General features: G+C 52.7%; 58 protein-coding genes and 1 riboswitch (2 of these 59 cut by a window edge). Of the genes, 34 read left to right on the top strand and 24 right to left on the bottom strand.

Annotated features, from left to right (window positions below):
* The 6 genes from galM to modE all read right to left on the bottom strand — a co-directional run.
* On the bottom strand, positions 1–295 hold the start of the coding sequence (gene galM / locus D6C13_RS16065; RefSeq protein WP_120133717.1) for a galactose-1-epimerase. Its footprint begins 752 nt before the window's first position; only the first 295 of its 1,047 coding nucleotides appear in the window; its start codon is at positions 293–295; the stop codon falls past the left edge of the window.
* Positions 289–1,437 (bottom strand): galactokinase, encoded by a 1,149-nt coding sequence (gene galK, locus D6C13_RS16060; RefSeq protein ID WP_120133716.1) that lies wholly within the window; start codon positions 1,435–1,437, stop codon positions 289–291. Before galK ends, galM begins: the two co-directional genes overlap by 7 nt.
* Positions 1,434–2,486, bottom strand: a complete 1,053-nt coding sequence (gene galT, locus D6C13_RS16055) for a galactose-1-phosphate uridylyltransferase (protein WP_120133715.1) — start codon at positions 2,484–2,486, stop codon at positions 1,434–1,436. Before galT ends, galK begins: the two co-directional genes overlap by 4 nt.
* A 19-nt stretch (positions 2,487–2,505) precedes the next feature.
* Complete coding sequence (gene galE / locus D6C13_RS16050; RefSeq protein ID WP_120133714.1) at positions 2,506–3,522, bottom strand: UDP-glucose 4-epimerase GalE; 1,017 nt, start codon at positions 3,520–3,522, stop codon at positions 2,506–2,508.
* Between the two features lie 373 nt (positions 3,523–3,895).
* Positions 3,896–5,365: a molybdate ABC transporter ATP-binding protein ModF gene (gene modF / locus D6C13_RS16045; protein WP_120133713.1), complete on the bottom strand. Its 1,470-nt coding sequence runs from the start codon at positions 5,363–5,365 to the stop codon at positions 3,896–3,898.
* Positions 5,366–5,488: 123 nt separating this feature from the next.
* Positions 5,489–6,271, bottom strand: coding sequence for a molybdenum-dependent transcriptional regulator (gene modE / locus D6C13_RS16040; protein WP_120133712.1), 783 nt, complete (start codon positions 6,269–6,271; stop codon positions 5,489–5,491).
* Between the two features lie 188 nt (positions 6,272–6,459).
* On the opposite strand from modE, the gene D6C13_RS16035 reads away from it, so the two are divergent.
* The 4 genes from D6C13_RS16035 to modC all read left to right on the top strand — a co-directional run bounded on the left by D6C13_RS16035 (position 6,460) and on the right by modC (position 9,545).
* Positions 6,460–6,615, top strand: coding sequence for an AcrZ family multidrug efflux pump-associated protein (locus D6C13_RS16035; RefSeq protein ID WP_120133711.1), 156 nt, complete (start codon positions 6,460–6,462; stop codon positions 6,613–6,615).
* Positions 6,616–6,838: 223 nt separating this feature from the next.
* Positions 6,839–7,612 carry a molybdate ABC transporter substrate-binding protein gene (gene modA / locus D6C13_RS16030; RefSeq protein WP_120133710.1) on the top strand — a complete coding sequence of 258 codons (774 nt, stop codon included), beginning with the start codon at positions 6,839–6,841 and terminating at the stop codon, positions 7,610–7,612.
* Positions 7,613–7,792: 180 nt separating this feature from the next.
* Positions 7,793–8,482 (top strand): molybdate ABC transporter permease subunit, encoded by a 690-nt coding sequence (modB, locus tag D6C13_RS16025; RefSeq protein WP_120133709.1) that lies wholly within the window; start codon positions 7,793–7,795, stop codon positions 8,480–8,482.
* A 1-nt stretch (position 8,483) separates the two neighbouring features.
* Positions 8,484–9,545, top strand: coding sequence for a molybdenum ABC transporter ATP-binding protein ModC (modC, locus tag D6C13_RS16020; RefSeq protein ID WP_120133708.1), 1,062 nt, complete (start codon positions 8,484–8,486; stop codon positions 9,543–9,545).
* A gap of 11 nt (positions 9,546–9,556) precedes the next feature.
* On the opposite strand, the gene D6C13_RS16015 is transcribed toward modC, so the two are convergent.
* A complete protein-coding gene (locus tag D6C13_RS16015; protein ID WP_120133707.1) occupies positions 9,557–9,820 on the bottom strand; it encodes a helix-turn-helix transcriptional regulator in 264 nt (87 codons plus the stop codon).
* A 144-nt stretch (positions 9,821–9,964) separates the two neighbouring features.
* Between D6C13_RS16015 and D6C13_RS16010 the strand changes: the two genes are divergently transcribed.
* On the top strand, positions 9,965–10,234 hold the full coding sequence (locus D6C13_RS16010; protein ID WP_120133731.1) for a helix-turn-helix domain-containing protein: 270 nt from the start codon (positions 9,965–9,967) through the stop codon (positions 10,232–10,234).
* Positions 10,235–10,297: 63 nt separating this feature from the next.
* On the opposite strand, the gene D6C13_RS16005 is transcribed toward D6C13_RS16010, so the two are convergent.
* On the bottom strand, positions 10,298–11,119 hold the full coding sequence (locus tag D6C13_RS16005; protein ID WP_120133706.1) for a pyridoxal phosphatase: 822 nt from the start codon (positions 11,117–11,119) through the stop codon (positions 10,298–10,300).
* A gap of 296 nt (positions 11,120–11,415) precedes the next feature.
* Between D6C13_RS16005 and pgl the strand changes: the two genes are divergently transcribed.
* Together pgl and D6C13_RS15995 are read left to right on the top strand one after the other, a co-directional pair.
* Positions 11,416–12,414 carry a 6-phosphogluconolactonase gene (gene pgl, locus D6C13_RS16000; RefSeq protein WP_120133705.1) on the top strand — a complete coding sequence of 333 codons (999 nt, stop codon included), beginning with the start codon at positions 11,416–11,418 and terminating at the stop codon, positions 12,412–12,414.
* Positions 12,415–12,666: 252 nt separating this feature from the next.
* Entirely contained in the window at positions 12,667–14,178 is a 1,512-nt protein-coding gene (locus D6C13_RS15995; RefSeq protein ID WP_120133704.1) for a methyl-accepting chemotaxis protein, read from the top strand.
* 102 nt (positions 14,179–14,280) lie between these two features.
* Here D6C13_RS15995 and D6C13_RS15990 read toward each other — a convergent pair whose 3' ends face one another.
* The 5 genes from D6C13_RS15990 to tssF all read right to left on the bottom strand — a co-directional run bounded on the left by D6C13_RS15990 (position 14,281) and on the right by tssF (position 20,240).
* Positions 14,281–15,561, bottom strand: a complete 1,281-nt coding sequence (locus D6C13_RS15990) for a putative acyl-CoA thioester hydrolase (protein WP_120133703.1) — start codon at positions 15,559–15,561, stop codon at positions 14,281–14,283.
* Between the two features lie 122 nt (positions 15,562–15,683).
* Positions 15,684–16,166, bottom strand: coding sequence for a kinase inhibitor (locus D6C13_RS15985; RefSeq protein ID WP_120133702.1), 483 nt, complete (start codon positions 16,164–16,166; stop codon positions 15,684–15,686).
* A 37-nt stretch (positions 16,167–16,203) separates the two neighbouring features.
* A complete protein-coding gene (locus D6C13_RS15980; protein WP_120133701.1) occupies positions 16,204–16,896 on the bottom strand; it encodes a type 1 glutamine amidotransferase domain-containing protein in 693 nt (230 codons plus the stop codon).
* 40 nt (positions 16,897–16,936) lie between these two features.
* Positions 16,937–17,974 (bottom strand): NADP-dependent oxidoreductase, encoded by a 1,038-nt coding sequence (locus tag D6C13_RS15975; RefSeq protein ID WP_120133700.1) that lies wholly within the window; start codon positions 17,972–17,974, stop codon positions 16,937–16,939.
* 424 nt (positions 17,975–18,398) lie between these two features.
* Positions 18,399–20,240, bottom strand: a complete 1,842-nt coding sequence (tssF, locus tag D6C13_RS15970; RefSeq protein ID WP_167458040.1) for a type VI secretion system baseplate subunit TssF — start codon at positions 20,238–20,240, stop codon at positions 18,399–18,401.
* 227 nt (positions 20,241–20,467) lie between these two features.
* On the opposite strand from tssF, the gene tssI reads away from it, so the two are divergent.
* From tssI to D6C13_RS15950, 4 genes are all read left to right on the top strand, one after another.
* Positions 20,468–22,582, top strand: a complete 2,115-nt coding sequence (tssI, locus tag D6C13_RS15965) for a type VI secretion system tip protein TssI/VgrG (RefSeq protein ID WP_120133698.1) — start codon at positions 20,468–20,470, stop codon at positions 22,580–22,582.
* Positions 22,583–22,586: 4 nt separating this feature from the next.
* Entirely contained in the window at positions 22,587–22,973 is a 387-nt protein-coding gene (locus D6C13_RS15960; RefSeq protein WP_120133697.1) for a hypothetical protein, read from the top strand.
* Positions 22,974–23,168: 195 nt separating this feature from the next.
* A complete protein-coding gene (locus tag D6C13_RS15955; protein ID WP_120133696.1) occupies positions 23,169–24,404 on the top strand; it encodes a hypothetical protein in 1,236 nt (411 codons plus the stop codon).
* Positions 24,405–24,452: 48 nt separating this feature from the next.
* Positions 24,453–24,734 carry a PAAR domain-containing protein gene (locus tag D6C13_RS15950; RefSeq protein ID WP_120133695.1) on the top strand — a complete coding sequence of 94 codons (282 nt, stop codon included), beginning with the start codon at positions 24,453–24,455 and terminating at the stop codon, positions 24,732–24,734.
* A 58-nt stretch (positions 24,735–24,792) separates the two neighbouring features.
* Here D6C13_RS15950 and D6C13_RS15945 read toward each other — a convergent pair whose 3' ends face one another.
* The gene (locus D6C13_RS15945; RefSeq protein WP_120133694.1) at positions 24,793–25,572 is read right to left on the bottom strand and encodes an ABC transporter substrate-binding protein; all 780 of its coding nucleotides are present in this window, start codon (positions 25,570–25,572) and stop codon (positions 24,793–24,795) included.
* Positions 25,573–25,612: 40 nt separating this feature from the next.
* Positions 25,613–26,767, bottom strand: coding sequence for a methionine aminotransferase (locus D6C13_RS15940; RefSeq protein ID WP_120133693.1), 1,155 nt, complete (start codon positions 26,765–26,767; stop codon positions 25,613–25,615).
* Positions 26,768–26,924: 157 nt separating this feature from the next.
* On the opposite strand from D6C13_RS15940, the gene D6C13_RS15935 reads away from it, so the two are divergent.
* Entirely contained in the window at positions 26,925–27,878 is a 954-nt protein-coding gene (locus D6C13_RS15935) for a LysR substrate-binding domain-containing protein (protein ID WP_120133692.1), read from the top strand.
* On the opposite strand, the gene bioA is transcribed toward D6C13_RS15935, so the two are convergent.
* Positions 27,879–29,156 (bottom strand): adenosylmethionine--8-amino-7-oxononanoate transaminase, encoded by a 1,278-nt coding sequence (gene bioA / locus D6C13_RS15930; protein ID WP_120133691.1) that lies wholly within the window; start codon positions 29,154–29,156, stop codon positions 27,879–27,881. It lies immediately after the preceding gene.
* A gap of 129 nt (positions 29,157–29,285) precedes the next feature.
* On the opposite strand from bioA, the gene bioB reads away from it, so the two are divergent.
* From bioB to bioD, 4 genes are read left to right on the top strand one after another with little or no spacing between them, the layout of a single operon-like run.
* Entirely contained in the window at positions 29,286–30,323 is a 1,038-nt protein-coding gene (gene bioB / locus D6C13_RS15925) for a biotin synthase BioB (RefSeq protein WP_120133690.1), read from the top strand.
* A gap of 3 nt (positions 30,324–30,326) precedes the next feature.
* Entirely contained in the window at positions 30,327–31,478 is a 1,152-nt protein-coding gene (gene bioF, locus D6C13_RS15920) for an 8-amino-7-oxononanoate synthase (RefSeq protein WP_120133689.1), read from the top strand.
* Positions 31,462–32,253: a malonyl-ACP O-methyltransferase BioC gene (gene bioC, locus D6C13_RS15915; RefSeq protein WP_120133688.1), complete on the top strand. Its 792-nt coding sequence runs from the start codon at positions 31,462–31,464 to the stop codon at positions 32,251–32,253. The genes bioF and bioC overlap by 17 nt, the downstream gene beginning before the upstream one ends.
* A gap of 59 nt (positions 32,254–32,312) precedes the next feature.
* Positions 32,313–32,993, top strand: a complete 681-nt coding sequence (gene bioD / locus D6C13_RS15910; RefSeq protein WP_120133687.1) for a dethiobiotin synthase — start codon at positions 32,313–32,315, stop codon at positions 32,991–32,993.
* 4 nt (positions 32,994–32,997) lie between these two features.
* Here bioD and D6C13_RS15905 read toward each other — a convergent pair whose 3' ends face one another.
* Both D6C13_RS15905 and D6C13_RS25660 read right to left on the bottom strand, forming a co-directional pair.
* Positions 32,998–33,708: an ABC transporter ATP-binding protein gene (locus D6C13_RS15905; protein ID WP_120133686.1), complete on the bottom strand. Its 711-nt coding sequence runs from the start codon at positions 33,706–33,708 to the stop codon at positions 32,998–33,000.
* A 220-nt stretch (positions 33,709–33,928) separates the two neighbouring features.
* Positions 33,929–34,090 (bottom strand): hypothetical protein, encoded by a 162-nt coding sequence (locus D6C13_RS25660; RefSeq protein ID WP_167458039.1) that lies wholly within the window; start codon positions 34,088–34,090, stop codon positions 33,929–33,931.
* Positions 34,091–34,697: 607 nt separating this feature from the next.
* On the opposite strand from D6C13_RS25660, the gene uvrB reads away from it, so the two are divergent.
* From uvrB to D6C13_RS15890, 3 genes are all read left to right on the top strand, one after another.
* Positions 34,698–36,704, top strand: coding sequence for an excinuclease ABC subunit UvrB (uvrB, locus tag D6C13_RS15900; RefSeq protein WP_120133685.1), 2,007 nt, complete (start codon positions 34,698–34,700; stop codon positions 36,702–36,704).
* Positions 36,705–36,770: 66 nt separating this feature from the next.
* Positions 36,771–37,139, top strand: a complete 369-nt coding sequence (locus D6C13_RS15895; protein ID WP_013576381.1) for a VF530 family protein — start codon at positions 36,771–36,773, stop codon at positions 37,137–37,139.
* A gap of 40 nt (positions 37,140–37,179) precedes the next feature.
* The gene (locus D6C13_RS15890; protein ID WP_120133684.1) at positions 37,180–37,704 is read left to right on the top strand and encodes an isochorismatase family protein; all 525 of its coding nucleotides are present in this window, start codon (positions 37,180–37,182) and stop codon (positions 37,702–37,704) included.
* A 66-nt stretch (positions 37,705–37,770) separates the two neighbouring features.
* On the opposite strand, the gene D6C13_RS15885 is transcribed toward D6C13_RS15890, so the two are convergent.
* Entirely contained in the window at positions 37,771–38,679 is a 909-nt protein-coding gene (locus D6C13_RS15885) for a gluconeogenesis factor YvcK family protein (protein WP_120133683.1), read from the bottom strand.
* 271 nt (positions 38,680–38,950) lie between these two features.
* Positions 38,951–39,107, top strand: a riboswitch (molybdenum cofactor riboswitch).
* Here D6C13_RS15885 and moaA point away from each other — a divergent pair.
* The 6 genes from moaA to D6C13_RS15855 all read left to right on the top strand — a co-directional run bounded on the left by moaA (position 39,097) and on the right by D6C13_RS15855 (position 42,646).
* Positions 39,097–40,083, top strand: coding sequence for a GTP 3',8-cyclase MoaA (moaA, locus tag D6C13_RS15880; protein ID WP_120133682.1), 987 nt, complete (start codon positions 39,097–39,099; stop codon positions 40,081–40,083). It overlaps the preceding riboswitch by 11 nt.
* A 31-nt stretch (positions 40,084–40,114) precedes the next feature.
* Positions 40,115–40,627, top strand: a complete 513-nt coding sequence (gene moaB / locus D6C13_RS15875; protein ID WP_120133681.1) for a molybdenum cofactor biosynthesis protein B — start codon at positions 40,115–40,117, stop codon at positions 40,625–40,627.
* A gap of 2 nt (positions 40,628–40,629) precedes the next feature.
* Positions 40,630–41,121, top strand: coding sequence for a cyclic pyranopterin monophosphate synthase MoaC (gene moaC, locus D6C13_RS15870; protein WP_120133680.1), 492 nt, complete (start codon positions 40,630–40,632; stop codon positions 41,119–41,121).
* A complete protein-coding gene (moaD, locus tag D6C13_RS15865) occupies positions 41,118–41,363 on the top strand; it encodes a molybdopterin synthase sulfur carrier subunit (protein ID WP_120133679.1) in 246 nt (81 codons plus the stop codon). Before moaC ends, moaD begins: the two co-directional genes overlap by 4 nt.
* Position 41,364: 1 nt before the next feature.
* Positions 41,365–41,817 (top strand): molybdopterin synthase catalytic subunit MoaE, encoded by a 453-nt coding sequence (gene moaE / locus D6C13_RS15860; protein ID WP_120133678.1) that lies wholly within the window; start codon positions 41,365–41,367, stop codon positions 41,815–41,817.
* Between the two features lie 118 nt (positions 41,818–41,935).
* The gene (locus D6C13_RS15855) at positions 41,936–42,646 is read left to right on the top strand and encodes a Bax inhibitor-1/YccA family protein (protein ID WP_120133677.1); all 711 of its coding nucleotides are present in this window, start codon (positions 41,936–41,938) and stop codon (positions 42,644–42,646) included.
* A gap of 210 nt (positions 42,647–42,856) precedes the next feature.
* Here D6C13_RS15855 and D6C13_RS15850 read toward each other — a convergent pair whose 3' ends face one another.
* Positions 42,857–44,059 carry a multidrug efflux MFS transporter gene (locus tag D6C13_RS15850; RefSeq protein ID WP_120133676.1) on the bottom strand — a complete coding sequence of 401 codons (1,203 nt, stop codon included), beginning with the start codon at positions 44,057–44,059 and terminating at the stop codon, positions 42,857–42,859.
* A 377-nt stretch (positions 44,060–44,436) separates the two neighbouring features.
* On the opposite strand from D6C13_RS15850, the gene rhlE reads away from it, so the two are divergent.
* A complete protein-coding gene (rhlE, locus tag D6C13_RS15845; protein ID WP_120133675.1) occupies positions 44,437–45,849 on the top strand; it encodes an ATP-dependent RNA helicase RhlE in 1,413 nt (470 codons plus the stop codon).
* Between the two features lie 20 nt (positions 45,850–45,869).
* Here rhlE and D6C13_RS15840 read toward each other — a convergent pair whose 3' ends face one another.
* The gene (locus D6C13_RS15840) at positions 45,870–46,568 is read right to left on the bottom strand and encodes a helix-turn-helix transcriptional regulator (RefSeq protein ID WP_120133674.1); all 699 of its coding nucleotides are present in this window, start codon (positions 46,566–46,568) and stop codon (positions 45,870–45,872) included.
* Positions 46,569–46,688: 120 nt separating this feature from the next.
* On the opposite strand from D6C13_RS15840, the gene D6C13_RS15835 reads away from it, so the two are divergent.
* From D6C13_RS15835 to pbpG, 5 genes are all read left to right on the top strand, one after another.
* The gene (locus D6C13_RS15835) at positions 46,689–48,134 is read left to right on the top strand and encodes an MFS transporter (protein WP_120133673.1); all 1,446 of its coding nucleotides are present in this window, start codon (positions 46,689–46,691) and stop codon (positions 48,132–48,134) included.
* Between the two features lie 58 nt (positions 48,135–48,192).
* Positions 48,193–49,122: a tRNA dihydrouridine(16) synthase DusC gene (gene dusC / locus D6C13_RS15830; RefSeq protein WP_120133672.1), complete on the top strand. Its 930-nt coding sequence runs from the start codon at positions 48,193–48,195 to the stop codon at positions 49,120–49,122.
* A 54-nt stretch (positions 49,123–49,176) separates the two neighbouring features.
* On the top strand, positions 49,177–49,602 hold the full coding sequence (locus D6C13_RS15825) for a VOC family protein (protein WP_120133671.1): 426 nt from the start codon (positions 49,177–49,179) through the stop codon (positions 49,600–49,602).
* A gap of 137 nt (positions 49,603–49,739) precedes the next feature.
* Positions 49,740–50,642, top strand: coding sequence for an MBL fold metallo-hydrolase (locus D6C13_RS15820; RefSeq protein WP_120133670.1), 903 nt, complete (start codon positions 49,740–49,742; stop codon positions 50,640–50,642).
* Between the two features lie 251 nt (positions 50,643–50,893).
* Positions 50,894–51,832, top strand: a complete 939-nt coding sequence (gene pbpG, locus D6C13_RS15815; RefSeq protein ID WP_167458038.1) for a D-alanyl-D-alanine endopeptidase — start codon at positions 50,894–50,896, stop codon at positions 51,830–51,832.
* A 202-nt stretch (positions 51,833–52,034) separates the two neighbouring features.
* On the opposite strand, the gene D6C13_RS26295 is transcribed toward pbpG, so the two are convergent.
* Positions 52,035–52,118, bottom strand: a complete 84-nt coding sequence (locus D6C13_RS26295) for a small membrane protein YohP (protein ID WP_019105993.1) — start codon at positions 52,116–52,118, stop codon at positions 52,035–52,037.
* A 108-nt stretch (positions 52,119–52,226) separates the two neighbouring features.
* The gene (locus D6C13_RS15810; protein ID WP_120133668.1) at positions 52,227–52,856 is read right to left on the bottom strand and encodes an aspartate/glutamate racemase family protein; all 630 of its coding nucleotides are present in this window, start codon (positions 52,854–52,856) and stop codon (positions 52,227–52,229) included.
* Positions 52,857–53,209: 353 nt separating this feature from the next.
* Between D6C13_RS15810 and D6C13_RS15805 the strand changes: the two genes are divergently transcribed.
* Positions 53,210–53,869 (top strand): hypothetical protein, encoded by a 660-nt coding sequence (locus D6C13_RS15805; RefSeq protein WP_120133667.1) that lies wholly within the window; start codon positions 53,210–53,212, stop codon positions 53,867–53,869.
* Positions 53,870–54,046: 177 nt separating this feature from the next.
* The gene (locus tag D6C13_RS15800; protein WP_120133666.1) at positions 54,047–54,637 is read left to right on the top strand and encodes a Yip1 family protein; all 591 of its coding nucleotides are present in this window, start codon (positions 54,047–54,049) and stop codon (positions 54,635–54,637) included.
* 139 nt (positions 54,638–54,776) lie between these two features.
* On the opposite strand, the gene dld is transcribed toward D6C13_RS15800, so the two are convergent.
* Complete coding sequence (gene dld, locus D6C13_RS15795) at positions 54,777–56,468, bottom strand: D-lactate dehydrogenase (RefSeq protein ID WP_120133665.1); 1,692 nt, start codon at positions 56,466–56,468, stop codon at positions 54,777–54,779.
* A gap of 206 nt (positions 56,469–56,674) precedes the next feature.
* On the opposite strand from dld, the gene phnC reads away from it, so the two are divergent.
* Positions 56,675–56,849 carry the start of a phosphonate ABC transporter ATP-binding protein gene (gene phnC / locus D6C13_RS15790; RefSeq protein ID WP_120133664.1) on the top strand. The gene runs 659 nt beyond the window's last position, so the window shows 175 of its 834 coding nt (coding positions 1–175); it begins with the start codon at positions 56,675–56,677; the stop codon falls past the right edge of the window.

Raw genomic sequence — 56,849 nt, 5'->3', positions numbered from 1 at the left:
GATTGGCGACCACCAGATGCGGTTTACCGTCAATTTCAAACTGCGAGCGGGCGATACGGTTAGCATAACGCCCCACGGTGGCACCCAGATACGCGCTCTGATTCATGTAATCCAGTGGCGACTGACAGCCGAGCAGCAGCTCACGCGTGGAGCCATCCGCCAGCGGCAGAGTGAAGGATAACCAGGTCGCACCCCAGTCCATAAATGTGGCGGTAGCGCCCGCCGCATTCTGTAGCGTCACCTGTTCAAACGGCTGGCCATCGGGCGCCAGCTGTGTGTTTTCAGGTTTTAACATATGCCTGCTCCTTGTGAAGCGGTGCAAACGTAGAAAGTTTCTTTCAGGCCGCTGTGGGCGTGATATTGCTGTTCAACCGCGTCACGGACTTTTTCCACCATATCTTGCGGTACCAGTGCCACGATGCAACCGCCGAAGCCGCCGCCGGTCATACGTACACCGCCTTTATCGCCAATCACTTCTTTGACGATTTCTACCAGCTTGTCGATTTGCGGAACGGTGATTTCGAAATCATCGCGCATGGAGGCGTGAGATTCCGCCATCAGTTCGCCCATACGTTTCAGGTCACCACTGGCCAGTGCATCAGCTGCCGCCAGTGTGCGGTCGTTTTCAGTGATCACGTGACGTGCACGACGGGCCACCACCGGATCCAGTTCATCCTGAATGGAGAAGAACAGGGCAGGGTCAACATCACGCAGTGCTTTCACGCCGAAGAAGCGGGCCGCCACTTCGCATTGTTCGCGACGGGCATTGTATTCGCTGTCAACCAGACCGCGTTTCACGTTGGAATTGATGATGACTACCGCAGCGCTTTCCGGCATGGAGACCGCGCGGGTTTCCAGCGAACGGCAGTCGATCAGCAGCGAGTGATTTTCTTTGCCGAGGGCGGAAATCAGCTGATCCATAATGCCGCAGTTACAGCCGACGAATTGGTTCTCTGCTTCCTGGCCGTTCAGCGCCAGCGCCACGCCGTCCAGCGGAAGGTCGTACAATGATTTCAGCGCCTGACCGACCGCCACTTCCAGCGATGCCGATGAACTCAGACCTGCGCCCTGTGGCACGTTGCCGCTGATCACCATATCTGCGCCGGAGAAATCCTTGTTACGCAGCATCAAATGTTTCACCACGCCACGCACGTAGTTGGCCCACGGGTGCGCGTCGGTGTGCAAAATCGGCTCATCGAGAGAGAAGCTGTCTTCGTCATTATCGTAATCGGCGGCAATCACACGGATCGTGCGGTCGTTGCGCTGCGCGCAGGCGATGACTGTTTCATAGTCGATGGCGCACGGCAGCACGAAGCCGTCGTTATAGTCGGTATGTTCGCCAATCAGGTTTACGCGGCCCGGTGCTTTGATGGTAATGGTCGCAGGGTAGCCAAATTTATCGGCAAAGATTTCCAGGGTCTTGGTTTTCAGTTTCATTGTTTTTCTCCGGCCTCACGATAATGAACATCACTCACCGCCCGCAGACGCTCTGCGGCTTGTTCCGCTGTCAGGTCGCGTTGGGTTTCAGCCAGCATTTCGTAGCCGACCATGAATTTGCGCACTGTCGCTGAACGCAGCAACGGTGGATAGAAATGCGCATGCAACTGCCAGTGTTCGTGGTCGCCTTCGGTAAACGGCGCGCCGTGCCAGCCCATGGAATACGGGAAAGAGCACTGGAACAAATTGTCGTAGCGGCTGGTCAGTTTTTTCAGCGCCAGCGCGAGATCACTCCGCTGTTCATCAGAAAGCTCAGTAATGCGTTTCACATGCACTTTCGGCAGTAAAATCGTTTCGAACGGCCACGCCGCCCAGTAAGGCACCACCGCCAGCCAGTGTTGTGTTTCGACCACGATACGGCTGCCATCTGCCAGCTCACGCTGCACGTAATCGACCAGCATCGGCGAGCCCTGTTTTTCCAGGTAGTCACGTTGCAGGCGATCTTCACGCTCGGCTTCGTTTGGCAGGAAACTGTTGGCCCAGATCTGACCATGAGGATGTGGATTCGAGCAGCCCATCGCGGCGCCTTTATTCTCGAAAACCTGCACCCACGGATAGGTTTTTGCCAGATCCGCACTCTGTTCCTGCCAGGTTCTGACGATTTCCGTCAGCGCTTCCACCGACAGTTGCGGCAGCGTTTTGCTGTGGTCCGGCGAGAAGCAAATCACACGACTGGTGCCGCGTGCGCTCTGAACGCGCATCAGCGGGTCTTCGTTTTCCGGCGCAAACGGCGTGTCCGGCATCAGCGCGGCATAATCGTTGGTGAACACAAAGGTGCCGGTGTATTTCGGGTTCACATCGCCGGTCACACGGGTATTACCCGGACACAGGAAACAGTCCGGATCATGTACCGGCAGCACTTCCTGCGAAACGGCTTCCTGCTGGCCCTGCCACGGACGCTTGGCGCGATGAGGACTGACTAAAACCCACTGATCGGTCAGCGGATTGTAGCGGCGATGCGGGTGATCAATCGGGTTAAACGTTGTCATAAACTTTCCTTAGTGCTCCTTAATCCGGGTAGCCCTGCGGGTTTTTCGACTGCCACAGCCAGGTGTCATTGGCCATGTCTTCCAGCGTGCGGGTGACTTTCCAATGCAGCTCTTTCGCCGCTTTAGTCGGATCCGCCCAATACGCCGGTAAGTCGCCATCGCGACGTGGAGCAAACTTGTAATTCACCGGCTTGCCGCAGGCTTTGCTGAAGGCGTTAACCACATCCAGCACGCTGTGACCAAAGCCCGCGCCCAGGTTATAAATATGTACGCCCGCTTTGTTATGCAGGGTTTTCATCGCCGCGATATGGCCATCAGCCAGGTCCACCACGTGGATGTAATCACGCACGCCGGTACCGTCCGGGGTCGGATAGTCGTTGCCGAAAATGGCCACGGACTCACGACGACCTACCGCCACCTGCGCGATAAATGGCATCAGGTTATTCGGCACGCCCTGCGGGTCTTCGCCCATCAGGCCAGACGGATGCGCCCCGACCGGGTTGAAGTAACGCAGCAGCGTCATGCTCCATTCCGGTTCTGCACGCTGCACGTCTTCCAGAATCTGCTCGACCATCAGTTTGCTGCGGCCATACGGGCTGGAAGGATTGCCGGTCGGGAAGTCTTCGACGTACGGCGTTTTGGGCTGGTCGCCATACACAGTCGCCGACGAGCTGAAAATCATGTTTTTGACGCCCGCAGCGCGCATGGCTTCGAGCAATACCAGTGTGCCGGTGACGTTGTTGTCGTAGTACGCCAGCGGTTTTGCCACGGATTCACCCACGGCTTTCCAGCCCGCGAAATGAATCACGGAGTGGATATGATGTTCACTGAAAATTTTATCGAGGAGGGCGCGGTCGCGAATGTCTCCTTCATAGAACAGTGGCGTTTTGCCGGTCAGCGTATTAATGCGCTCAAGCACGCTGACTTTGCTGTTGTGAAGGTTATCCAGAATGATTGGCGTATAGCCTGCATCAATCAATTGCACGCAAGTATGACTGCCAATGTAACCGCTACCACCTGTGACTAAGACGTACATAAGAGTTCCCCGATGATTATCTTGATGCAACGATATCACGCTGCAAGGCTGAAAAAGGTGATCCATCCCCAATAAAATGGAATCGCTTACACAAACAGTTTACCACCTTTCATTATGTGCAGACAGGTGCTGTGCGCCGTACAGAAAGCCTGCGACTTCAGGTGGCAAGTCAGAAATGACGGCTTGTGTAATCGCTTACACTAAGTGTGCTGCGTTATCTGAATCAACGTTTGACGCTCATTTTCAGACTACATCCGTGTGAATGCACAGAGTGATTGGGCAGAAATGACAACGCAGCGGGAACTATAAAAGCGGATGGATGAATGAAAACATGATGAAAGCTGGCCTTCCGTTGCCGGAAAGCCAGAGCTCGTTACAGGGCGTCAATCTGATAGCGGTAAATATCGCCGTCAGGGATAAAGCTCAGGCGATGCGTAATACATTGCGGCGCATCTTCGGCGTGATGCGAAACAAACAGCAGCTGCGTTTCGCCTTCGCCAATCAGAATATCGACAAAACGGCGTACCAGCTGGCGGTTGATCGGATCCAGCCCCTGCAACGGTTCGTCGAGAATCAATAAGGCAGGATGCTTAACCAGCGCGCGGGCAATCAGCGCCAGCCGCTGTTGTCCCCAGGATAAACTGTGGAACGGCGTATCACCGGCGTCGCCACCCAGCCCGAGCAGTTCCAGCCATTGTGAGGTCAGGAATCGCTGGCGATCAGACACTGCCTGATAAATCCCAATCGAATCGAAGAAACCGGAAGTAATCACATTGCGCACGCTGGTGCTGACGCGGTAATCCAGATGCAGGCTGCTGCTGACGTAACCGATGTGGCGTTTGATATCCCAGATGGTTTCACCGCTGCCACGTCGACGACCAAACAGCGTCAGAACGTTACTGTATCCCTGCGCGTGGTCGCCGGTAATCAGACTCAGCAGCGTGGATTTCCCCGCACCATTCTGGCCGGTGATCTGCCAGTGCTGACCGATCTCCACCTGCCAGCTCAGGTTATGCAAAATCGGTTTGTCGTTATACTGCACCACGCCGTCACGCAGTACGATCAGCGGACTGTCTGCTGGCGGACTGACGCGGGCAGTCGGATCCTCCGCTTGCGGCACAGCCATACCGCTCAGGCTTTCGCTGTGCGCCAGTTGTGCGACCAGCGCATCGGCCATCACCTGCTCGCGCGGGCCCACCGAGGCCAGCGTACAGTCAGCCAGCACGCCGACATTTTTCACAAATGCCGGAATGTCATCGAAGCGGTTAAGCACCAGTACCATCGTCTGGCCTTCGCCGGAAAGCTTCTCAAGTAATTCTGCCAGTTGCGCGCGGGCGTTGACGTCGAGACCATCAAACGGTTCATCTAGCACCAGCAAATCGGGTTGTTGCATCAGTGCCTGACACAGCAACGTTTTGCGGGTTTCACCGGTCGATAAATATTTAAAGCGGCGCTCGAGTAATTTCTCAATACCAAACTGTGCGGCGAGGGCGGCGCAACGGGCCGGATCACGCACTTCATCTTGAATGATTTCAGCGGTCGTGCGGCCGGTGTCGTCTTCACCTTCACTGAGTAAATCGGTGTTATTACGCTGCCACTCATCGGCGACCAGCTTCTGTAATTGTTCAAACGAGAGGCGGACGATATGCGCAAAACTGTTTTCGCGGATACCTTTGAGCAACGTCAGGTCACCCGCCAGTGCGCGGGCGAGAGCGGATTTACCGCTGCCGTTTGAGCCGACAAAGGCCCAGCTGTCGGCCTCTGCGATGTTGAGTTCAGAAAGTGTGAGGGTTCGGGTGTCACTGAGGCGGAAAACGCCTTGCGAAATATGCAACGACGACATTTTTTATCTCTCATTTTGAAATGATTATAAAATAAGGGATAAGCGCTGCACCTTCGCAAGTCAATTGACAATTCTGCAAAATGAAAACGCTGATTTTGCAAGATACTGATTAATTGCCCGTTTTTAGCACAGGGTGGCAATAATGACCTTATCGTTGTCGAACTGAGCAAAGACCGTCTGACCGGTTTTCAGCGCCAGTCTATCCATGTCGGCGTTTGGCACCGTCGCGCACAATGTCTCGCTGCTGAGTAATTTTACCAGCACTTCGCTGTTTTTCTCGCCGCGCTGAATGCTGGTGACATCGCCGCGCAGCGCGTTGTGGGTGTTTTCAGCGCTAAATCCAAGCGTTATCCACGGCGCTTTAATCAGCACCAGCACTTCTTTATCCGGCGTCAGCGCCAGACGATCGGCACTTTGCTCGGTAATGGCAGCGCGGATTTGCGTTTTTCCGTCCGCCAGCAGGATATCAATATGCTGCTGAACGGTCTGATGCGTGCGTTCCACCACAGTACCGAAAAACTGATTGCGTGCGCTGGTTTGCAGTGAGAAACGCGAAATCGCTGCCAGCAGACTGTCCAGCGGCAGGGAATCTTCTTTGAGCACATCAAAAGCTTTTTGCTGGATTTGCGCCAGCAGCTCATAAAGTTGGATCAGGCGCTCGCCGTAAGGGGTCAGCACCGCGCCGCCGCCGCCTTTGCCGCCGGTACTGCGGTCAACCAGCGACTCATCCGCAAGCTGATTCATCTCATTGATGGCATCCCATGCGCTTTTATAACTGATCCCCGCAAGCTTCGCGCCCTGGCTGATTGAACCGGTGTGACGCACTTGCCGCAATAATTCGATACGACGTGGATCGGCGAACAAGCGTTGCTGAAGCTTGAGAGTTAAGAGAATTTCGGCTTGCATTGCGGCTTCCTTAAATGAATCATGCTCTATTGTCGCCGCTAAACCCACAGGCAGGCAAGTTGGCTAAATGCTAAAGTAATTACAGCCCCAGGCTGTTATTATCAGCCACAGTTTGATTTACGTTTTTGACTTCATACAAGAAGTCCTACACCGTCTGCGGGCGGTTCAGCCAGCTAAGTGAGGCTATCATGTTAGAACTATTAGAAAGTTTGCTTTTCGCTGCCATCATGGTGCCGGTCTTCATCGCTGTGATCCTGGGTCTGATCTGGGGACTGGGCGAAATATTCAACCTCATCTCCCACGTCGGTCACTCTAAAGAGTCCCGCGAGAAACCTCATTACTAAAAGATGAGTGTTTGCTGAGAAAGCATTTCCCAGAAGCCCGGCCATTGTGCCGGGCTTTCTATTTTCCTGGTGAGATCATTTCCGCGTGAGATCAAAGAACTTCCGCTTCTTCAGCAGAGTGCGGAAAAACCGGATGACATCGTTTTTTTTCTCGTTATATTTATTTCTACATAACGTTGCGCGTACATAACGTATTCGCTATCTATAACAGGAAGGAAATCCGATGAAATACACCTGGGGCAAATTATTTACCGCGACCGTTCTGGTTGCTGGCGTCAGTGTTCAGGCGCAGGCTGCCGAAAAAATCACTGTTTTTGCCGCCGCGTCCCTGACCAACGCATTGCAAGATATCGCCACCCAATATCAGAAAGAAAAAGGTGTGCAGGTTGTTTCATCATTCGCATCCTCTTCGACGCTGGCTCGCCAGATTGAGCAGGGCGCACCTGCGGATATGTTCATTTCTGCCGATCAGCAGTGGATGGATTATGTGATAAGCAAACAGCAAATGGTCGATAACACCCGTTACACCTTGCTGGGCAATGAGCTGGTACTGATTTCTGCGGCCAGCAGCAAAATCGATAAAGTCGATATTTCTGATAAAACCGAGTGGACCAAACTGATTGGCGACAGCCGTCTGGCGGTCGGTGATCCGGACCACGTTCCGGCCGGTATCTACGCGAAAGAAGCGCTGCAAAAACTGGGTGCCTGGACCACGCTGGAACCTAAACTGGCGCGTGCCAGCGACGTTCGTGCGGCAATGGCGCTGGTCGAGCGTGAAGAAGCGCCGGTTGGCATCGTTTACGGTTCTGACGCCGTTGCCAGTAAAAAAGTGAAAGTGGCAGGCATCTTCCCGGCATCCAGCCATAAACCGGTTGAATACCCGATGGCGATTGTTAAAGACCATGACAATGCCACCGTTAAAGGTTTCTATGATTATCTGAAAACCCCGGCGGCCGCGGAAATCTTCAAAAAATACGGTTTCACTCCGCGCGGTTAACGTAATCTGTGCGTCTGATAAAACACTAAAGCCATCGCCGCAGGGGATGGCTTTTTTGTCTCAACGCCTGTCCGCCCGGCAGATACTTTGCGGGTGCCGGCATCCGTGATTAAAGGCTTTTAATTTTTTGCCGATATTTTATCTTTAGCAGCACATTTACTTCAGGATTAACAAACCGACATGATGTTGAGTGAATATGAGTGGCAGGCGGTACTTCTTAGTCTGAAAGTATCGAGTCTGGCCGTCGTTTGCAGTCTGCCACTTGGAATTCTGATGGCGTGGATCCTGGTCCGCTGCCGCTTTCCCGGCAAATCCCTGCTCGACAGCATTATCCATCTGCCGCTGGTATTGCCACCGGTGGTCATCGGCTATTTGTTGCTGGTAGTGATGGGGCGGCGCGGCTTTATCGGCCAGCGTTTATATGAATGGTTTGGATTCAGCTTTAGTTTCAGCTGGCACGGCGCTGTACTCGCGTCCGCCGTGGTGGCATTTCCGCTGATGGTCCGCGCGATACGCCAGTCACTCGAAGCGGTTGATCCGAAACTTGAACTCGCTGCCCGTACGCTCGGTGCTTCGCCGTGGCGGGTCTTTTTCACCATTACTTTGCCGCTCTCGGTGCCCGGCGTCATTGTCGGCGTCGTGCTGGCCTTCGCCCGTTCACTGGGGGAATTTGGCGCGACCATTACCTTCGTGTCGAACATTCCCGGTGAGACCCGCACTATTCCGCTGGCGATGTATACCCTGATTGAAACGCCGGGCGCGGAAAGTGCCGCCGCACGCCTTTGCGTGCTGGCGATCCTGTTGTCTCTGGCAGCATTACTGATTTCTGACTGGCTGGCAAAACGCAGCCGTATCCGGCTGGGAGGCTGAAATGCTCGAACTCGATTTCAGTCAAAAGCTGGGCGATTTGGATTTACAGATCACGCAAAATTTACCGGCACAGGGGATTACGGCCATTTTTGGCCTGTCAGGTGCAGGCAAAACGTCGCTGATTAACGCCATCGGCGGGCTGACAAAACCGGATAATGGCCTTATCACCTTAAACGGCCGTATCTTGTCGGATACGCAAAACCACATTTTTTTGCCGCCTGAGAAGCGTCGCGTGGGCTATGTTTTCCAGGATGCGCGGTTGTTCCCGCATTATCGCGTGAAGGGAAACCTGCAATACGGCATGGCGGCGTCGATGCGTGGTCAGTTCGACAGCATCGTCCGTCTGCTTGGCATTGAAGCTTTACTGGATCGTTTTCCGCTCACTTTATCCGGTGGCGAAAAGCAGCGGGTGGCGATTGGCCGCGCATTACTGACTGCGCCGGAAATTCTGCTGATGGACGAACCGCTGGCGGCGCTGGATATCCCACGTAAACGGGAACTGATGCCGTATCTGGAGCGTCTGGCGCAGGAAGTCAGCATTCCGATTTTATACGTCACGCACAGCCTGGATGAGATTTTGCGTCTGGCGGAAAAGGTGCTGGTACTGGATGCCGGAAAAGTGCTGGCGATGGGCGCACTGGAGGAAGTCTGGGCGAGCAATGTGATGCGTCCGTGGCTGCCAAAAGCGGAACAGAGCAGCGTGCTGAACGTCAGCGTGCTGGAACATCATCCGCGTTATGAAATGACGGCGCTGGCGGTGGGAGATCAGCGGCTGTGGATAAGCAAAGTGGAAGAAGCGCCCGGCACGCTGCTGCGTATTCGCGTTAATTCCACCGATGTTTCACTGGTGCTGCAACCGATGGCCAACAACAGCACGATCCGAAATGTTCTGCCCGCTAAGGTGCTGGAATGTCTGGATATCGGCAATCAGGTGGAAGTAAAACTGGCGATGGCCGACCACATTATCTGGGCCCGCATCACGCCGTGGGCGCGCGATGAACTGATGATCCGCGCCGGACAGTGGCTTTATGCGCAGATCAAAAGCGTGTCGGTAAACCGTTAATCTGTCGGGCGTTATTTTTGCGCAGCGCGAAACACTTCGTAAAGCGCCAGAATCTGTTCGGCAAACGCATCGTCAATGATATAGAAATAGCATTCCGGCACGTTCAGAACGCGGGCGAAATGACACATGGTGTCGAAGTTCGGGCTGTACGTGCCGCTTTCATATTGAGAAACCCGCGAGCGCGCGGTGCTTTCATCAATACCCGCCAAAACACCTAATTTTTCCTGCGTAAGTTTTGCTTTTGCTCGTGCTGACTTCAGTCGGTGAGGGATCATAACCAATAACCATAAAAACTGTATTGACGTTATGTTAAGCATCCCTTAACATCATTGTTGTTTAGAGTTACTGAACGTTGTAACCGGAAAGTGTAGTGAAAATTTCTGATGACTGTATCAATAACGAAAGGATGAACGATGAAAATGGAAAATGACTGGCATCCCGCAGATATCATCGCCGGATTACGCAAGAAAAGAACCACACTGGCAGCAGTATCACGTCAGGCAGGTTTGGGGTCTTCAACGCTGGCAAACGCACTGGCGCGTCCCTGGGCAAAAGGTGAAATGCTGATTGCACAGGCGCTGGGTGTTCCTGCGTCAAGCATCTGGCCAAGTCGTTATTTCGACGACAAGCAATGTCTGATCACCCGTTCAATCAGAGCGCCAAAGATTAAAGCGGAGACAGAAGAATAACCCATGTCCGGGTCACAAGAATAACGCCTTCCCTCAAAAGCAAGGGAAGGCGTACAAGCCTAATCAGTTGAGCACTTTACTGCGGATAACGTCGGCGATCCCCGGTGTTTCGTGGTCGCCAATGACCAGCGCCGCACGTTCTTTGATGGCATCAGCCGCATTGCCCATCGCCACACCCAGACCGACATTTTCCAGCATGCTCAGGTCATTGTAGTTGTCGCCAAACGCCACGACATCCTGCATGCTCATGCCCTGAGATTCGACCCATTCCTGCAAACGACGGCCTTTGCTGTTGCCGCCTTTGGCGATATCCACCTGATCGTGCCATGACCATTCACACGCCAGACCCAGCTCGTTTTCGACCTGTGCCGCAAAAGTATGCAGTGCGTCAAGATCCTGATGCGACGTCGCGAATTTCCAGATGGATTGCGCTTCATCAGCCGCCTCGCGCAGGCTGTTCACCTGAATAATGTTCGGGCGCTGATGTTCCGGCAGGGTTTGCCCCCAGGCGATAGAACGGCTCACATGACCGCTGGGTTGCTGATACTGCATGGCATCATCGACATACAACAAACCGTGAATACCGTGATACTCCAGCAGGTCGATCACTTTTTTGGCTTTCACGCTGTCGAGCGGATCAGACGATAAGACCTTACGTGCCTGATAATCATACAAATACGTGCCGTTACAGCAGATAGCAGGTGTATCGAGCTGCAATGCCTGATAAAACGGATGTATTGCCACGTGATGACGTCCGGTGACCACTACCACTTTGACACCCTGTGCGCGGGCATCGGCCAGAGCGGCAAGGGATTCAGGAAGGATACGTTTTTGGCGGTCCAGCAGTGTACCGTCGAGATCGAGCGCGATGATGCGATAAGTCATGAGCAGTCCGTCGTAATTGAAGGAGGATCGGAGAAATTATCGCCATATTACCTTTTTTAGCCTGCTAATTAAACTGGGTATCCGGCACTAAAGGTGCCGCCAGAGCGTTGGGGAATCGTGTTAACCTGAGCTACGCTCAATACCCGGCATATTTCAAGTTGCAGATGCGTTGGCTGCGCTCGCTCACCCGAATCACTTACTTTAGTAAGCTCATCGGGATTCTCTCGTTTGCCGCCTTCCTGCAACTCGAACTATTTTGGGTATTACAACTATTTGATTCTTAATAAGGAGATGTGATGAAGCAAGTTGTCTACGTTGCCAGCCCTGAGAGCCAGCAAATCCACGCTTTTCGTCTGGCGGACAATGGTGAGCTGAGCCTGCTGCAAACGGTGGAAGTTCCGGGACAGGTGCAGCCGATGGTTGTTCATCCTGATGGGCATCGTTTGTATGTCGGCGTTCGCCCTGAGTTTGGCGTGCTGACTTACCACGTTGACAGTGAAGGTAAACTGGAAGAAGGCGCGATGGCGCCATTACCGGGCAGTCCCACGCATCTGGGCATCGATCTGCAAGGGCGTTTTGTGTTCTCGGCTTCTTACAGCTTCAACAATGTCAGCATTCATCCTTTGAATGAAAAAGGCCACGCGCTGGCACCGGTGCAGGTTCTGGAAAATATTCAGGCGCCGCATTCTGCCAATATTGATCCGACCAACCATCTGCTGATGATCCCGGCGCTGAAAGAAGACCGCATCCGCCAGTTCGATTTCAGCGTGAAAGGTGAGGCAACGCCGCATGCTTCTGCTGAGCTGAAAACCGTGGAAGGTGCCGGTCCGCGCCACATGGCGTTCCATCCGAATCATCATTTTGCCTACTGTGTCAACGAGCTGAACAGCAGTGTGGATGTTTACCAGAAAGACGTCGCCAGCGGTGAATATCGTCAGGTGCAGGCACTGGGCATTATGCCGGATGATTTTTCCGGCACCTGCTGGGCAGCCGATTTGCACATTACGCCAGACGGTAAATACCTCTACGCTTCAGACCGCACCGCCAGCCTGATTTCGATCCTGACCGTCTCCGCGGATGGCAGTGAACTGGAGCTGGTCGGGCATCACGCCACTCAGACGCAGCCGCGCGGTTTCAATATCGACCATTCCGGCCAGTTCGTGATCACTGCCGGTCAGAAATCTGATGCGATTGAAGTAGCGAAAATTGACCCGGCAAACGGTCAGCTGACGACACTCAAAACCTACCCGGTGGGCAAAGGCCCGATGTGGGTAAGCATTCTGGAAATTAATTAATCACTCAGAGTGACTGGTCAGTTTTTCTAACGTTTACTTTTCGGCTTAGCAATAATCCCGTCGCGATATTATGATCAAGCTCCTGTAATAAGGGGCTTTTTTATTTCCAAATGCGTATTACAGATAGTTAAGAATAATTGCATTTTCTGCTAAATGTTATTCCCCACTGGTCGATAACTCTCCCGTATTTCACTCATTCTCGTGGCATATGCCGCTTGAGAATCAGTCCTTTTGGAAATCAGGGAGAAGAAAATGAATGTACTTTCAGGGATCGCTGGCCAGGTTCGCCATGCCACCATCGCCAGTAAGCTTGGCGCAGGCTTTGCGCTGGTGCTGCTGTTGGGATCATCAATCGCCGTATCCGGCATCTGCCATCTCACCAGCATTAATGAACGCGCCGAAAAATCCACGCTGCTAAAAAACATGAACGACTTGCTGAATGAGGCTAAGTTTTCCCGGCTTTCGTATATGGCCAGCAAAGACCCCAAATTTGTTGAAGAAAACCGTCAGGCACTGGATAAACTTGAAACCGTCCGCACCGATGTCGCCGCACATTCCTGGGCCAGCGGTGACCAGACATTAGTGGATGCGATGCCGGATAACATCCTTCGTTATCGCGAAAGCTGGCAGCATACGCTCAATCCGCCCGCAGGCAGTGATACGCAGCAGATAAGTGCTCAGCTGGCCGCCGCCGGGCTCGCGCTGACTTCTGCCTCCAACACTCTCCTCAATCACGAGATGACCAGTCTGCACCATGAAGTGAGTCGTACTATTTCTGAGATGCTGGTGATTATTGTGGCGACCATTATTGCCGGCGCGCTGATATCGTGGCGTATGACCCGGCAGCTGACACTGCCGCTGCGCCGGACGCTGCAAACTGCCGAGCGCATCGCCGCCGGGGATTTATCAACTCATGCCTCCAGCCACAGTTTTGACGAAGTCGGGCAACTGAGCCGCGCTATCGAAACCATGAATCAGAACCTGCACGGCATTATTGGCGATATCCGCGAAGGGGTGATGCAGGTGACGCGCGCTTCAGGCGAAATTGCCGCAGGCAATATTGACCTGTCGGCGCGCACGGAGGAGCAGGCCGCCGCGCTCGGGCAAACGGCGGCGAGCATGGAGCAGCTGACTTCTACGGTGAAACAGAATGCCGATAACGCCACGCAGGCCAGCCAGCTGGCGTCGGATGCGGCCAGCACCGCCGCACGCGGTGGAAAACTGGTGGCGGATGTCGTCGGTGTGATGAAAGAGATTACAGTCAGCTCGAAACAGATTTCTGAAATCACCACCGTCATCAACAGCATCGCTTTCCAGACCAACATTCTGGCGCTGAATGCAGCCGTCGAAGCAGCGAGGGCGGGCGAGCAGGGGCGCGGATTCGCCGTCGTCGCCAGTGAAGTCCGCAGCCTTGCACAACGCAGCGGTCAGGCAGCGAAAGAGATTGAAGGGCTGATCGGCAAATCGGTCGCCAACGTTAACAATGGTTCGCAGCTGGTTGCCAGAGCCGGTGACACGATGGAAGAGATTGTCGGCTCAGTCCGCCACGTCACGCAGATCATTCATGAGATAGCCTCGGCTTCTGACGAGCAGAGCCGTGGCATCAGTCAGATTGCGCTGGCGGTGGCAGAAATGGATACCGTGACGCAGCAAAACTCTGCGCTGGTCCAGCAGTCGGCCAGCGCGGCGGCATCACTCGATGAACAGGCGGTGAACCTGGAGCGCACCGTGTCGGTATTCCGTCTGGGCAACGAAGCGCTGTAACCTTTACTCTGCCCGACATTCTCAAAACGAAAAAAAACCGCCGGAGTTCTGAACTGCACCCCGGCGGTTTTTTATGACGTTAAATCACCACGTCAGACGAAATTACTTCGCTGGCTGTGTCAGCACGTTGTTGTACTGCCACAGGCGGTTGAAGTTGGTGTCGTTCAGATTACGCTGTTGTTTCTCATCTTTCGGCACGTTACCCGCAAAAGGTTGGCCGGAGAAGACTGAATTGCCCCACGGGTGCAGCTGGTCGTAGCTGTTATCGAAGCTGCTGTCGCGGATCACCAGCTGGCTGCTGGCATCGCTCGCATCCCACGTACGGCCCATTTTCGCTTTAGCGGCCTGCTCGAAACCACGGTCACCGGTCAGGTTACTGTCAATGACCAGGAAGCCGTAAGGCGCAGTTGCCGGGGTATTTGGCGCAAATACGGACGCCTGTTTCACGCCACGGCTGCTGATGGTGTGGAATTCAACGTGATCGAATACCGCATTGGCGCGACCAAACACGTAATCCACATCACCGACGATCAGGCTGTTATGCACGTAAACACGGCTGTAGCGGCTGTTGTCAGTCTGATTATGGATATTGGCGGTATTGGCCATAAAGGTATTCTGGCGGCCAATCAGGCGCACGTTATCCAGAATGATGTTATCTCCGTCGGTACGAAGTGCCACAGCGGAGTGATCGCCGCCATCCACGGTATCAAGCAGGGAATTACCAATGGTCAGATTCTGCAATTGCAGGCTGCTGCTCTGTGACCAGACGGTCGCGGTACAACCGGTGCCGATGGTTTCAGCGGTCTGAGTCGCACAGTTCTGGAACATGTAGTACGCGCGGTCACCTGGCAGGAACTGCCCGGCAGGACTGACGGTTGAACGGTAAACGGCTGGCGCGACGGAAGCTTCCAGGCCTTGTGCCAGGGTCACGTCAGCGGAGCTGTTGCCGGCACCGAACAGGGTGATCGGCGGTGCGCCAGCAGGAATGTAGACCGCGCCGTTGTAGGTGCCCGGCAGAATTTTAATGAAGATACGTTCGCCGTGATTACGCACTGCCAGCGCGGCATTCACTGCCTGCTGAACGTTCGCGTAAGCTGCACCGTCGATGCCTAACTGCGGGCCGACCACGAAGTCGGTTTTCGCGCCGTCAGTGCTTGCCAGTTTAGGGAACCAGCCCTGCTGCTGAACCTGCAAAGAAGGGCCGCCAAAGGCCAGATAATTTTTCGCTGTAAAGTTGGCCGCTTCGTCCGCAGATAACACGGGCAGTGACGCGGTGCCCGGAGCAACCTGGCTGGACAAGCCTTGATGGCTGCTGCTACATGCCGCCAGGATCAGGCTGGCAGACAACATAGCGCACGCGCGCGACAGGGTGGAAATTTTCACTGTGACTGACTCCTTGATGAAGAAGATTGTTCTTTTTTTCAATGTTGCGGTCATCGCCGCAATAAAAAAACGGTGGCCAGTAAAAACTGACCACCTTTTCTGCGTCTTTTATACCACAGGAATCAGCTGTATATCACTGTCAGTGATGCTTTGCCGAGAGTATGGAAATGCACATTGAAGCCGAGATAAGCGCCGCTGGCATTTTCATCCACTTCCAGCGTTTCTGTATCGATGGCGTAGACGGTGAAATGATAGTGATGGTGTTCGCCCTGCGGAGGGGCTGCACCGCCATAACCGGCTTTGCCAAAGTCGGTGCGGGTCTGTACGGCACCGGCAGGTAAACCGCCTTTACCGGAGCCTGCGCCTTGCGCCAATTCGGTAACGTCAGCCGGAATATTCGCTACGCCCCAGTGCCACCAGCCGGAACCGGTCGGTGCATCGGGGTCGTAAACGGTAATCACAAAACTTTTGGTGCCTTCCGGTGCGCCGGACCAAGCCAGATGCGGTGACAAATTGTCGCCGTTGTAGCCCATGCCGTTAAAAACCTGCGTTTCCGGCATTTTGTCGCCATCGCGCAAATCATTACTGGTCAGTGTAAATGCCATAAAATCCTCATCTTTTGGTAAAGGGATGCCCGTCAGATTACTTGCTGATTTCGGCCCCGCCCAGCATTTTCAGCAAGGCCTGGGCGACTGTTTTGGAAGACGCCGGATTCTGGCCGGTAATCAGCTTGCCGTCGGTGACGGCATAAGGACGCCAGTCGGCGGCTTTGCTGTAATCGCCGCCGTTTTTCTTCAGCTCATCCTCGACCAGAAAGGGCACGATATCGGTCAGGCCGACGGCGTCTTCTTCGCTGTTACTAAACCCGGTCACACGTTTGTCTTTGACCAGCGGCGTGCCATCAATCAGGACATTGCGCAGAACGCCCGGTGCATGACACACGGCAGAAACCGGTTTATCTGCCTTCCAGAACGCTTCGATCAGCGCGACAGAATGCGCATCCTCTGCCAGATCCCATAACGGCCCGTGACCGCCGGGATAGAAGACAGCATCAAAGTCATCCGCGCTGACCTCACTGAGTTTCACGGTATGCGCCAGTGCCTGTCTGGCTTCGTCATCTTTGTGAAAACGCGCAGTGGTTTCCGTCTGGGCATCCGGCTCAGAGCTTTTCGGATCCAGCGGCGGTTGCCCGCCTTTGGGCGAAGCCAGCGTCAGTTCAGCGCCCGCATCCAGAAACTCATAATAGGGTGCGGTGAATTCTTCGAGCCAGAAGCCCGTTTTCTTGCCGGTTTCGCCGAGTTTATCGTGTGATGTCAATACAATCAGTAATTTCATGTTACCTCCTGTGGACGCATCCGGGCCGATGTTTCAGGGATCAGTCCTGCCCGACACGAACGACCAGTTTGCCAAAGTTTTTACCCTCAAGCAGACCAAAGAACGCCTGCGGGGCGCTCTCCAGACCTTCCACAATATCTTCGCGGAATTTGATTTTTCCGGCTTCAAACCATTCGCTCATCTGTTTTGCAAACTCCGGATAACGATGGCCGTAATCATCAAAGATAATGAAGCCCTGCACGCGCATGCGTTTCTTCAGGATAGTCCCGGTCAGCAGCGACAGGCGATCTTGTCCGTCTTTGAGTCCGGTGGCGTTGTACTGCGAAACCAGTCCGCACACCGGAATACGCGCTTTGGTGTTAAGCAGAGGCAGCACGGCGTCAAATACCGCGCCACCGACGTTTTCGAAATACACGTCGATACCGTCCGGACAGGCCGCTTTCAGGCGTTTATCCAGATCCGGCGCGCGGTGATCCAGACATTCATCGAACCCGAAATGCTCTACCGCGTAACGGCATTTTTCTTCGCCGCCCGCGATACCTACCACGCGACAGCCTTTGATTTTACCAATCTGCCCGACCAGCGAACCGACCGGACCGGTTGCTGCCGCCACCACCAGCGTTTCGCCCGGTTTCGGTTCACCGATATCCAGCAGGCCCATGAAGGCTGTGAAGCCCGGCATACCTAAAACGCCCAGCGCCAGAGAGGGCTGTTTCAGTGCCGCGCCTTCCAGCTTCTTCACCGCTTTGGCATCGGCAACGGAATAATCCTGCCAGCCGGTGCTGCCGACCACTAAATCACCGGCTTTGAAATCCGCGCTTTTAGATTCCACAACGCGCGAAACCGCGCCACCGGTCATCACTTCACCGATTTGTACCGGCGCGGCGTAGGAGGGCGCATCGCTCATGCGTCCGCGCATATAAGGGTCGAGCGAAAGCCACACGGTGCGCAGCAATAACTGCCCGTCTTTAGCTTGCGGTAACGGAGCCTTTTCCAGACGGAAATTGTCATCGACAGGTTTACCGTGAGGACGTGAAGCCAGCACGATGCGGCGGTTTTCAGACTGTAACTGAGGCATAGTCATTCCTTTTCGTTTTCTTATAAGAAAGTTAAAAGCTTACGTAATTGGGAATAAGTATAGGACGCTAAACAGTTTTCGAACCAAGCGCTTTATGCCATGTTTGAATAATTCGGAGGGTTTACCCGCAAATGTGATCATGATTCTCTGCTGTGCGAAGAAGAGAAGTGTGGGAGTGTTAATGATTACTCAGTGATCAACCTCATTTATTGCCATCGTTAACGCATTGATTTTAAATTGTCGAATTGACCATCAGAAAAAGAAGATCTCTGTGCGTAAAAAGGCATAATCTTTTGCAGTTCAAAGGGTAAACCTGAAATGCCAACAGGTTCACTGCCGGACAGGCAGCTTAGAAAGCATTCTGCGCTCCAGCTCCAGCTATAAATCGTTGCCGCAGGCAGGGGCCTTCTTCAAATCATTTCTGCTACATCAGCTTGTGTTGTCCCTTTCTGGCTTCCCACTCGAAACATTCTTGCGTATCAAGAACCACCATTTTGAGCATATGAAAGCTATTTTCACTGGAATACATCGCGAAAACGTACGACAGAACCGTCCCGAGTAAATACATTTCGCCGGTGCAGGAAAATACTGACGGTTGCATAAACAATGTTGAATGGCTGCCGCGCACCGGGATCCTTTTGAACAGCAGATCGAGCGGTTGTGTATCAATCCTTTCAATGGCCTCCAGTTTTTTAGCTGAAATCCCTGCCAGATTCGGGTGGTAAATACCCGATAAATCGAAGTCGCGTATGACCTGCCGGATCCCTTCAACATCCAGCAACGTCAGATAGCTGAGATTCATGCTGGAAAGCAAAGACCAATGCTGTTGCTCTGCCGTTACCGGCGGTAAGGGGAAGGTCGGACGGGTGATATTTGTGAAAGAAATCACTGCCGGATTAATCTCCGTTGTGCAGTTAATATCGCCAGTTCTGAGAAACTCAGGTATTTCCCTGTTGGTACAAATCATTGAGAGCGTGATTTCTTCTCTCTTTTTACCTGACTCTGGTAAAGAAGCGGGGCGGCCATCCGCATGGACGAATGAAATACGATGATCAAACCGGTTATGCAAAAGCGACGGTAACTGACGCAAATGATAATAAATCGGGTCGTTTTCTCCGGTAACGCGAGCTCTTCCGCGAATGTTGTTCAGTGCCTGGTAATACTGCTCAGGTGATTTTCCGGTTTTACCTTTACGTTTATCCCCTGACCGTATTTTGTTTTTGACATGGGAAATAGAAAAAATATCATAATATTCCTGATGGCGGGTGTTGAATAATACAGGATGACTTTTGACACCTTCATTTCTGTTGAGCCTTTTACTTTCATGTGGGAAAGTATTCACGGCAGGAGAACAGTGCAGGCGTAAGGTGGTATTCCTGATATTAAGGTCGGGCGGGAAGGGAGTGTTGAAATGAATTCTTAACGTAAACTTTTCAGCGAATACTTTAAGCGGAAGATTACGGCTTCCTGCTATGTCAAAAAACATAAAACTATCTGGATAGCATAAATACTCTTGTAATATTCTAAATCCGTCGCTGCTGTTTTCAGGATATGGTAAGAGCGCATCGCTTCTTTCAAAACCTGCCGCTGAAATGACCATGTCAGGTTGCGGTATATTATATTTACCCACGAGTAGTTCTAATTTAACAGTATTGACCGATAACCAGAGATACAACTGATAACGCGTATACTCATCTTCCCCGTTTAGCCAGAATCGAAGTTTATTAAGATCCAGAGTGTTAAGATCAGTCAGGCGACTGATAGAAATAGTAATGTCCATTTTGCTATTTTTAAGACTGCTCTGAGCGTTAATCGTATCAATATGCAAAGGCATCAGCCAGACATCGCGACTCAGGGTGAATGTGCAAGTCGGCAGAGAACGCCTGACTATTTTATCCTTTTGATTTACGGACTCAGCCTGAACCGGATCACTTTGTAAAAACATTCCTTTATTGATCACGACAGGCATAGTGATTTCGTCTACATCGGGCACATATTCGATAATTGTCATTGAAGGCGTTGGGCGTAAATAATTCGGCCATAAGTTGTGAAGCAGGGGATGTGTTATTTCCGGAAATGAATCTTCAATTCGAGTTCTCACATGACCTGATAAAATTGAAAAAGCTTCAAATAACCTTTCTATTTCATGTTCTGAATCTTTACTTTCCAGAAACGATTTTAAATGCGGATTTTCTATCGCCAACATTTTTGCCAGTTGTCGTAAATAGTCTAATTCTTCCCGATAATAGCGTTCGTCATTGTTCATGTTTATTTCTCCCAGGGGGTGTTTAATCCCAATAATGCCTTTTTTTAATGTCATAAAATTGATGAGAATCAAATTGCGGAGATAAAAATGGGTATTCAATTAAATGCTATAAATAGCGTCATAAAATTTTATTCAAAGTAATGGTTGGGTTTAAATACAACACTAAGTTGAATGTGTTACATAAATGTTCATGGAATGAAAACTGCGTGAAAGCCGGGGAATAAATAATGTCATCATCAGGAACGCGATTTACATTTGAAATCGACGGTCTGGCAGCTGAAAAATTTGTCGTTGTCGATTTCCATCTGAGCCAGTCTTACTCTTCACTTTTTATTCTGGATATCAGTGCGGCCAGCGCCGATCAGGCTATTGTTTTTGAAGATATCCTCGATGAAACCGGTGTGCTGACAATCTGGCAAGACGAACTCCTCATGCGACGTGTTAAAGGTGTTATCACCGGCTGTGAACAGGGTGATACCGGCAAGCACCAGACGGTATATCAGATGACTCTTCGCCCCTTTTTCTGGCGTAGCAGTCAGCGTAGAAACTGCCGCAGCTTTCAGAATTCCGATCCCAAAACTATTATTGGTAAGCTTCTGACAGAAATGGATATCAGCAGCCATGAAGAAGTGTTGCTCAATGCACATCCGCAGCGTGAATTTTGCGTACAGTTTATGGAAACTGATTACGCGTTTATTTCACGTCTGGCCGCTGAAGAAGGCGTGTTTTTTTATGAGCAGGAAGATCTTGAGGGCGACGACCAGCGATTAATATTTAACGACGATCGCGCGGGTTTACCGTTGATTGCTGCGCTGCCCTACAATCCGAATGCCGCCTCTGAGGCAGAGACTTACTGCATAAACCATTTTCGTCGTAATGCCCAAATCCGTCCTGCTCAGGTCACGACTAAAGATTACACTTTTAAAGCACCCAACTGGCAGGCCGAGTATCAGCATGTGCCGGAACGTATGCCTTATCAGCGACCGGAATATGAATTTTACGATTATCCGGGGCGCTTTAAAGATGAACAGCATGGCGCGGATTTCGCGCGTTATCAGCTTGATGGCTGGCGTAACGAGGTTGATTTTGCCGTCGGCATATCGAACTCGCCACAGTTACAACCAGGGATATGTTTTACCCTGATCGATCACCCCCGGGAAGACTTAAATGATTGCTGGCAGGTTGTCACCGTCGATATGCATGGTGAGCAACCGCAGGCGCTGATCGGCCATACAGGACAAGGAACGACGTTAAACACTCAGTTTAAAGTCATTCCAGGGAGTCAGACATGGCGGCCTGAACCCTTGCCAAAACCCCGTATCGATGGGCCGCAAATCGCGCTGGTCACCGGTCCGGCAGGTGAAGAAATTTACTGTGACAAACATGGCCGGGTGCGGGTGAAATTTGCATGGGACAGATATAACAATGCCGACCAATCCAGTTCTTGCTGGGTGCGTGTCTCGCAGGCATGGGCGGGAAGCGGGTTCGGTAACATCGCCATACCCCGTGTCGGGCAGGAAGTGATTGTCGATTTCTTAAACGGCGATCCCGACCAGCCCATCATCACCGGCAGAACCTATCACGCCAATAATCTTACTCCCGGCAATCTTCCTGCGACGAAAACGCAAACGGCTATACGCTCAAAAACCTACAAAGGTGACGGCTATAACGAGTTGCGATTTGAAGATGCTCCGTCCCAGGAAGAGGTTTATATCCACGCCGAAAAGGACATGAACCACGTTATCAACAACGATCGCACCAGCCTGACTAAACGGCATTCTGTCGATAAAGTGCAGGGGAACAGTGCGACACTGGTGACTAAAAATAATGTGGTTCATGTCGATGGAACGCAAAATACCTATGTCGGCGGAAACTGCGTGTGGTCTGTCGGTAAAAGTTTTGGTGATGGGTTCCGTAATATGGATTTGGCAAAATATCAGGATCGTGCTGGAGAACCCATGAAAAACCTCGCTTTTTCAGCAGGAGTGCATGGTATTACGCCGGGAAGTGGAAACATGATTCTGAGGGTTGAAGGGAGCAGAACTGAACACGTCAATCTGACCGATACCAGTTCAACGCTTGGGGCTAAAACCGTTAATGCTGGCGGCATTATTACACTGAATGCAGGGACATTATTAAATCTATTTTCCGGGACCAACAGCAAAGATATCTGCGGAGGCACCAAAATCATTCAGGCCAGTCAGGGCATTGAACTTCATGCCGGAGCGGCGTCATTAACGTTAACAAGTGATGGACATATTTCCCTAAAAGGTCTTTCTATTTCCATTGAAGGTAGCGAGTTGATTGTGCTGAAGACGCTGAAACTAGAAGTGGAAGGATAGTTAAATGGAAATGCGGAAAAAATTAGGAATTGCGATTTGTATCGTATTGTTGGGCATTTTTGTAATAGAAGGAGGAATGCGTTTTGCAATTTGGCGATCGTTAAATGAGTTGGTTCCAGTTGGCGTTAAATATGAGTTGAGCATAACGATACCTGATGCTTCAGGACACGTTATTTGTCTGGACTCAGAAACAAAAAATTATATTGGAGTTTTTTATACAAAATGGTTTTTGTCAATGTTTTGGTCAAGTGTTACTTGCAGGTATAAATCTTCATATATGAATTTGGTAGTTTATGACTATGACACTTCAATTGGTCACGTTTATATGACCAATTATCACTGGAGTTTTTACTCGATGGGGTTCGTTGAACATGTGATGTATTCATTATAACCAGTGCATCCATGATATTAATTGATGTTGATTGGGGTGCAGATGGTTAAATATTAATATCTTAAGTTAAATGTCGTTACCAAATAGAATATATGCAAGTCATAGTTAGTGTTAATTACAAACTTATGTATTTTCACTGCGATTTTTACTCATTAGGGTTTGAAGAAGATCTTTGTAATTAAACACGGAGGTAGGATGGGTAATATATTTAGTAAAGATAGTAATGGTGTTCTAGAGCGTTGGGTTTTAAAGTTAGAGCTAGATGATGGAAAGCAGCCTTCTCCTAATATAGAGGATTTTGGAAGAAAATTAATTATTATAAACTATTGTTTATATACTGAGTCCCAACACAAAGTTATTTTTTCAGTTCCACCTGACATTAAATTTATTGAACCGATGGAAAAAAATTCCATCATGTTCGACAGCGAGGGTGGGTTGCCGTGGCAGGTTTTAGCACAATGCTCGATGCCGCTAGAATTTCCCATCACCAAAAAAGAGTATGAAAAAGCCTATTCATTGGTGGTTTGGGCTGATCCCTTTGGCAGTGCTGCATTTTTTGGAGGGGGATACTGGAAAGGTGTTTTGATAATCAAAGAGATCAGCAAATTCAAGACTGAGGAAATCGTCGGGAATACGAAAAAAAACATTATTAATATCAAGTTACAGGTTGCACAAAGTGTTATCTCATACTTCATTGATTTGGTTGAGAAGTACACCACTTCAACTCTTCCTGAACTTAAAGAAATTCATGATGCTTATAAAAATGGGGATAAGAGTGTTCTGGGTAAGTTGGGTGTGATGGCACCTACGATAGATAAGAATAATACTGTTTTTTATAGAAGAGCAAATAATACCGCTGAATTTTTTATTGGCGATTGGGGAACTGATTTGTACGATGGAGATTATTGGATAGATGAAAGTCTTAAGGCGAAAGACCCATCCAATATTGAATGGGGAGACAGTAATATCAGCATTTATGATTTTAAGGCACCGATTAAAAAACTTTATGCAGAAATGATACGCATCGGTAATGATGGCCGGATTTACAGTAACGAAGGTTTTTCTAATTTAAACTGGGGGATTGTTGGCTATCAACTCGAACTCGGATCGGACAGAATGATTGAGTTCGCCCATATGGATCCATCTTCCGGGAATCAGGATCATGATGATGCCGCGACCCGTGATGGGCAACGTGCGGGTGAAAGTGCCGGTATTTCACAAAAAAACCATACTGATCTTCCGGCTGAATTCCCCCGTGCATTAGATCGCAGAAAGCTATTTTTATTTATTACTAAGGTATTGAGTGAAAATGATTTATACACAACTCTGGGAGTTTTGAAACATCAGAAGGCATTGGAAGAACAGCAGGCGAAAGATGCCAGAGAAAACCCATTGCAATATAGCCTTCTGGATTATCCATTGTTTTGGTAAATATTTTTAGAAGAAATATTTTCCTGATCCCTGATATAAGGAACAATCATGCGCAAAGCCATTGTTAAAACGTCCCCAACATCCACCGGTGGCAAAGTGTTAGACGGTGTAGCGACCATGACCATCGACGGTTTTCCCACAACGCTAATCGGAATGCGGGCATCCTGTCCGGTCTGCCTGACAGGAATGGGGAATATTATTCCTGAAGGTCCTAATCAGCAGTTAATTAATGGCGTACCCATTGCGCTGGAAGGGGATGTTGTGGCCTGTGGTTGCCCGGAAGGAGCAAATGTCGTGATGCCATTAACGGCAAGGGTTACGGTGAAATAAAGGGGATTAGCTGATAATGCCAGCTGATTGTGTCAACCGGCATTGCCCTTACAATGTCTTACTTCACGCTCACATCAATATCGCCAAAGTATTTCTTCGACAGCTCTTTCACGACGCCATCTTTTTGCACTTTCGCGATAGCGGTATCGAGTTTCTCTTTCATCTGGGTATCGCCTTTACGCAGGCCGAACGCAATGCCGCTGCCGAGGATTTTGTCGTCACGTACGGCGTCGCCGACAAAGCCGTAATCCTTACCGTCCGGACGCGACAGGAAACCGCTCTGACCGGCTGGTGCCAGTACTAAGGTGCCGTCGAGACGACCGGAAGATAAGTCCAGATACACCTGGTTCTGATCCTGATAAGAGACGATATCCACGCCTTTCGGTGCCCAGTGCGCCTGCGCGTAGCTTTCCTGAATCGAACCCTGTAACACGCCGATGTGTTTGCCTTTCAGCGATTCTACGGATGGCAACAGGCCGGAATCTTTCTTCGCGATAAGTTTGCTCGGCACGCGGTAAATCACGTTAGTAAAATCAATCGCCTGACGACGTTTGTCGGTCACGTTCATGGCCGAGTTGATCGCATCAAATTTACGTGCCTGAAGTGCCGCAATCAGACCGTCAAATGACGTATCAAACCATTCGCATTTCACGCTGGCGGCGGCACATACCGCGTTGCCCAGATCGATATCAAAACCTTGTAACTCGCCGGTCGCGCTTTTGGATTCAAACGGTGGATATTGTGCTTCCAGACCAAATTTGAGTGTGGAACCGTCCGCCAGTGCGGAGAAAGAGGCCACGGCACAACCTAACAGCAATGCGATTTTCAACTTTTTCATTATTCACAATTCCCCAGCGTGATTGATATAAATTAAAGGCTCAGACGCGACACAGGCGGCGTGCACCTTCGTACAGCGTGTCGTTATCTTTGGCGAAACTCAGGCGGATAAGCCCAGTGGGTTTGTTATTGCTATAAAAAGCCGAGAGCGGAATGGTGGCAATCTGATGATCGCGGATCAGGCTCAGCACAAATTCATCGTCGGTCAGCGGGCTGAAATGACTAAAACGCGCCAGCATAAAGAAGCTGCCACGACTTGGCAGTAATTCAAAGCGGGATTCGCTGAGCGCTTCGGCCAGCAGGTCGCGCTTTTGCTGATAAAAATCCGCCAGACCTAAATAACTTTGCGGATCTGCCAGTGCTTCAGCGAAAGCCACCTGCATCGGCGTATCAGCGGAGAACATCATAAACTGATGCACTTTACGGATTTCATCCATCAGTTCCGCCGGGGCCAGGCAATAGCCCACGCGCCAGCCGGTGACGTGATAAGTCTTACCGAACGACGACACAATCACACTGCGTTCGGCCAGTTGCGGATGGCAGGCCATGCTTTCATGACGCTCGCCGTCGAACACCACATGCTCATACACTTCATCGGACAAAATCACGATGTCGGTGTCTTTGGTCAGTGCGGTCAGACGTTCGATATCAAAATCCGTGAAAATCGCGCCGGTCGGATTGTGCGGGCTGTTGATGATGATCATCCGGGTGCGGTTGTTGATCGCACTCGCTACCTGATCCCAGTCGATGCTGAAATCGTCCATCGACAGGCCGATGGCGACCGGTTTCGCGCCCTGCAAACGAACAATCGGCGCGTAGCTGTCAAACGACGGTTCGAAATAGATCACCTCATCGCCCGGATGGACCAACGCGCTGATGGCGCAATACAGGCCTTCGCTGGCGCTGGCCACCACCGTCACTTCGCTGTCGGCATCGTATTTGCAGCCGTAAAGTGCTTCGACTTTGGCGGAAAGCGCATGACGTAATGCTGCCACGCCGCTCATCGGCGCATACTGGTTATGACCTTCGCGCATGGCTTTGGTGACGCTTTCAATCAGCGCGGGCTGACAGGAAAAGTTTGGCGCACCCTGCGATAAATTCAGGGCATTATGCTCGGCGCTGAGCTGGCCGATAACGGTAAAAATAGTGGTACCGACGTCCGGTAATTTAGACTGCGGCGACATGGTGCTCTTCATAGCATTTCCCCAAAAAAAAACAGGCCGGGCGGCCATGAGAAGGTAAAAAAGGGTGTTGAATGATTAAGCAACAGTTCCCCTGTGCCGACAATGGAAAGTTTGTCATACTCGTTATGATCTGAAGTCATGGCTTTGTGACGTTTCTAACGAGGTAACTGTGAGCTTTTCGCCTGAACTGCCGTATCTGAATTTACCCTCGCTCAACGTGCTGAAAACCTTCGCTGTGGTCGCGCAGACGCTGAATCTCACCCACGCCGCCTCGCTGTTGCACATTACGCAGGGCGCGGTCAGCCGGCAGGTAACCGGACTGGAGGCCACGCTCGGCTATCCGTTGTTTTTGCGTCAGGCCAGAGGGCTGATGCTGACTCCGCGCGGGGCGCAGCTTTTGCCGCCGGTACAGCAGGCGCTGGCACTGATGGGCGAAGCCCTGAAACGCGTCGGTTCACACCCGGATACGTTGCGGATTAAATGCCCGACCTGTTCGATGCGCTGGTTGTTGCCGCGCGTTATTCAGCTGCAAAATGACCGGCCAGATATGCAGATTGAACTGACGGCTTCTATCGCGCACGGAGTGGATTTCAGCAGTGAGCATTTTGATGCCGCCGTGGTATTTGGCCGCCCGCCGGAATCGCCTCGCCGTGCGCATCATCTGTTTGATGAAGTGCTGACGCCGGTGTGTACGCCGGATTTTTTACCGCGTCGTCAGGGACAAACGAAAGTAGCAGATCTGGCGGACAAAACGCTGTTGCACCCGACGCGGGATCGCCGCGACTGGCTGTTATGGCTGCGGGAAGAGGGCGTGCAGGGGCTGCCTTCAGCCAAATCTCAGCACTTTGATACGCTGGATCTGGCGATTAATTCGGCGTTGCAGGGATATGGCGTGGCGATGGGTGACCTGACGTTAATTGAGGACGATTTGCAGGCAGGGCGGATTGTCGCACCGTTCCCGCTGTGCGTGGCGAGCGGTGCGTCTTATACGTTGCTGTATCCGGAAAACCCGACGCCCGCGCTGAAAGTGGCGATTGATTTTCTCAATGAAGAAGCGCGGCTCAGCCGTGAAAAACTGAGCGCGCTGTTATCGACTTCACACCGGTTAGTCAGCGCAAACTGATCAGTACAGCGCAGCCAGTGCGCTGGCGATTGCGCCGGTCAGTCTGCTCAGTTCTTCAGTCGAAATGATGTACGGCGGCATCAGGTAAATCAGTTTGCCGAACGGACGGATCCACACGCCTTGCCCGACGAAATGCTTCTGCAACTGCGCCATATCGACCGGCTGGCGCATTTCCACCACACCTATTGCGCCCAGCACCCGCACATCAGCCACTGCCGGATGTTCCGCCAGCGGCTGCAATTCGGCTTTCAGTTGTTTCGCGATACTCATAACCTGAACCTGCCAGCGATTTTCGGCTAGCAGACGCAGGCTGGCATTGGCGACGGCGCAGGCCAGCGGATTGCCCATAAACGTCGGGCCGTGCATGAAACATCCGGCCTCGCCGTTACTGATCACTTCAGCGACGTGGCGCGTGGTTAAGGTGGCGGAAAGCGTCATATAGCCGCCGGTCAGCGCCTTGCCGAGACAAAGAATATCCGGCGAAATTTTTGCATGATCGCAGGCAAACAGCTTACCGGTGCGACCAAAACCGGTGGCGATTTCATCGGCAATCAGCAGCACGCCGTAGTGATCGCATAAATTGCGCACGCGTTTTAGGTACAGTGGGTGATAAATCCGCATCCCGCCTGCGCCCTGAACCACCGGTTCCAGAATGACTGCCGCGATTTTGCTGTGATTCTCGTCGAGCATTTTGGCGAACGGCGCGATATCCGCCTCATCCCATTCCCCGTCAAAACGGCTTTGCGGCGCATCGGCAAACAGATGCTGCGGCAGATAGCCCTGATACAAACTGTGCATCGAATTTTGCGGGTCGCACACAGACATCGCGCCAAAGGTATCGCCATGATAGCCGTTGCGCAGCGTCAGCAAGGTCTGACGTTTTTCGCCGCGCGCCTGCCAGTATTGCATCGCCATTTTCAGCGCCACTTCTACGGCAACCGAACCCGAATCTGCCAGAAACACGCATTCCAGCCCGGCAGGTGTCATCTCCACCAGACGACGCGACAGCGCAACCGCCGAAGGATGGGTGATGCCGCCAAACATCACATGTGACATTTTTCCGATTTGTTCGACCGCGGCCAGATTCAGTTGCGGGTGGTTATATCCGTGGATCGCCGCCCACCAGGACGACATACCGTCCACCAGCTGGCGGCCATCTGCCAGTTGCAACATCACGCCGGACGCGGATTCCACCGCATACGCCGGCAGTGGTTTGGTCATGGACGTGTAGGGATGCCAGATGTGGCGCTGGTCGAATTCAATATCGGCGGGTGTCATAAAAGAGTCCTGCGGGCGGTGAATTGTAAACTAAAAAATAATTTTAACGTTGACGGTAAACCAAAACAAATTAAAAATGGTTTACGGATTATGAAAAAATATCACTGAATACTTTTTGAAGGAGTCGCAATGACTACCCGTACCCACTGGACGCTGGAAAAAACTCAGGCCTTGTTCGATACGCCGTTTCTGGAGCTGATGTTCGAAGCTCAGCAAATTCACCGTCAGCATTTCGACCCGCGTCAGGTGCAGGTCAGTACCTTGCTGTCGATTAAAACCGGTGCCTGTCCGGAAGACTGTAAATACTGTCCGCAGAGTTCCCGTTACAAAACCGGGCTGGAATCTGAACGGCTGATGCAGGTTGAACAGGTGCTCGAATCTGCCCGTCAGGCGAAAGCCGCCGGGTCGACCCGTTTCTGCATGGGCGCCGCGTGGAAAAACCCGCATGACCGCGACATGCCGTACCTTGAGCAAATGGTGCAGGGCGTGAAGGAGATGGGTATGGAAACCTGCATGACGCTCGGCACGCTGAACACCACGCAGGCGCAGCGTCTGGCGCACGCCGGGCTGGATTTCTACAACCATAACCTCGATACCTCGCCGGAATTTTACGGCAGCATTATCACCACACGCAGCTATCAGGAACGTCTGGATACGCTGGCGGAAGTGCGCGGGGCGGGCATTAAAGTCTGCTCAGGCGGCATTGTCGGTCTGGGCGAAACCGTCAAAGATCGCGCCGGTCTGCTCATGCAACTGGCGAATTTGCCGGTGCCACCGGAAAGCGTGCCAATCAACATGCTGGTGAAAGTCAAAGGCACGCCGCTGGCCGATAACGACGATGTGGATCCGTTCGACTTCATCCGCACTATCGCCGTCGCGCGCATCATGATGCCGCAATCTTACGTGCGTCTTTCTGCCGGTCGTGAGCAGATGAGCGAGCAAACGCAGGCGATGTGCTTTATGGCCGGAGCCAACTCTATCTTCTACGGCTGCAAACTGCTGACCACGCCAAACCCGGCAGAAGATAAAGATTTGATTCTGTTCGGCAAACTCGGGCTGAATCCTCAGTCCATCGAAACAGAAATGGGCGATAACCAGCAGCAGGCCGCACTGGCAGAACAACTGGTTCATGCCGATACCGCACAGTTCTACAACGCGGCGGGTTAACCGGTGAGCTGGCAAGCGCGCATCAACGAAGCAGTCACGGCGCGCAAACAGGCGGCGGCTTTTCGGGTGCGCCAGCCTAACCGTGGCGGCAGCGCGCGTTTTCTGGCGCAGGCTGAGCGGCGTTATCTGAACTTTTCCGGTAACGATTATCTCGGCCTGAGTCAGGACGCTGAGGTGATCGCCGCGTGGCAGCAGGGCGCGGCGAAATATGGCGTCGGCAGCGGTGGATCCGGGCACGTCACCGGTTACAGCGAGACGCACGCCGAGTTTGAGCAACAGCTGGCGCAGTGGCAGGGCTATCCACGAGCGCTGCTGTTTATCTCTGGTTTTGCGGCCAATCAGGCCATTCTTGCGGCGCTGATGCAGACGGAAGATCGGGTGCTGGCGGATAAACTCAGCCACGCGTCGTTGCTGGAAGCCGCAGCGCATGCGCCTTCGCAGTTGCGACGTTTTCACCACAATCAGCCGGATTCCCTGCAGCGTCTGCTGGAAAAACCGGTCAGCGGTGAAACGCTGGTGGTCACCGAAGGGGTGTTCAGCATGGACGGTGATGCTGCGCCGCTGGCTGATCTGCACCGGTTGTCACAGAGGCATGGCAGCTGGCTGATGGTCGATGACGCGCACGGCGTTGGCGTGATGGGTGAAGAAGGGCGCGGAAGTTGCTGGCAGCAGGGCGTACGGCCTGAGCTGCTGGTGGTCACATTCGGCAAAGCTTTCGGTTGCAGCGGCGCGGCAGTGTTATGTGATGATGCGACCGCAGATTACCTGTTGCAGTTTGCCCGCCATCTGATTTACAGCACGGCGATGCCTGCCGCGCAGGTGTGCGCGTTACAGGCCTCGCTGGCACGAGTCCGGCAGGATGACGGCTTGCGTGATAAACTGGCGGCCAATATTGCCCGTTTTCGCGCGGGTGCGACCGGTTTGCCTTATCAGCTGAGCGCTTCGCAGACCGCTATCCAGCCCGTTATTGTGGGTGAAAATCAGTCTGCGCTGGATCTGGCGGCGGCGTTACGCGAACGCGGGTTGTGGGTCAGCGCCATCCGTCCACCGACGGTGCCGCCGGGCAGTGCGCGGTTGCGCCTGACCCTGACGGCGGCGCATGAGCCGGAAGATATCGATTTTTTGCTGGAGTCCCTTCATGGGTGCAGTCACTGAATTAGTGAACAAACAAGCGGTGGCCGACGCCTTCAGTCGCGCCGCCATCAGTTATGAGAACGCCGCACAATTGCAGCGTGATGTGGGTGAGGAATTACTGGCGCTGGCGGCACCGTACCTCAAAGACGCCGGCAATCTGGTCGTCGATGCAGGCTGCGGCACCGGTTATTTCAGCCGTCACTGGAAAGCGCAGGGCAAAAAGGTCATTGCGCTGGATCTCTCGGAAGGCATGTTAAATCGTGCCCGCGAGCTGGATTCCGCCGACGAATACGTGCCGGGCGACATCGAACGTTTACCGTTCGCCGACAATTCTGTCGACATCTGTTTCAGCAATCTGGCGGTGCAGTGGTGTAACGCCTTGCCGCGTGCGCTGGAAGAAATGCACCGTGTCACCCGCAACGGCGGACTGGTGCTGTTTTCCACGCTGGCAGAAGGTTCGCTTAACGAACTGGCTGCGGCCTGGATGAAAGTCGATGGTCGTCGTCACGTGAACCAGTTTCTGACACCGGACAAAATCGCCGAAGCCTGCGCGCCATATCGCCACGAAGTGACCTTCAGCGATCATGTGGCCGAATTCCCCGATGTGATGTCACTGATGCGCTCGCTGAAAGGCATCGGCGCGACACACATCAAAAATGGCCGCCTTGGCGGTCTGGGCGGCAGGGAACGCCTGCAATTGCTGGAAAAACACTACGTCCGCCGCGACGGCATCCTGCCGCTCAACTACCGGCTGGTCTACGGCATTTTGCAGGTCGAAGAACTGATCCCCCGCTGATTTACTCCTCCCCTTCGCAGGGGAGGGAGCTAACCAACACCGGGCTTTTATTAAAATAAATCATGAAAAAATACTTCATTACCGGCACCGACACTGAAGTCGGGAAAACCGTCGCAACCACCGCATTTTTGCAGGCCGCCGCACAGGCCGGGCATAAAACAGCCGGATATAAACCGGTGGCATCAGGCAGTGAAATGACCGCTGAGGGGCCGCGCAACAGCGACGCCCTGGCGTTGCAGGCATACAGCACCGTCGGGTTGCGTTATGACGAAGTCAACCCGTGTACCTTTATCGAACCGACGTCGCCGCATATCGTCAGTGAACTGGAAAAACGCCCGATTGACCCGCAGGTGTTATCCTCAGGTTTACGTCATCTGGAACCGCTGGCGGACTGGGTGGTGGTGGAAGGCGCGGGTGGCTGGTATACGCCGCTGACCGCGGATTATACCTTTGCTGACTGGGTTATTGCCGAGCAGTTACCGGTGGTGTTAGTGGTGGGAATGCGCCTTGGCTGCATTAACCACGCCGTGCTGACGGCGCAGGCCATCGCACAAAGCGGGTTGCATCTGGCGGGCTGGATAGCCAACGACGTGCAGGAAACGGGGAAACATCATCAGGCCTATATGGCTACGCTCACGCGTATGCTGCCTGCGCCGCTGCTGGGCGAGATCCCGTACCTGAGCGCCGGAACGGACGTTAATCTGGGGCAATATCTGAGTCTGGACCGTCTCACCGCGTGAAACGTCAGACCGTCAGATAGTTTTTGATTAACGTCTCATCAAGCTGGGCCAGCGTTCCCTGAGCGACGTTGCGCCCGCCATCGACCAGACAGAACCGGTCGGCGACGCTGCGGATAAACGGCAGTTTATGGCCGACCAGCAGCAGTGTCAGACCAAGATCGCGATTCAGGCGGTGAATAATATTGCCCATATTCGCCGCCATTGACGCGCTGGTGTGCTCGGTCGGTTCATCGAGTATCAGCAATTCCGGTTCCTGAACCAGCGCACGGCTGATGGCCAGCTGTTGCTGCTGGCTTTCATCGAGCTCTCCCGCCTTACGTGCACCCATCTCCTTTAAGGTCGGAAACAGGTCATAGACTTCTTCTGGCACGCGACGTGTCCTATTGCGGCTAGCCATCATGGCGATTTGCAGGTTTTCATCGACACTCATCTGCGAAAAAATTTGCCGCCCCTGTGGTACATAACCGATTCCGATTTGCGCGCGGCTTTCTACCGGCAAATTCAGCAGACTTTGCGGTTCTTCATCGCGCGACTGCCAGGAAATGGCACCGCTTTTGACCGGGAGATGGCCCATGATGCAATTGACCAGCGTCGTTTTACCCACGCCATTTCGCCCGATCAGGCAGGTGCATTGCCCGCGGTACAATTCCAGATTGATGTCCCACAGGATATGTTTTTGCCCATAGTACTGATTAACGGATTTTACACTTAACATCAGACACCCCTCCCTCATGGAGCTTTTCACCGGACTGCATTTTGACGGCCACTGTCATCTTTCTGACATTTATGTTCCGCTGTATGCGCTTTCTACAGGGGAATCCTTCGCGAAATCTCTTCAAAGAGTGAAATTGCAACTCTCAGGCCAAGTTTTACTAGCGGGTGATAAAAAGAGAGGTTACACGGCTGTTAACAGCGTGCGTGCGGATGATTTAGGATTATTCATGAGTATTGTCAGGATTTTGAGATTTGGTCAGAGCAGCAATAAAAGGAAACTGCACTTTGGCAGTGCCGGCTTCACTGATTTTGGTGCAAGGTTCACCCGGATGAGAAGCTGAAAAATCCTGCTCAGCTGCACTTTTGGGTTTTGCAAGGAACATCCGCCCGGAAATCCAGGCAAAATAGGCATAAATAAGGAGATAAAAAAGATAAAAAATAACTAAAAAAGACCTCTCAGGCGCTGACGGAGCAAAAATCGGTTTTTTACCACGTCCCGCCGCGCTTGGCGTGCTGAGACTTATCCACTATTCCTGTGGATAACCTTGTGCATGAGAGTAAGAAAAGTTGCTACAGACGAGTCAGGACGCGGGTTCCGCTCAGTTTGCCCGTATTCGCAGCTTTTTGATGATGCTGTTTTTAATCAATAAGTTAGTTAAAAGCAATACAGCCGTAATTCGTTGGTCATAGTTGTGTCAATCTTCGTCAAGCTGTGGTCAGAAAGTGAATAGCGGTAAATTTTTGGGTAAAAATGTCTTCTGATGGTGAGAATTCTCATTTGCCTTAACCTAAAAAAGTGCAACTACGGCAAGATGTTAAAACGGGTGCTGATTTTATCGATTGGAAGCTGGTTTTATATACAGTAATATAGCGGCGGTAAAATCAGGGCTGGCAAAAATTGCGAAGTCTTTCATACTATTTTTCCTCGAACTGTTCACCGGTTCAGCCCGTACGGCCTTGTGCATTTTCATTTCAGTCAGGTAGCCCGTCATGAGTAAAGAGTTCAAACTGCATTCCGAATTTAAACCGTCAGGCGATCAGCCTGAGGCGATACGCCGCCTGGAAGAAGGGCTGGAGAACGGGCTGGCGCACCAGACGTTGCTCGGGGTGACCGGTTCAGGCAAAACCTTTACCGTGGCAAACGTGATTGCTGATCTGAACCGTCCGACGATGGTGCTTGCCCCGAACAAAACGCTCGCGGCACAGCTTTACGGCGAGATGAAAGAGTTCTTCCCGGAGAACGCCGTCGAATATTTTGTCTCCTACTACGATTATTATCAGCCCGAGGCATATGTCCCGAGCTCAGACACATTTATCGAAAAAGACGCCTCAGTGAACGAACACATTGAGCAAATGCGTCTTTCTGCGACTAAAGCCCTGCTGGAACGCCGCGATGTGATTGTGGTGGCCTCGGTTTCTGCCATCTACGGTCTGGGCGACCCTGACTTGTATCTGAAAATGATGCTGCATCTGACCAAAGGGATGATTATCGACCAGCGGTCCATCCTGCGGCGTCTGGCAGAGCTGCAATATGCGCGTAACGATCAGGCTTTCCAGCGCAGTACTTTCCGCGTGCGCGGCGAAGTCATTGATGTGTTCCCGGCAGAATCGGATGACCTGGCGCTGCGCATTGAGCTGTTTGATCAGGAAGTCGAACGCCTGTCGTTGTTTGATCCGCTGACCGGTCAGGTTCAGCACGAAGTGCCGCGTTTCACCATCTATCCGAAAACGCACTACGTTACGCCGCGCGAACGTATCGTGCAGGCGATGGAAGAAATCAAAGTTGAGCTGGCTGACCGTCGCAAAGTGTTGCTGGCCAATAACAAACTGCTGGAAGAACAGCGCATCAGCCAGCGCACGCAGTTTGATCTCGAAATGATGAACGAGCTGGGGTATTGCTCCGGTATCGAAAACTACTCGCGATATCTGTCGGGCCGCGGGCCGGGCGAGCCGCCTCCGACGCTGTTTGACTATCTTCCCGCCGATGGCCTGCTGATTGTCGATGAATCCCACGTCACTATTCCGCAAATCGGCGGCATGTACAAAGGTGACCGTTCGCGCAAAGAAACGCTGGTGGAATATGGTTTCCGTCTGCCATCGGCGCTGGATAACCGCCCGATGCGTTTTGAGGAATTCGAAGCGCTGGCGCCGCAAAGTATTTATGTATCGGCCACGCCGGGTAAATACGAACTGGAGAAATCCGGTGACGATGTGGTCGACCAGGTGGTGCGTCCGACCGGTCTGCTGGATCCGATCATCGAAGTGCGCCCTGTCACCACGCAGGTGGACGACTTGCTGTCTGAAATCCGCAAACGTGTGGTGATTAACGAGCGTGTGCTGGTCACTACGCTGACCAAACGTATGGCGGAAGACCTGACGGAGTATCTGGAAGAACACGGCGAGAAGGTGCGTTACCTGCACTCTGACATCGATACCGTCGAGCGTGTGGAGATCATCCGCGATTTGCGACTCGGTGAATTTGATGTGCTGGTCGGGATCAACTTACTGCGCGAAGGGCTGGATATGCCGGAAGTGTCGCTGGTGGCGATCCTTGATGCTGACAAAGAAGGTTTCCTGCGTTCAGAGCGGTCGCTTATCCAGACCATTGGTCGTGCGGCGCGTAACCTCAACGGTAAAGCGATTCTTTACGGCGACAAAATCACTAACTCGATGGCACGCGCCATTGAAGAAACGGAACGTCGTCGCGCCAAACAGGAAGCGCACAACCTCGAAAACGGCATCACGCCGATGGGGCTGAACAAGAAAATTTCCGACATTCTGCAACTCGGCCAGCCGAAGACCAAAAAGAACAAAGACAAACGCGATGCCGAAGCCGCGCAAACCTTCAAATCGCTTACGCCGAAAGCTTTGGAGCAGCGCATCAAAGAGCTGGAAAGCAAAATGTATGCTCACGCGCAGAATCTGGAATTCGAAGAAGCGGCCAACACCCGCGACGAATTGCACGCATTGCGCGAGCAGTTTATTGCGATTTCGTAACGTGAAAAATGCTAAAGTGCGCGGCTTGAAAATCATTACCCTGATACTTTAACGAAGAGCGAGCCAATGACTGATACACCACAAAACCCTGGCGCAGCGAAAGACCCGCTGCACGGCGTCACGCTGGAAAAACTGCTGACAACGTTGGTGGATAACTTTGGCTGGCCGGCACTGGCCTCGCAGGTGAATATCAACTGCTTTAAAAGCGACCCGAGTGTGAAATCCAGCCTGAAGTTTCTGCGCCGCACGCCCTGGGCGCGCAAGGAAGTGGAAACACTGTATCTGGATTTCATCGAAGGCCATTTGCGCCCGGATATGACCCGCAGCAAGCGCCGCACGCCGCTTTCTGCACAGGCACCGCAAAAGCCGAAAGTCAGTACCGCGAAGCCCGCTGCCGACAGCCCGTGGAATAATCATCCGCTGGTGAAAAAGTAATTTACGCGCATTTCATTCTGTTCATTTGAGGGGGAAAGTCGTGCCTGAGCAAAATATTCTTATCGTAGTGGATATGCAAAACGGGGTGTTCGCTTCCCCGCGTTATGACCGCAGCGGACGGGCTGAGCGCATTAATCAGCTGATTGACCGGGCAGGGCGCGTTATTTTCATTCAGCACGCTGAAGGTGAAATGACCGAAGGCAGTGAGTTCTGGCAGGTGCTACCCGAGCTTCATCAGCCGACAGGCGCGATTTCTGTGACCAAAACCGCCTGTGACTCTTTCTATCGCACCACGCTCGACGCGGTATTGCAGGAACTGAATGCGACCCGTTTTACCGTCTGTGGTTGTGCGACAGATTATTGTGTGGATACGACCATTAAAGTCGCTGCCAGCAAAGGTTATGCCGTGACCGTCGCATCGGACGCGCACACTACCGGTGACCGCACGCACGCCACGGCGCAGCAGCTGATCGGTCAGCATAACGAAGTCTGGCATGAATTATCTGTGCCGGGCAATCCGGTCACAGTGAAAACCACCGCTGAAATTCTGGCTGACTGGCAGTAAATTCCGTTTTCAGAATGTCAAAAAGGCCGCATCGCGCGGCCTTTGGTATTTCTGCTTTTCAATTAATCAGAGCATCTTTTGCAGCGCTTCTTCGATGGCCGCCCGCAGCATATCGCGGTCATGACGATAGGGCACATCGCTGGCTTCGAGCGGGCTTTGAATAATCAGATGTTCCTCGGCGCTTCCGCCGACTTTCACTTTCGGCCCCACAATCGCGGCATCTGCACGACGGCCAATGCGCGTTTCGATCATATCCAGTTTGTTATCCAGCGTCAGCGAGGCGGCGGCAACGCTCAGTTCTTTCCCCAGATTACCGATATACACAATATGCGCACGGCTGCGACGCAGCGCAGTGGTGAGGTCATTCATCAGCAACAGCGGCATCAGGCTGGTGAAGAAACTGCCGGGGCCAATCAGGATCAGATTAGCTTCCGCAATCGCCTGCAACGCTTCGCGGGTGGCGGGCACCTGAGGTTCAAGCCGAAGTTCGCGCGGGATCTGCGTCAGTTTATCGACATTCACTTCGCCGTGAACGGTTTCACCGTTGGCGTCAATGGCAGCCAGATCGACCGGTTGTTCTGACATCGGGATAAGCTCTGCATCGACTTTCAGCAGACTGCGCACCAGATTGATTGCTTCGAGCGGGCGCACGGTCAGATGATCAAGCGCGCGCAACATCAGATTACCCAGATTATGCCCGTCCAGTTCGCCCTGACCGCTGAAGCGATATTCAAACATTGCTGAAGCGAGGCTCGGCTCGGTGATCAGCTGATTCAGGCAGTTGCGCATATCGCCCCAGGCAATGCCGCCTACAGAACGGCGAATGCGACCGGTTGAACCGCCGTTATCGGTGGTGGTCACAATGCCGGTCAGGCGCGGGCCAAGAGGGGAGAGGGAAGACATCACGCGGCCAAGCCCGTGACCTCCGCCTAATGCCACCACCCGGTCGAGATCGGCTAATGTTCGGTTGCGCATGGTTTTCCTTACAATGGGGAGTGGCGGGGTAAATCAGGTTTCTGCGGGGATTTTACCTAACTTTGCAACAAGATGTTATCAATTAACGGCACGACATCCGCATTCTCAGAGTATTCAAAATCAAACGTTTTTAGCCTTGAAAATGCAGCCTTTTGTCGTGAAAAGTCGTTATATATCAAAATGCATAACGAAAAACCACCTTGGCGATCCGGACTTTACGGCGTTAGAATATCCCCCGTTACCCCGTATTCATCATCAGTCCGCTATGGACGGGATGAATCAACTCCTAGCCCTGGTTCCTAAGTTGCCTTTCTGACGCAGTTCCCCAGAAACAATATGGAGCCCTGGCCGTGACAATAAGTCACCAGGGTGCACGGCAGAAATGCCCGCATCTCCCGTATTTGGAAAGGTGTTAAGGTGCTTCAACTTACTGATGCTTTTGCCCGCAAGTTTTATTACTTGCGGCTGTCGATCACTGACGTGTGCAATTTTCGTTGCACCTATTGTCTGCCGGATGGCTACAAGCCGCACGGACACAGCAATAAAAGTTTTCTCTCGCTCGATGAAATCCGTCGGGTCAGCCGCGCGTTTGCTAACTTAGGAACGGAAAAAGTGCGCCTGACCGGTGGAGAACCGTCGTTGCGCCGCGATTTCTGCGAAATTATTGCCGCAGTGCGCGAAAACCCCTCTATCAAAACTCTCGCAGTGACCACTAACGGTTATCGTATGGCGCGTGATATCAATAAATGGCGCGATGCCGGTCTGACCAATATCAATGTCAGCGTCGACAGCCTTGATGCCCGCCAGTTTCACGCCATCACCGGCCAGGATAAATTCCGCGATGTGATGGACGGGATCGACGCGGCTTTTGACGCCGGTTTCAGCAAGGTAAAAGTCAATACCGTGCTGATGCGCGATGTGAATCACGCCAGCCTGAATACCTTTCTCGACTGGATCAAAACCCGGCCAATCCAGCTGCGTTTCATCGAACTGATGCAAACCGGCGATGGCGGCGATTTGTTCCGCAAGCATCACGTTTCCGGCGAAGTGCTGCGTGAACAGCTGGTGCGTCAGGGCTGGCAGTTACAGGTTCGCTCCCGCAGCGACGGTCCCGCGCAGGTCTTCAGTCATCCGGATTATCTCGGTGAAATCGGTCTGATCATGCCGTACGAGAAAGACTTCTGCGCCAGTTGTAACCGGCTGCGCGTGTCTGCCATCGGCAATCTGCATTTGTGTCTTTTCGGCGAGCAGGGCATCCCTCTGCGTGATTTATTAGCCGACGACATGCAGCAGGACGATCTGATGGACCGCATTCAGGGCGGCCTGAGCCGCAAAAAACAAACTCACTTCCTGCATGAAGGCAATACCGGAATCACCCAGAACCTGTCGTTTATTGGTGGCTGAATCCGGTCATTATCGTTTAAGGAGCAAACTGATGAGCAAAGCCAGTAAAGAGTTTTTGCCTTTATCTGTCGCGATCATGACGGTTTCCGACCGCCGCACCGACGCTGAAGACACCTCCGGGCATTACCTGAAAGAAGCTGTCACCGAAGGCGGACACCATGTTGTCGCACAGCAAATCGTCAAAGAGAGCATTTACAGCATCCGCGCCGTGGTCTCCGCGTGGATTGCCGATGAAAAAATCCAGGCGATTTTGATCAATGGCGGCACCGGTTTTAACGCCGGCAATAACACACCCGAAGCGCTGAAACCGCTGTTTGACCGCGAAATCGAAGGTTTCGGTGAGTTATTCCGCATGGTGTCGTTTGAAGACATCGGCACCTCGACCATTCAGTCGCGCGCCATTGGCGGTATCGCTAACCAGACGGTTATTTTCGCCATGCCCGGTTCAACCCGCGCCTGCCAGACCGCCTGGGACAACATCATCGAAGCGCAGCTCGACGCCCGTCAGGGGCCGTGCAATTTCACTCCACATTTGAAGAAATAAGAATGTCTGAACTCACTCACATTAATGCTTCCGGCGACGCGCACATGGTGGATGTCTCCGGTAAAGCTGAAACCGTTCGCGAAGCCAGCGCGGAAGCCTTTGTTGAAATGGCAGCTGACACGCTGGCGATGATTATTAACGGCAATCACCACAAAGGTGATGTCTTTGCCACGGCGCGTATCGCCGGAATTCAGGCAGCGAAAAAGACCTGGGATCTGATCCCGCTGTGTCATCCACTGCTGCTGACCAAAGTAGAAGTGAATCTGGAAGCGCAGCCGGAACATAACCGGGTGCGCATCGAATCCCGCTGTCGTCTGAGTGGTAAAACCGGCGTGGAAATGGAAGCGCTGACGGCGGCTTCCGTGGCGGCGCTGACCATTTACGATATGTGTAAAGCGGTTCAGAAAGATATGGTGATCGGCCCGATCCGTCTGCTGGAGAAAACCGGCGGTAAATCCGGCGATTTTAAGGCGAAAAGCAAGGCGGACGTATGATCGACATTTTATTCTTCGCACAGGTGCGCGAACTCACCGGCACCGCAAGCCTGCAACTTCCGGCGCAATTTCCGACAGTGGAAGCATTACGTACCTCACTGACCGAACGTGGCGATCGCTGGGCGCTGGCGCTGGAATCCGGCAAACTACTGGTAGCCGTCAATCAGACGCTGACTACCATGGCGCATCCGCTGACTGAAGGCGATGAAGTGGCCTTCTTCCCGCCGGTCACCGGAGGCTGATATGGAACAGACGAAAATTATTGTGGATGCTGCGCCGTTCAGCGTAGGTGATGAATACCACTGGCTGGCGCAATCTGACGCCGACGGTGCAGTCGTCACTTTCACCGGTAAAGTGCGTAATCACAATCTGGGCAGTCACGTCAGCGCGTTAACGCTGGAACATTATCCAGGCATGACCGAAAAAGCGCTGGCGGAAATAGTCGCCGAAGCCCGCACCCGCTGGCCGCTGCAACGTGTTTCTGTTTATCACCGTGTCGGGCCGATGTATCCGAGCGATGAAATTGTGTTTGTCGGCGTAACCAGTGCCCATCGCGGCATGGCATTTGAAGCCAATGAATTCATTATGGATCACCTGAAAACCCGCGCACCCTTCTGGAAACGTGAAGCCACGGAAGAGGGTGACCGCTGGGTTGATGCCCGTGACAGCGATAAACAGGCAGCGGCTCGCTGGTAAATAGCATCACAACCGCACGCAGACCTCCCATGCTTTTCTCTCTATCTGTGATACGCTTAAAAAATCGGGAGGCTGCTCTGGCCTCATTTTTCGTCCTCCATGCAAAAGGGTAATCATCATGGATCGATATCCACGCAGTAATGGTTCAATTGTCGAACGCGCGAATACCGGCATTCAGGCGTACATGGCGCAAGTGTATGGCTGGATGTTCTGTGGTTTGCTGCTGACCGCCTTTGTGGCCTGGTACGCTTCCGGCTCTGAGAAAATCATGAGCTTTGTTTTCTCCAGCCAGATTACTTTCTTCGGTCTGATCATCGCGCAGCTGGCGCTGGTCTTCGTGATTTCCGGCATGGTGAAACGCCTGAGCGGTACCGTCGCCACCGGCTTGTTCATGTTGTATTCCGCGCTGACCGGGCTGACGCTTTCCAGCATTTTCCTGGTCTACACCGGTGACTCAATTTTCGGTACCTTCATTGTCGCCGCCGGTATGTTTGGCGCGATGAGTGTGTACGGTTATGTGACCAAGCGCGACCTGACCGGTATCGGCAGCATGTTGTTCATGGCGCTGATCGGCCTGGTACTGGCATCACTGGTGAACATGTGGCTGAAAAGCTCCGGCCTCGCGAACATCATTTCGTACGCCGGTGTGTTGATCTTTGTCGGTCTGACCGCCTATGACACACAGAAGCTGAAAAACATGGGTGCGCAGTTGTCTGCTGATGATCGCGATAACTTCCGCAAATACTCCATTGTTGGCGCACTGACGTTGTACCTTGATTTCATCAACCTGTTCCTGATGCTGTTGCGGATTTTCGGCAACCGTCGGTAAGGTTTTTTGATTGCAAATATAAGAAAGGGACACTGAGAAGTGTCCCTTTTTTTATGCCGGCTGGTGAGGTTTATTAGCTCCTTCCCCTGCGAAAGGGAGGGTTGGGGTGGGGTATAAAGGTCAAAAAATGAATGCTGAAGTGTGCAGGGATAATGGTGTCAGCCCTTAAAACCCCCTCCCGACCTCCCCCTTCGCAGGGGGAGGAGCACATCAAACCCTGACTCTTCCCGTCGGCACCTGCCGGAAGCTCCACCATACCTGCACGGTGTTAAACAGTACCAGAATCGCCGTGACGATAAACACCCAGCGGAAGCCGAGCAGCGCTGAGGCGCTTGAGCCAATCAGCGGGCCGACTACATTGCCGAGATACATGAACGACTGGTTATAACCAAATATCCGGCCAGTCACCTGGTCGCTGCTGTATTTCACCAGCAGAGCCTGTACTGCAGGCATCAGCGCGCCATCACCGAAACCGAGCATAAAGCGCAAAATACCCAGCTGGATAGGGGTATTAATCAGCGCCATCAGGCAGAACAGGATGAAGCAAAACACCAGCGCGGCGATGAGAATACGGTGCGCGCCGATACGGTCACCGAGTTTGCCGAGTTTCGGGGCGGCCATCAGCGCGGAAACGCCCGGTACGGCGGCAATCACGCCGCTGATAAAGGCAATGTTACTGGTGTCTGATGAAATCTCGCGGATAAACAGCGTCAGGATCGGGCTGATGGAACCGTTCGCCAGCTGAATCATCATGGTGGTGACGAACAGGCTGACGATAAGCCACGGATAGGGCAGCGTGGTGAATACCGCTTTACCGCTCAGACGGTTGGCTTTAGTGACCGGCACTACGCGCTCTTTGATCAGGAATAATGTGATCAGGAAACTGATAAACAACATGCCGCTGGTGACGAAAAACACCGTGCGCAGACCGAGGTGGTCGGCCATAAAGCCGCCGAGCAGCGGGCCGATAATCACGCCCGATACCTGTCCGGTAGACAACGTGCCCAGCGCCCAGCCGCTTTTATCACGTGGCACCTGTGAGGCCACCAGCGCCATCGCATTAGGGATGTACCCGGAGGTCAGCCCCATCAGCGTGCGCAGAATAAACAGCTGCCAGACGTTGGTAGCAAAACCCTGCAACATCATGACGATTGCCATACCCAGTGCGGCACGCAGTAACATCAGCTTGCGGCCTTTGCGGTCAGCGAGACTGCCCCAGAGCGGTGCAACGATAGCGGAAACCAAAAATGTGCCGCTGAAAACCAGCCCTGACCACAGGCTCAGGGATTCGTGAGACGTCACGCCCAGCTGTTCAATATAAAGCGGTAAAAAAGGCAGGATCTGACTCATCGCCATGCCGGTAAAAAAACAGCCGAGCCAGACGGAGATTAAATTTACTTTCCAGGTTTCCATGTTGCAGCGGTGTGGCCTTATGGATAAGAAGAGGGGCTGCCGAAAGCATAGCAAGTGAATCCATATGGCGGGGAGCAAAAAGTGGGAACGTATTGATCCGATTTATAATTGATTATCCTGTATCAACATTTGGGATGATCGCGACAGATTATGCCGCCGGAAAGCGCCACCGGAGTCAGTCGCTGTAACCGTCCGTTACAGGCCTGCAGGAGATAAATTCACGCACAGCGGCGTTTTGTGATAGAATCGACCCAACTGGCGCACTGCAGTTTGTGCCGAATCCTCGTGGTAATGCCTCATTTGCCTCGTCTGATCATCCACTCTTGAAACTGCACCGAACCCCGTTCGGGTTAGAGTGGACTGGAGCTTTTCCTTATATGTCATTTGATTCCCTCGGCTTAAGTGCCGAAATTTTGCGTGCTGTTGAAGAACAGGGCTATCGCGAACCTACGCCTATTCAGCGTCAGGCTATTCCTGTCGTGCTTGAAGGTCGTGACCTGATGGCGAGTGCGCAGACCGGTACCGGTAAAACCGCTGGTTTTACCCTTCCGCTGCTCAATATGCTCAGCCATACCAACGCGCAATTCAAAGGACGTCGCCCGGTTCGTGCGCTGATCCTGACCCCAACCCGTGAGCTGGCGGCGCAGATTGGTGAAAACGTACAGGCTTACAGCAAATACCTGACCCTGCGTTCGCTGGTGGTATTTGGTGGTGTGAGCATCAACCCGCAGATGATGAAACTGCGCGGTGGTGTGGATGTGCTGATCGCAACGCCTGGTCGTTTGCTGGATCTGGAACATCAGCGTGCTGTTGATTTATCTCAGGTTGAAATCCTGGTACTGGACGAAGCTGACCGCATGCTGGACATGGGCTTTATTCATGACATCCGTCGCGTGCTGGCGAAACTGCCTGCCAAGCGCCAGAACCTGCTGTTCTCCGCGACCTTCTCTGATGAGATTAAAGGCCTGGCGAGCAAGTTGCTGACTAACCCTGCTTCTGTCGAAGTGGCGCGTCGAAACACCGCTTCTGCACAAATTGAACAAAGCGTTCACTTTGTTGATAAGAAACGTAAAAGAGAATTACTGTCTCAGATGATTGGCGAAGGCGACTGGAAACAGGTGCTGGTCTTCAACCGTACCAAACACGGCGCAAACCATCTGGCTGAGCAGCTGAATAAAGACGGCATCACGGCCGCCGCTATTCACGGTAACAAAAGTCAGGGCGCACGTACCCGCGCACTGGCCGATTTTAAAGCCGGTTCTATCCGTGTTCTGGTGGCGACTGACATCGCTGCGCGTGGTCTGGATATCGACCAGTTGCCGCACGTGGTGAACTACGAGCTGCCAAACGTACCGGAAGATTACGTTCACCGTATCGGCCGTACCGGTCGTGCGGAAGCCACCGGTGAAGCGATTTCTCTGGTGTGCGTTGACGAACACAAACTGCTGCGTGATATCGAACGTCTGCTGAAACGTGAAATCCCACGCATCGCGCTGGAAGGTTACGAGCCAGACCCGAGCATCAAAGCTGAGCCGATCATTAATGGTCGTCAGGGCAGCGGCGGCGGCGGTCGTGGCGCACCACGTCAGGGCCAGCGTCCGGGCGCACCGCGCTCCGGTGCTCCACGTTCCGGCGCTCCGCGTCCGGGCGGCAATGGTCAGCGCAGCGGCACCTCTGAAAACCGTGGTTCTGAAAACCGTGGCTCCTCCGGTGAAAACCGTCCGGCACGTTCGCGTCCTGCTCATGCAGGCCAGCGTCGCACCGGCAATGCAGGCAGCGGCAACAAGTAATTGTCAGCACTGCTCTGCAATCAAACCGCCTTCACAGGCGGTTTTTTTTCGTCAGTCGTCTGGTCAGGAACCTGGCGGATCACATACGCGCAGCGGCGTGCGCCCTGCAAAATATGCTCGGTACGCTGCACATCAGCGTCCAGCACATCACTGAATACATCGCGCTCTGCCCGGCAAAATCCCTGACAGGTCGTCGCTGCGGCGCAAATCGGACAGTGATTTTCGACGAACAGGTAACTGCCGTCCTCCTGCAATGTCCAGTCCGCCATATAGCCTTCACGGGTACGGATATCCGTCAGCCTTTGCAATTTTTCTTCCATCGATACCGCACCGCGCATCGCCAGGCGGTAGTTTTCCTGCGTGATTTTTTCCCGCGAGGTGATGAGATTGTCCAGCGCCGAATCGCCCAGAGAGGTGCGGATCAGTTGCAAAAGTTGTACGGTGAGATCGGCGTGCGCATCGGGGAATCGCGCATGGCCCTCAGCAGTCAGTTGCCAGTATTGCGCAGGGCGGCCAACGCCTTGCGAAACGGCTTTGGCTTCCACCAGACCTTCTTTCGCCAGCTTCACAAACTGCTGACGGGCGGCTTCTCCGGTGGTACCCAGCAGATGTCCGGCATCACTGGCCTGTAATTCCCCGCGCGTTTTCAGAAGCCGCAGCAGGCGTTCTGCCACGCTTTGTCTGACGTCATTTTTATTTTCCAAGTCGCTGCTTGACATATTACCTCGGCGGGTTCTAGATTACGTAAAACATATTCCAAGTAATTTCTTGTTTTAATCATACCATAACCACAACCCGCTTCAATGCGTGGAAAGCATAAACCAAAGGGATGCAGAGAAATGTCGGGAAGTCAGAACGGTTGGGCGGATTTATTCAGCGCAGAAAACCGCGGGAGCGCCATCACCCTGAGTGCCGGTGTCGCGCTTTACGCCACCAACAGCTATATCGTGATCACCATTTTGCCCTCGGTCGTGCAGGATATCGGCGGGCTGGCGTGGTATGCGTGGAACACCACGCTGTACGTCGTCTGTTCCATCCTCGGCTCGGCACTTTCCGCGCGTCTGATGCGTACCGCTGGCCCGCGCGGCAGCTACCTGATGGCGACCGGCATTTTCATCGCCGGTGCTGCAATCTGTACTGCCGCGCCCAATATGCCGGTTTTGTTGCTCGGACGAGCCTTGCAGGGACTGGGCGGCGGATCCCTGTTCGCGCTTTCCTACGCAATGATCAATCTGCTGTTCAAAGAATCCCTCTGGCCGCGGGCCATGGCGCTGATTTCAGCCATGTGGGGGATTGCGACGCTGATCGGCCCGGCTGTCGGCGGGATTTTTGCAGAACTGCACGCCTGGCGCTGGGCGTTTGGTTTGCTGCTGCCGGTGACATCTTTGTTCGGGCTGTGGGTGTGGCGGATTTTGCCAAAAGCGCAGCGCGAGAAACAAGCCGATGAGCCGTTACCGCTGATGCAGCTGGCACTGCTGACCGGCGCGGTACTGGTGGTTTCTGCCGGAAGTTTGTCGTCCGAAGGCCTGATAAACCTGCTCGGATTCGTGATTGCGATGGTGATGATTTTGATCCTGCGACACCGCGAATTTACTGCTGATGTCCGGCTGCTGCCGCGCAATGCGTTACGCCGTTCATCCCCGCTTTACGGTTTGTATCTGGTGATGAGCCTGCTGATTATCGGTCTGGGCTGCGAGCTGTTTGTACCTTATATGCTGCAACATTTGCACGGTCAGGCTCCGCTGGCGGCCGGTTATATCACGGCGGCAGCGGCAGCGGGGTGGACATTAAGTGAAGTGGCGAGCTCCGGCTGGACGGGGCGCCGTGCCGACAACGCCATTGTTTGCGGGCCGGTAATTCTGGCCGCCGGTTTGCTTTTACTGCTGTTCACCGTGCCCGTGGCATTCGGTCTGCCGTGGCTGAACATCAGTGGCGTGGTGCTCGGGCTGACGCTGGCCGGTTTCGGCATCGGACTCGGCTGGCCGCATCTGCTGACCCGCGTATTGCAACAGGCTCCGCAAGACGATCGCGAAAAAGCCGGGGCATCGATAACGGTTGTTCAGTCCTTTGCTTCCGCGCTAGGCGCGGCACTGGCGGGCACCGTCGCTAACTTCGCGGGCGTGAGTCAGGGCGACACCGGCGCGGCTAACGCGGCGTTCTGGATGTTCCTGCTGTTTGCCATACCGGCGTTTCTTGCAGTGTGGATTGCGTGGCGTTCAGTAAAAGCCCGGCGGGCCAGCGGTAGTGCGCCGGAACACCTGAGCCGCGATTTGTCACAGGGGTAATTGCCCGGCGGCGGGCCATGCGGTAATCTTGCGCGTCATTTTTAAAGGTTGAATTGCGATGCGCGTATTACTGGCTCCGATGGAAGGTGTGCTTGATCCCCTGGTTCGTGAACTTCTTACTGAAGTGAACGACTACGATTTGTGCATCACTGAGTTTGTGCGTGTGGTCGATCAGCTGCTGCCCGCCAAAGTTTTCCATCGCCTGTGCCCCGAATTACATCACGACAGCCGTACGCCTTCCGGTACACGGGTGCGCGTACAGCTGCTCGGACAATATCCGCAATGGCTGGCAGAGAATGCGGCTTTTGCCGTCGGGCTGGGTTCTTATGGTGTCGATCTCAACTGCGGTTGCCCGTCGAAAATGGTCAACGGCAGCGGCGGTGGTGCGACGTTGCTTAAAGATCCGGAGCTGATTTATCAGGGGGCGAAAGCGATGCGTGCGGCGGTTCCTGCGCATCTGCCGGTGACGGTGAAAGTGCGCCTTGGCTGGGATTCGCTCGAGCGCAGTTTTGAAATTGCCGATGCGGTGCAACAGGCCGGTGCCACCGAGCTGACCGTTCACGGGCGTACCAAAGAAGACGGATATAAACCTGAGCGCATTAACTGGGCGGCGATTGGTGAAATCCGCCAGCGGCTGAGTATTCCGGTGATCGCTAACGGTGAAATCTGGGATTACGAAAGCGGTCAGGCCTGTCTGCAGACCACCGGCTGTGATTCGGTGATGATCGGGCGTGGTGCGCTGAATATCCCCAACCTCAGTCGCGTGGTGAAATACAACGAACCGCGTATGCCATGGCCGGACGTGATGACGCTGTTGCAGAAATACACCCGTCTGGAAAAGCAGGGCGACACCGGTTTGTATCACGTTGCGCGTATCAAACAGTGGCTGAGCTATTTGCGTAAAGAGTACGAAGAAGCGACAGAGTTATTTACTGAAGTCCGTGTGCTGAAGACGTCGAAGGAGATTGCTGAACGCATCAACAGGTGATTTCGCTCCATGACGTTTTCTTCGCGCAATAACGCTTAAAAATGGAGAAACATCATGGAACACCAAGATACCGGCCTGTCTCACATCGCATTCGCTGTTAAAGACCTGGATGCCAGCATCGCTTTTTACCAGCAATTCGCGCAGATGAAAGTCATTCATCGTCGCGGTGAAAAAGGCAGTAACGCCCGCCCCGTCGCCTGGCTGAGTGATATGACCCGCCATTTCGCCATCGTTCTCGCCGAAGATCCTGAAAACACCGACACCAAACTGGGCCCTTTCGGCCATCTCGGCGTCGCCTGCGCAACAAAAGAAGCGATGGATGCAAGGCTCGCCGAAGCACGCGCCGCGGGCGTTTTACGTCAGGAGCCCACTGATTCCGGCGCGCCGGTGGGCTACTGGGCATTTCTGGATGATCCGGACGGCAATACGCTGGAATTATCCTTCGGTCAGGAAATTGGCTATCTCATCGATAATCAGTAAGTTTTAACAAATCACCAGCAGGGCGCTTAACGGCGCCTTTTCTTTTTGCAGGGCTCCGATTGCTTTGAATGATGTTAAAACAAGATCAATACTCAGAGTAATCCTCTGACAAACCTTCACCTTCCGGAGTCTCCAAAATGAATCATTCATCCGCCGTCACCGGTGCAGCACCGCAGGTTGCAGAAACTCAAAGCACCGGTTTTTACCGGCTGAAAGTCGGGGATGTCACCGTGACGGCTATTTCTGACGGTTCGATGAAAATGCCGCTTGAGAAATTACTGACCAATATCTCGCTGGAAGATATCAGGCAGCGTATGGCACAAGCGGCAATGCCAACCGAAATGGATGCGTCAGTAAATGCGTTTGTGGTGGATACCGGCGATCAGCGGATTTTGATTGATACGGGGGCTGGCGCACTGACCGGCTATACGGGCGGTCATTTGCAAAGTCATCTGCGCGCGGCGGGCTATGCGCCGGAAACTATTTCGCTGGTGTTGCTGACGCATATTCACAGCGACCATTGCGGCGGTGTTTCACTGGACGGCGCACCGGTTTTCGCGCAGGCACCGGTGAAAGTTTCACAGGAAGATGCCACATACTGGCTCGCGCGCGACAATCTTGATGATATTCCTGAAGGTCGCCATCGTTCATTTAATAATGCAAAACAGGTAATGACACCGGTTCAGGCGGCCGGGAAATTGCAGACTTTTACCGCGCCTGCGCAGGTGCATCCGCTGATCCGCGCTCTCCCTGCGCCGGGACATACGCCCGGCAGTGTGATGTATCTGCTGGAAAGCGGGACGGAAAAGATGCTGTTCTGGGGCGATATTATTCATGCCGAGCCGGTACAAATGCAGGATCCTGCGGTGGCGATTCAGTTTGATATCGATCAGAATCAGGCAATCAGAACCCGCGAGCAGGCGCTTCGCGATGCCGCAGATCACGGATATCTGGTGGGAGCCGCGCACATTGCATTTCCGGGTACAGGTAGGGTAGAGCGTCTCGGAAAAGGTTATCGCTGGATCCCGACCAATAGTTAATTGTTCAGAAAGTTGTCATGTGGGGAATGTTACAGCATATTTTGTAAATTGCGGATTTGCGTAAATAGCCGGAATTCAGTGCAATCTTACGCAAGTGTTCACTTACTCGCCGTTGCACGGTTTGCGGGCGCTGGTGACAGACTTTGTGACAAATAGAATTGAAAATTGCGGGTGCTAAGACTATTCGCGTCACTTATAATTCCGCCCGCTGTTTCGACATAACTCAATGACAACTTTCTAAATACAGAGCAATGCATGTGAAAATCCGTCTTCTGGTTCTGAGCTTATTAGCCTTAAATACAGGCATGTTGTCTGCACCTGCCGCCTTCGCTGCAAAGCAAGAGCAGGCTGTCGCCCCTATTGTTCAAATTGCTTCCGGCAGCGCCATGGTGGTGGATCTGAAAAGCCACGAAGTGATTTATTCCCGAAATCCTGATGAGGTGAGGCCGATTGCCTCCCTGACAAAACTGATGACCGCGATGGTTACGCTGGATGCGAATCTGCCGCTCGACGAAGTGATTAACGTCGATATCAGCAATACGCCTGAAATGCGCGGCGTGTTCTCGCGCGTTAAACTCAACAGCGAAATCACGCGCCGTCAGATGATTCAGCTCGCGCTGATGTCTTCGGAAAACCGTGCAGCGGCCAGCCTCGCGGCACATTATCCGGGCGGCTATTCAGCATTCATCAAAGCCATGAATGCTAAAGCGAAATCGCTGGGGATGACCCATACGCATTATGTCGAACCGACCGGTTTGTCGCCGCATAACGTGTCCACCGCGCGCGATTTAACCCGTCTGCTGCTGGCTTCCCAGCGATATCCGCTGATCGGGCAGCTGAGCACCACGGCGGAAAAAACCGCGGTCTTCAGCCATCCGGCGTATGCGCTGCCGTTCCGTAATACCAATCATTTGATCATGAATCCGTCCTGGAGCATTCAACTGACCAAGACCGGATACACCGATGATGCAGGGCATTGTCTGGCGATGCGCACCACTATCAACGGCAAACCGGTGACGCTGGTCGTGATGGATGCCTTCGGTAAATTTACTGCCTTTGCGGATGCCAACCGTCTGCGTACCTGGATGGAGACCGGCAAAACCGTGCCCGTTCCGCAGATTGCGAAGAACTACCGTAAGCAGAAAGAACAGCAAAAAACACAGCCCTCTGTCGAAGAAGCCGACGACTAACGATATCCTGCATACTTCGGGCCGCAGTGGCGTTGGCTACGTTCACTCACCCGAATCACTGACGTATTGTCAGCTCATCGGGATTCGTTCGCTTGCCGCCTTATTGCAATCCGAATTATTTTGGATATTTCAGCAATTGCGGATAAAAGAAAAAGTCCGGCTATGCGCCGGACTTTTTGTATGCAGGGAGGGAATGTGATGATCAGAAAATCAGTTTAAACACCCCTGTTAGGGTCAGTAAGCCGACGATAAAGATGATGGCGATGATCCACAGAATAATTTTCATGTTATCTCCTTAACACTATCTTCAGTCGTCATCGGCCGTCAGGCTAAGCCAATGATATTCCTTATCAGTATAGCTTCTGTCCGCATTTTTGCTTTCTGCCCGCCGTTTTCAGGCCAGCGCTGCTCGCAAACCACATTCGGGGCTGGTGAGGGGTTTGCCCATTTGTGTCAGCTGTGCTGCACCGGTCATTGAAGCCTGTGCCAGCACCACACAGGCCGCGCCTTTCAGATATTGTGCATCTGCCGCTGCCGCGATGGCCTGTAAATATCCGGCCAGATCTCCCTGCTTAAACTTTTCCCAGGCGCCCGCCACCAGACAGATTTCAAGCTGTGCCTGCGGATGTTTCTCCACCTGCGTGAACAGCTGACGCGTCGGTTCCAGAGTCGTTTCGACGGCGCACAGCGCGACAACTTTTCCTGCGGTTTTCATGGCCTGTTCCGCCAGCGCCTGATCGACACGTAGAACGGGCATCGTGGCTGTTTCAGCGGCAAGCGTGGCGGCTGAACCCAGCGTCGAACAGGTCAGTAAAACGCGGTCGGCATTTTCGCTCAGGGCCAGCAGTACATCTGCGGTTTGCTGACGAATATCCGCTGTCAGCCCGCCTGCTTTTTCGGCTGCGGCGAGTAAATCAGGCCGCGACACATGCACGAACTGATGCTGACTTAGCCCGAGCGCCTGCGCGGTGTTTTCGAATACCGCAATATTGCTGTCCGCCGTGTGTAAACAGGTGATACGCATATGATTCTCCTGAGGAATGCCTGCTTCTACGTTAATGATTTTTTAACCGGTGTGCAGTCTTTTTCGCCTGTGAAAACTTGTTAGTTAGTGTACTCACGCAATACCGGCTTTGCATAATCCCGAACAGCAGAAAACGAAGGGAAGCGTAAGTCATGAAATTTAAAAACTCCTGTAACAGGCTATTTTTGTTGGTTTTATTCATCCCCTAAATGTAAGTTTTCGAAGCATAGATACATAAGCAGTAGCCGATGAATCGAGAAGGAAATTGATTTGATATGGTTATTTATACAGCGCAAACTCCCCTCAGATTAAGAATTTCTGAACAGGGAAAACTTATGTGAGGGACAACAGCCATGTTTCAGCTCAGCACAATGGATATCTCGCCCGTCAATCCGATGCTCTATTTTCCCGGCGCACCCGTATGGCCGGAAGAATACAAAGGAAAATCGCTCATGGAGAAGCTCATGCAAAATCAGATCAACAACATTGAAAAACAAGGGATCAAAAACGGAGAGGAAATTGCCGGACTGAATCTGCGTGTCGGGAAGGTGGAACAGCAGGTCAGTCATCTGACCGAAGTCGTCACCGAGACTAATCTCCGGGTCGGTAAACTGGAATATCAAATGGTCACGCTCACTGATGCGGTGACAGATATCGGTGTGCGTGTAGGAAAAACTGAACAGAGCATCTCCCGCATCGACGGACATCTGCTGAGAATTGACGATCATTTTGTACATATCGATAAAAAGTTTGAACAGGTGGATAAGCAGTTTGAAAAGATAGATAAGCAGTTTGAAAGGGTCGATAAACAGTTTGAACGAGTCGATAAACGGTTTGAACGGGTCGATAAACAGTTTGAGCGTATGGATGAGCGCTTTGAGAAGATCGAAACTTCAATGACTTCGATGCAAACAATGTTTTACGGGCTTATGATCAAACAGACTCGCTGGATTATCAGCATGATGCTGGTATTGGTAGGGGTGACATTTACAGCCGCTCGCTTTGTCCATTAAAGGCGGCCAGCTCCGGTCAATCGCTGATTTCGATGAGTTGGGCGCAGCAGCAAAACTGGCAAAAACGACTATAATATAGACAGGTCGCCACCTTCCTTGTGCCTTGGTCTGACGGGCATTCCCGAAGGTCTATCACTGCACGCCGCTGGCGGCTTTCGGCGTACAAGGGGGTGTTTCATGGCAAATCATGTCTGGGGACTAATGTCCCATCCTGGTCCCGAACTGCAGCAAATCCAGCGTGAGCGGGAAACCGTTTCACATGTGTATTCCCACCATGTTCTTTTGATGGCGTTGATCCCGGTTGTCTGTTCGTTTATCGGTACAACACAGTTGGGCTGGAACTTCGGTGACGGTCAGAAGCTGATGGTTTCCATGTTCACCGCATCATATATCGCCGTTATATTCTATGTTCTGATGCTCGCCGCTGTCGCACTGATGGGGCGCATTATCTACTGGATGGCACGTCGTTATGACAGCCGCCCGACACTCAACAGTTGCATCGTGTTTGCCGGTTATGTTGCCACACCGATGTTCCTCAGCGGGCTCGTTGCGCTTTATCCGATGGTCTGGTTATGCCTGTTCGTTGGTATCATCGGGCTGTGTTACAGCGGATATCTGTTGTATCTCGGCATTCCTAACTTCCTCAATATCGACCGTCGCGAAGGGTTCCTGTTCTCCAGTTCAACGCTGGCAATGGGGGTTCTGGTTTTAGAGCTACTTCTGGCTCTGACGGTGATAATGTGGGGTTACGGAACACAGCTTTTCTAACTTAATGGCTATCTTACTTGCCATTTTGCCCCCGGGCAGTGCTCGGCCTCCTCACGTACTTTAAGCACGATGCGGGGCCTCCGCGCTGTCCGGGAACAAACTGCCTGCGCCGACTACGCCATTCCCCATTTCAAGGACATTACTCCTGCCAGTTCTTCAACTTACTGGTTTTTCCGATCCCAGGGTTAAAGCTGTTGGTCGGGTCGGCCTGCCGGTAGAACTCTTTCAGATGCGGCTTCGCCAGATACAGATGGCCGACATTGTGTTCGGCAGGATATTCTGCGCCTTTGGCATCCAGAAGTTCTAACATCCGGTGTTTCAGAGCCTTACTGTTCGCGCCTTTTTTGACAATATAATCCTGATGGAAAACGTGGCACATGAAATGGCCGTAATACAGTTTTGCCACCAGCTGATTATCGATATCTTCCGGAAGTGTTTCGAACCAGTCGCGGTCATTACGGCGTAAGGCGATATCCAGCGCCAGAATATCTTCCACTTCTTTTTCATGTACTGCGTGATAACGCACGGCAGCACCGGCTGCGGCAAAGCGGTGCAGGAAAGCTTTCTTACCTTCGTCAGCCGAGCAGATAAAGAAATCACCCTGACCATCACTGAAGAATCGGGTCAAAAAGGTTCTGGCTTCATCTATGCCAGGGCCGGACATTTTCAGCAGCAAGTGATGTTCGAACCGGTCGCGGTATTGCTTCATGCGTGGCGGCAGGTGATTCGGCAGGGCTTTGCTCAGACACTGCATCACGCGGTCGCTGAAGTTTTTCGGCAGAAAAGGAACCTTACTGATGCGCGCATCAAATTTCCCTTTGGCTGTAAACATGTCCGGCATTTTGTCGGTGCCAAGTTTATCGATCATCATGAAAGTGTCTTTGCCGTAAATCTCCGTGATATCGAAAATATCCCGGTGCATGTATTCACCAGCCACCGGCAGATTGGCAAAATCGCGCAGGATCTGACGGCGTAATTCGGTCAGCACCGCCGTGTCATTGGTGCCGATATAAAATACCTGTTGCTGAGTTTCAGCCGGGAAGGTATCCAGTCGTACGGCGAATACCGCCAGTTTGCCCGCACACCCCGAGGCTTCAAACAAACGTCTCTCATCGGCATTAAAACGGGATGGCGTATCAGCGTCCACTTCGCGAACCCGCGCGGCATAATCATGATCAGACGCAAGCCCCTGATTTTGCAGAATGTCACTTTCCAGATATTCGGCTTTTTCCAGACGCGTCAGGATCTCTTCCGGCGTTTCGCCAAGATTAATCCCCAGATGATTTATCAGACGTAATTCACCTTGCGCGTCGATCTGTGCATAAAGCGCCATTTCGGTATAGGCCGGGCCGCGTTTAACCAGAGAACCGCCGGAATTATTGCAAATACCACCGACCACAGATGCACCAATGCAGGATGAGCCAATCACCGAGTGGGGTTCACGGTTATAAGGTTTGAGAATTTTTTCCAGCTTGTAGAGGGTGCTGCCGGGAAAGCCGATAACCTGATGACCGCCGTCGAGCAACTGGATTTGATCAAGTTTGAGAGTACTGAAAATGACGATGTCGCGGTCATAATCATCGCCGCTAGGCGTTGAGCCTTCGGTCAGGCCGGTATTGGCAGCCTGCATGATGACGATTTTATCGGCGGCGATACAGGCTTTGAGCAACTGCCATTGTTGCAGCAGCGTTTGCGGGAATACCACGGCCAGCGCTTTGCCGCCGCCCGAACGAAATCCTTTGCGGTAGCGCTCGGTGTTGCTGTCTCCGGTCAGTACATGACGGGTGCCAGCAATCTCTTTGAGCGTGGCGATAAGTGACTGATTATCCATTTCATCTTCCTTTGTAAATGAGATGCCATCTAATCATGGACTTAAATGATACTTGTTAAGTTAAACTCCATTCGGGATATTCGTTAGGTAATTTCACTTAGTCTGTTGCATTTTTGTCATACGCTGTCCATTAAATCGTCATTGATGTGTCATAAAACTCGCGCTTAATGAACGCCAGATTATGAAAGCAACCGAGAGACAGCATCATGGCGCAAGCTCAACTCAAGCTGGCACAGGCTGAATATCCTCAGACCGGGCCACAGCATTTGAATAAAGTTCTGGACGTGAAAGGCCTGGTGAAATCCTACAAATCAGGTCAGCGCGTTCTGAATGACATCAATTTTGATCTACACGCGGGCGAGTTTGTCGCGGTGATTGGCC

This window comes from Rahnella woolbedingensis (assembly GCF_003602095.1).
GTDB classification, from domain to species: Bacteria; Pseudomonadota; Gammaproteobacteria; order Enterobacterales; family Enterobacteriaceae; genus Rahnella; species Rahnella woolbedingensis.
The sequence above is the reverse complement of the archived record's forward strand: the minus strand, read 5'-3'. Positions and strand labels throughout refer to the sequence as shown.

Bases quoted from the DNA above. Each gene is read 5' to 3' on its own strand.
- galK (WP_120133716.1), bottom strand. From the start codon at position 1,437: ATGAAACTGAAAACCAAGACCCTGGAAATCTTTGCCGATAAATTTGGC.
- galT (WP_120133715.1), bottom strand. From the start codon at position 2,486: ATGACAACGTTTAACCCGATTGATCACCCGCATCGCCGCTACAATCCG.
- galE (WP_120133714.1), bottom strand. From the start codon at position 3,522: ATGTACGTCTTAGTCACAGGTGGTAGCGGTTACATTGGCAGTCATACT.
- modF (WP_120133713.1), bottom strand. From the start codon at position 5,365: ATGTCGTCGTTGCATATTTCGCAAGGCGTTTTCCGCCTCAGTGACACC.
- modE (WP_120133712.1), bottom strand. From the start codon at position 6,271: ATGCAAGCCGAAATTCTCTTAACTCTCAAGCTTCAGCAACGCTTGTTC.
- D6C13_RS16035 (WP_120133711.1), top strand. From the start codon at position 6,460: ATGTTAGAACTATTAGAAAGTTTGCTTTTCGCTGCCATCATGGTGCCG.
- modA (WP_120133710.1), top strand. From the start codon at position 6,839: ATGAAATACACCTGGGGCAAATTATTTACCGCGACCGTTCTGGTTGCT.
- modB (WP_120133709.1), top strand. From the start codon at position 7,793: ATGATGTTGAGTGAATATGAGTGGCAGGCGGTACTTCTTAGTCTGAAA.
- modC (WP_120133708.1), top strand. From the start codon at position 8,484: ATGCTCGAACTCGATTTCAGTCAAAAGCTGGGCGATTTGGATTTACAG.
- D6C13_RS16015 (WP_120133707.1), bottom strand. From the start codon at position 9,820: ATGATCCCTCACCGACTGAAGTCAGCACGAGCAAAAGCAAAACTTACG.
- D6C13_RS16010 (WP_120133731.1), top strand. From the start codon at position 9,965: ATGGAAAATGACTGGCATCCCGCAGATATCATCGCCGGATTACGCAAG.
- D6C13_RS16005 (WP_120133706.1), bottom strand. From the start codon at position 11,119: ATGACTTATCGCATCATCGCGCTCGATCTCGACGGTACACTGCTGGAC.
- pgl (WP_120133705.1), top strand. From the start codon at position 11,416: ATGAAGCAAGTTGTCTACGTTGCCAGCCCTGAGAGCCAGCAAATCCAC.
- D6C13_RS15995 (WP_120133704.1), top strand. From the start codon at position 12,667: ATGAATGTACTTTCAGGGATCGCTGGCCAGGTTCGCCATGCCACCATC.
- D6C13_RS15985 (WP_120133702.1), bottom strand. From the start codon at position 16,166: ATGGCATTTACACTGACCAGTAATGATTTGCGCGATGGCGACAAAATG.
- D6C13_RS15980 (WP_120133701.1), bottom strand. From the start codon at position 16,896: ATGAAATTACTGATTGTATTGACATCACACGATAAACTCGGCGAAACC.
- D6C13_RS15975 (WP_120133700.1), bottom strand. From the start codon at position 17,974: ATGCCTCAGTTACAGTCTGAAAACCGCCGCATCGTGCTGGCTTCACGT.
- tssF (WP_167458040.1), bottom strand. From the start codon at position 20,240: ATGAACAATGACGAACGCTATTATCGGGAAGAATTAGACTATTTACGA.
- tssI (WP_120133698.1), top strand. From the start codon at position 20,468: ATGTCATCATCAGGAACGCGATTTACATTTGAAATCGACGGTCTGGCA.
- D6C13_RS15960 (WP_120133697.1), top strand. From the start codon at position 22,587: ATGGAAATGCGGAAAAAATTAGGAATTGCGATTTGTATCGTATTGTTG.
- D6C13_RS15955 (WP_120133696.1), top strand. From the start codon at position 23,169: ATGGGTAATATATTTAGTAAAGATAGTAATGGTGTTCTAGAGCGTTGG.
- D6C13_RS15950 (WP_120133695.1), top strand. From the start codon at position 24,453: ATGCGCAAAGCCATTGTTAAAACGTCCCCAACATCCACCGGTGGCAAA.
- D6C13_RS15945 (WP_120133694.1), bottom strand. From the start codon at position 25,572: ATGAAAAAGTTGAAAATCGCATTGCTGTTAGGTTGTGCCGTGGCCTCT.
- D6C13_RS15940 (WP_120133693.1), bottom strand. From the start codon at position 26,767: ATGAAGAGCACCATGTCGCCGCAGTCTAAATTACCGGACGTCGGTACC.
- bioA (WP_120133691.1), bottom strand. From the start codon at position 29,156: ATGACACCCGCCGATATTGAATTCGACCAGCGCCACATCTGGCATCCC.
- bioB (WP_120133690.1), top strand. From the start codon at position 29,286: ATGACTACCCGTACCCACTGGACGCTGGAAAAAACTCAGGCCTTGTTC.
- bioC (WP_120133688.1), top strand. From the start codon at position 31,462: ATGGGTGCAGTCACTGAATTAGTGAACAAACAAGCGGTGGCCGACGCC.
- D6C13_RS15905 (WP_120133686.1), bottom strand. From the start codon at position 33,708: ATGTTAAGTGTAAAATCCGTTAATCAGTACTATGGGCAAAAACATATC.
- D6C13_RS25660 (WP_167458039.1), bottom strand. From the start codon at position 34,090: ATGTTCCTTGCAAAACCCAAAAGTGCAGCTGAGCAGGATTTTTCAGCT.
- uvrB (WP_120133685.1), top strand. From the start codon at position 34,698: ATGAGTAAAGAGTTCAAACTGCATTCCGAATTTAAACCGTCAGGCGAT.
- D6C13_RS15895 (WP_013576381.1), top strand. From the start codon at position 36,771: ATGACTGATACACCACAAAACCCTGGCGCAGCGAAAGACCCGCTGCAC.
- D6C13_RS15885 (WP_120133683.1), bottom strand. From the start codon at position 38,679: ATGCGCAACCGAACATTAGCCGATCTCGACCGGGTGGTGGCATTAGGC.
- moaB (WP_120133681.1), top strand. From the start codon at position 40,115: ATGAGCAAAGCCAGTAAAGAGTTTTTGCCTTTATCTGTCGCGATCATG.
- moaC (WP_120133680.1), top strand. From the start codon at position 40,630: ATGTCTGAACTCACTCACATTAATGCTTCCGGCGACGCGCACATGGTG.
- moaD (WP_120133679.1), top strand. From the start codon at position 41,118: ATGATCGACATTTTATTCTTCGCACAGGTGCGCGAACTCACCGGCACC.
- moaE (WP_120133678.1), top strand. From the start codon at position 41,365: ATGGAACAGACGAAAATTATTGTGGATGCTGCGCCGTTCAGCGTAGGT.
- D6C13_RS15855 (WP_120133677.1), top strand. From the start codon at position 41,936: ATGGATCGATATCCACGCAGTAATGGTTCAATTGTCGAACGCGCGAAT.
- D6C13_RS15850 (WP_120133676.1), bottom strand. From the start codon at position 44,059: ATGGAAACCTGGAAAGTAAATTTAATCTCCGTCTGGCTCGGCTGTTTT.
- rhlE (WP_120133675.1), top strand. From the start codon at position 44,437: ATGTCATTTGATTCCCTCGGCTTAAGTGCCGAAATTTTGCGTGCTGTT.
- D6C13_RS15840 (WP_120133674.1), bottom strand. From the start codon at position 46,568: ATGTCAAGCAGCGACTTGGAAAATAAAAATGACGTCAGACAAAGCGTG.
- D6C13_RS15835 (WP_120133673.1), top strand. From the start codon at position 46,689: ATGTCGGGAAGTCAGAACGGTTGGGCGGATTTATTCAGCGCAGAAAAC.
- dusC (WP_120133672.1), top strand. From the start codon at position 48,193: ATGCGCGTATTACTGGCTCCGATGGAAGGTGTGCTTGATCCCCTGGTT.
- D6C13_RS15825 (WP_120133671.1), top strand. From the start codon at position 49,177: ATGGAACACCAAGATACCGGCCTGTCTCACATCGCATTCGCTGTTAAA.
- D6C13_RS15820 (WP_120133670.1), top strand. From the start codon at position 49,740: ATGAATCATTCATCCGCCGTCACCGGTGCAGCACCGCAGGTTGCAGAA.
- pbpG (WP_167458038.1), top strand. From the start codon at position 50,894: ATGCATGTGAAAATCCGTCTTCTGGTTCTGAGCTTATTAGCCTTAAAT.
- D6C13_RS26295 (WP_019105993.1), bottom strand. From the start codon at position 52,118: ATGAAAATTATTCTGTGGATCATCGCCATCATCTTTATCGTCGGCTTA.
- D6C13_RS15810 (WP_120133668.1), bottom strand. From the start codon at position 52,856: ATGCGTATCACCTGTTTACACACGGCGGACAGCAATATTGCGGTATTC.
- D6C13_RS15805 (WP_120133667.1), top strand. From the start codon at position 53,210: ATGTTTCAGCTCAGCACAATGGATATCTCGCCCGTCAATCCGATGCTC.
- D6C13_RS15800 (WP_120133666.1), top strand. From the start codon at position 54,047: ATGGCAAATCATGTCTGGGGACTAATGTCCCATCCTGGTCCCGAACTG.
- dld (WP_120133665.1), bottom strand. From the start codon at position 56,468: ATGGATAATCAGTCACTTATCGCCACGCTCAAAGAGATTGCTGGCACC.